Origin of the sequence: Stenotrophomonas daejeonensis (assembly GCF_001431505.1) — a bacterium.
GTDB lineage: Bacteria > Pseudomonadota > Gammaproteobacteria > Xanthomonadales > Xanthomonadaceae > Stenotrophomonas > Stenotrophomonas daejeonensis.
In genome coordinates this window covers 1-57671 of record NZ_LDJP01000045.1, presented here as the reverse complement: position 1 = coordinate 57671, position 57671 = coordinate 1, and the positions used below count along the sequence as shown (strand labels likewise).

General features: G+C 63.2%; 43 protein-coding genes, 3 tRNA genes and 4 pseudogenes (1 of these 50 running past the window's edge). 19 read left to right on the top strand and 31 right to left on the bottom strand.

Annotated features, from left to right (window positions below; translation table 11 throughout):
• Positions 1-252: the 3' portion of an FKBP-type peptidyl-prolyl cis-trans isomerase gene (locus ABB34_RS08180; protein ID WP_057640822.1), read on the top strand. It extends 180 nt beyond the left edge of the window; the window shows 252 of its 432 coding nt (coding positions 181-432); its start codon lies beyond the left edge, outside the window; it ends in the stop codon at positions 250-252.
• Positions 236-1483 carry a TIGR03862 family flavoprotein gene (locus ABB34_RS08175; protein WP_057640821.1) on the top strand — a complete coding sequence of 416 codons (1248 nt, stop codon included), beginning with the start codon at positions 236-238 and terminating at the stop codon, positions 1481-1483. The genes ABB34_RS08180 and ABB34_RS08175 overlap by 17 nt, the downstream gene beginning before the upstream one ends.
• 157 nt (positions 1484-1640) lie before the next feature.
• Here ABB34_RS08175 and ABB34_RS08170 read toward each other — a convergent pair whose 3' ends face one another.
• The 4 genes from ABB34_RS08170 to ABB34_RS08155 all read right to left on the bottom strand — a co-directional run bounded on the left by ABB34_RS08170 (position 1641) and on the right by ABB34_RS08155 (position 5197).
• A complete protein-coding gene (locus ABB34_RS08170) occupies positions 1641-3263 on the bottom strand; it encodes an FMN-binding glutamate synthase family protein (RefSeq protein WP_057640820.1) in 1623 nt (540 codons plus the stop codon).
• Positions 3264-3288: 25 nt separating this feature from the next.
• Positions 3289-4578 carry a nucleotide sugar dehydrogenase gene (locus ABB34_RS08165; RefSeq protein ID WP_057640819.1) on the bottom strand — a complete coding sequence of 430 codons (1290 nt, stop codon included), beginning with the start codon at positions 4576-4578 and terminating at the stop codon, positions 3289-3291.
• Between the two features lie 23 nt (positions 4579-4601).
• Positions 4602-4688, bottom strand: a tRNA-Leu gene (locus ABB34_RS08160).
• Between the two features lie 95 nt (positions 4689-4783).
• On the bottom strand, positions 4784-5197 hold the full coding sequence (locus ABB34_RS08155) for a group III truncated hemoglobin (RefSeq protein WP_057640818.1): 414 nt from the start codon (positions 5195-5197) through the stop codon (positions 4784-4786).
• Positions 5198-5368: 171 nt separating this feature from the next.
• On the opposite strand from ABB34_RS08155, the gene ABB34_RS08150 reads away from it, so the two are divergent.
• Positions 5369-5659 carry a hypothetical protein gene (locus tag ABB34_RS08150; RefSeq protein WP_057640817.1) on the top strand — a complete coding sequence of 97 codons (291 nt, stop codon included), beginning with the start codon at positions 5369-5371 and terminating at the stop codon, positions 5657-5659.
• A 44-nt stretch (positions 5660-5703) separates the two neighbouring features.
• Positions 5704-6756 carry a 4Fe-4S dicluster domain-containing protein gene (locus tag ABB34_RS08145; RefSeq protein ID WP_057640816.1) on the top strand — a complete coding sequence of 351 codons (1053 nt, stop codon included), beginning with the start codon at positions 5704-5706 and terminating at the stop codon, positions 6754-6756.
• Positions 6757-6767: 11 nt separating this feature from the next.
• Here ABB34_RS08145 and ABB34_RS08140 read toward each other — a convergent pair whose 3' ends face one another.
• From ABB34_RS08140 to thrS, 10 genes are all read right to left on the bottom strand, one after another.
• On the bottom strand, positions 6768-7793 hold the full coding sequence (locus ABB34_RS08140) for a TraB/GumN family protein (protein ID WP_057640815.1): 1026 nt from the start codon (positions 7791-7793) through the stop codon (positions 6768-6770).
• 254 nt (positions 7794-8047) lie between these two features.
• Positions 8048-8124 (bottom strand) — tRNA-Pro (locus tag ABB34_RS08135).
• Between the two features lie 67 nt (positions 8125-8191).
• Entirely contained in the window at positions 8192-8548 is a 357-nt protein-coding gene (locus ABB34_RS08130; RefSeq protein WP_057640814.1) for a MerR family transcriptional regulator, read from the bottom strand.
• Positions 8529-8828: an integration host factor subunit alpha gene (locus ABB34_RS08125; RefSeq protein WP_054657702.1), complete on the bottom strand. Its 300-nt coding sequence runs from the start codon at positions 8826-8828 to the stop codon at positions 8529-8531. Before ABB34_RS08125 ends, ABB34_RS08130 begins: the two co-directional genes overlap by 20 nt.
• 27 nt (positions 8829-8855) lie before the next feature.
• Positions 8856-11234, bottom strand: a complete 2379-nt coding sequence (pheT, locus tag ABB34_RS08120; RefSeq protein WP_057640813.1) for a phenylalanine--tRNA ligase subunit beta — start codon at positions 11232-11234, stop codon at positions 8856-8858.
• Between the two features lie 76 nt (positions 11235-11310).
• Positions 11311-12306 carry a phenylalanine--tRNA ligase subunit alpha gene (locus tag ABB34_RS08115; protein WP_057640812.1) on the bottom strand — a complete coding sequence of 332 codons (996 nt, stop codon included), beginning with the start codon at positions 12304-12306 and terminating at the stop codon, positions 11311-11313.
• A gap of 292 nt (positions 12307-12598) precedes the next feature.
• The gene (gene rplT / locus ABB34_RS08110; protein WP_003484828.1) at positions 12599-12958 is read right to left on the bottom strand and encodes a 50S ribosomal protein L20; all 360 of its coding nucleotides are present in this window, start codon (positions 12956-12958) and stop codon (positions 12599-12601) included.
• A gap of 10 nt (positions 12959-12968) precedes the next feature.
• Positions 12969-13166, bottom strand: a complete 198-nt coding sequence (rpmI, locus tag ABB34_RS08105; RefSeq protein ID WP_010342861.1) for a 50S ribosomal protein L35 — start codon at positions 13164-13166, stop codon at positions 12969-12971.
• A gap of 315 nt (positions 13167-13481) precedes the next feature.
• A complete protein-coding gene (gene infC / locus ABB34_RS08100) occupies positions 13482-14006 on the bottom strand; it encodes a translation initiation factor IF-3 (protein WP_239738080.1) in 525 nt (174 codons plus the stop codon).
• Between the two features lie 65 nt (positions 14007-14071).
• Positions 14072-15976: a threonine--tRNA ligase gene (gene thrS, locus ABB34_RS08095; protein WP_057640810.1), complete on the bottom strand. Its 1905-nt coding sequence runs from the start codon at positions 15974-15976 to the stop codon at positions 14072-14074.
• Positions 15977-16701: 725 nt separating this feature from the next.
• Here thrS and ABB34_RS08090 point away from each other — a divergent pair.
• On the top strand, positions 16702-17685 hold the full coding sequence (locus tag ABB34_RS08090; RefSeq protein WP_198421451.1) for a tyrosine-type recombinase/integrase: 984 nt from the start codon (positions 16702-16704) through the stop codon (positions 17683-17685).
• Between the two features lie 40 nt (positions 17686-17725).
• Here ABB34_RS08090 and ABB34_RS14875 read toward each other — a convergent pair whose 3' ends face one another.
• Entirely contained in the window at positions 17726-18121 is a 396-nt protein-coding gene (locus tag ABB34_RS14875) for a helix-turn-helix transcriptional regulator (protein WP_206753728.1), read from the bottom strand.
• Between the two features lie 155 nt (positions 18122-18276).
• Between ABB34_RS14875 and ABB34_RS08085 the strand changes: the two genes are divergently transcribed.
• Complete coding sequence (locus tag ABB34_RS08085) at positions 18277-19287, top strand: site-specific integrase (RefSeq protein WP_057640808.1); 1011 nt, start codon at positions 18277-18279, stop codon at positions 19285-19287.
• Positions 19288-19911: 624 nt separating this feature from the next.
• Here ABB34_RS08085 and ABB34_RS08080 read toward each other — a convergent pair.
• Both ABB34_RS08080 and ABB34_RS08075 read right to left on the bottom strand, forming a co-directional pair.
• Positions 19912-22326 (bottom strand): S8 family serine peptidase, encoded by a 2415-nt coding sequence (locus tag ABB34_RS08080; RefSeq protein WP_057640807.1) that lies wholly within the window; start codon positions 22324-22326, stop codon positions 19912-19914.
• Positions 22326-23513 (bottom strand): AAA family ATPase, encoded by a 1188-nt coding sequence (locus ABB34_RS08075; protein ID WP_057640806.1) that lies wholly within the window; start codon positions 23511-23513, stop codon positions 22326-22328. The genes ABB34_RS08080 and ABB34_RS08075 overlap by 1 nt, the downstream gene beginning before the upstream one ends.
• Before the next feature lie 512 nt (positions 23514-24025).
• On the opposite strand from ABB34_RS08075, the gene ABB34_RS08070 reads away from it, so the two are divergent.
• Entirely contained in the window at positions 24026-24886 is an 861-nt protein-coding gene (locus tag ABB34_RS08070; RefSeq protein WP_057640805.1) for an OST-HTH/LOTUS domain-containing protein, read from the top strand.
• Positions 24887-24901: 15 nt separating this feature from the next.
• The gene (locus tag ABB34_RS08065; protein WP_152979552.1) at positions 24902-25741 is read left to right on the top strand and encodes a hypothetical protein; all 840 of its coding nucleotides are present in this window, start codon (positions 24902-24904) and stop codon (positions 25739-25741) included.
• A 255-nt stretch (positions 25742-25996) separates the two neighbouring features.
• On the opposite strand, the pseudogene ABB34_RS08060 reads toward ABB34_RS08065, so the two are convergent.
• Positions 25997-27086, bottom strand: a pseudogene (locus tag ABB34_RS08060) (IS3 family transposase).
• Between the two features lie 206 nt (positions 27087-27292).
• Here ABB34_RS08060 and ABB34_RS15470 point away from each other — a divergent pair.
• The 7 genes and pseudogenes from ABB34_RS15470 to ABB34_RS14865 all read left to right on the top strand — a co-directional run.
• A complete protein-coding gene (locus ABB34_RS15470; protein WP_152979551.1) occupies positions 27293-27646 on the top strand; it encodes a hypothetical protein in 354 nt (117 codons plus the stop codon).
• Positions 27647-27796: 150 nt separating this feature from the next.
• Positions 27797-29641: an AAA family ATPase gene (locus ABB34_RS08050; protein WP_057640802.1), complete on the top strand. Its 1845-nt coding sequence runs from the start codon at positions 27797-27799 to the stop codon at positions 29639-29641.
• 5 nt (positions 29642-29646) lie between these two features.
• Positions 29647-30309 (top strand): 4Fe-4S cluster-binding domain-containing protein, encoded by a 663-nt coding sequence (locus tag ABB34_RS08045; RefSeq protein WP_057640832.1) that lies wholly within the window; start codon positions 29647-29649, stop codon positions 30307-30309.
• Positions 30306-36626, top strand: coding sequence for an AAA domain-containing protein (locus ABB34_RS08040; protein WP_057640801.1), 6321 nt, complete (start codon positions 30306-30308; stop codon positions 36624-36626). The genes ABB34_RS08045 and ABB34_RS08040 overlap by 4 nt, the downstream gene beginning before the upstream one ends.
• Entirely contained in the window at positions 36623-37975 is a 1353-nt protein-coding gene (locus ABB34_RS08035; RefSeq protein ID WP_057640800.1) for a hypothetical protein, read from the top strand. Before ABB34_RS08040 ends, ABB34_RS08035 begins: the two co-directional genes overlap by 4 nt.
• Positions 37976-37981: 6 nt before the next feature.
• Positions 37982-38341, top strand: a complete 360-nt coding sequence (locus ABB34_RS08030) for an integrase core domain-containing protein (RefSeq protein WP_338062549.1) — start codon at positions 37982-37984, stop codon at positions 38339-38341.
• Between the two features lie 27 nt (positions 38342-38368).
• Positions 38369-38677, top strand: a pseudogene (locus ABB34_RS14865) (transposase); the annotation flags it as partial.
• Between the two features lie 81 nt (positions 38678-38758).
• Here ABB34_RS14865 and ABB34_RS15240 read toward each other — a convergent pair.
• Positions 38759-39490 carry a hypothetical protein gene (locus ABB34_RS15240; protein ID WP_152979550.1) on the bottom strand — a complete coding sequence of 244 codons (732 nt, stop codon included), beginning with the start codon at positions 39488-39490 and terminating at the stop codon, positions 38759-38761.
• Between the two features lie 133 nt (positions 39491-39623).
• Positions 39624-40124 carry a hypothetical protein gene (locus ABB34_RS15235; protein WP_152979549.1) on the bottom strand — a complete coding sequence of 167 codons (501 nt, stop codon included), beginning with the start codon at positions 40122-40124 and terminating at the stop codon, positions 39624-39626.
• A gap of 176 nt (positions 40125-40300) precedes the next feature.
• On the opposite strand from ABB34_RS15235, the pseudogene ABB34_RS15410 reads away from it, so the two are divergent.
• Together ABB34_RS15410 and ABB34_RS08020 are read left to right on the top strand one after the other, a co-directional pair.
• A pseudogene (locus ABB34_RS15410) lies at positions 40301-40547 on the top strand (hypothetical protein); the annotation flags it as partial.
• A 5-nt stretch (positions 40548-40552) separates the two neighbouring features.
• Positions 40553-40909 (top strand): annotated as a pseudogene (locus tag ABB34_RS08020) (transposase); the annotation flags it as partial.
• A gap of 561 nt (positions 40910-41470) precedes the next feature.
• On the opposite strand, the gene sul1 reads toward ABB34_RS08020, so the two are convergent.
• The 8 genes from sul1 to mobI form a co-directional block, all read right to left on the bottom strand.
• Positions 41471-42310, bottom strand: a complete 840-nt coding sequence (gene sul1 / locus ABB34_RS08015; RefSeq protein WP_000259031.1) for a sulfonamide-resistant dihydropteroate synthase Sul1 — start codon at positions 42308-42310, stop codon at positions 41471-41473.
• The gene (locus ABB34_RS14855) at positions 42304-42651 is read right to left on the bottom strand and encodes a quaternary ammonium compound efflux SMR transporter QacE delta 1 (protein WP_000679427.1); all 348 of its coding nucleotides are present in this window, start codon (positions 42649-42651) and stop codon (positions 42304-42306) included. Before ABB34_RS14855 ends, sul1 begins: the two co-directional genes overlap by 7 nt.
• Positions 42652-42814: 163 nt before the next feature.
• Positions 42815-43606, bottom strand: a complete 792-nt coding sequence (locus ABB34_RS14850) for an ANT(3'')-Ia family aminoglycoside nucleotidyltransferase AadA2 (protein ID WP_001206356.1) — start codon at positions 43604-43606, stop codon at positions 42815-42817.
• Positions 43607-43727: 121 nt separating this feature from the next.
• Positions 43728-44072, bottom strand: a complete 345-nt coding sequence (locus ABB34_RS08010; RefSeq protein WP_057640797.1) for a low molecular weight protein tyrosine phosphatase family protein — start codon at positions 44070-44072, stop codon at positions 43728-43730.
• Between the two features lie 769 nt (positions 44073-44841).
• The gene (locus ABB34_RS08005; protein ID WP_245625422.1) at positions 44842-47928 is read right to left on the bottom strand and encodes an error-prone DNA polymerase; all 3087 of its coding nucleotides are present in this window, start codon (positions 47926-47928) and stop codon (positions 44842-44844) included.
• Positions 47925-49331 carry a Y-family DNA polymerase gene (locus ABB34_RS15690; protein WP_232522519.1) on the bottom strand — a complete coding sequence of 469 codons (1407 nt, stop codon included), beginning with the start codon at positions 49329-49331 and terminating at the stop codon, positions 47925-47927. Before ABB34_RS15690 ends, ABB34_RS08005 begins: the two co-directional genes overlap by 4 nt.
• 6 nt (positions 49332-49337) lie before the next feature.
• Positions 49338-49952, bottom strand: coding sequence for a translesion DNA synthesis-associated protein ImuA (gene imuA, locus ABB34_RS08000; protein WP_057640795.1), 615 nt, complete (start codon positions 49950-49952; stop codon positions 49338-49340).
• A 511-nt stretch (positions 49953-50463) separates the two neighbouring features.
• Positions 50464-51120 (bottom strand): conjugative transfer protein MobI(A/C), encoded by a 657-nt coding sequence (gene mobI / locus ABB34_RS07995; RefSeq protein ID WP_057640794.1) that lies wholly within the window; start codon positions 51118-51120, stop codon positions 50464-50466.
• Between the two features lie 503 nt (positions 51121-51623).
• Between mobI and ABB34_RS15230 the strand changes: the two genes are divergently transcribed.
• Together ABB34_RS15230 and ABB34_RS07990 are read left to right on the top strand one after the other, a co-directional pair.
• On the top strand, positions 51624-52118 hold the full coding sequence (locus tag ABB34_RS15230) for a hypothetical protein (RefSeq protein WP_152979548.1): 495 nt from the start codon (positions 51624-51626) through the stop codon (positions 52116-52118).
• 1228 nt (positions 52119-53346) lie between these two features.
• Positions 53347-53904 (top strand): Fic family protein, encoded by a 558-nt coding sequence (locus tag ABB34_RS07990; protein WP_232522520.1) that lies wholly within the window; start codon positions 53347-53349, stop codon positions 53902-53904.
• A gap of 221 nt (positions 53905-54125) precedes the next feature.
• Here ABB34_RS07990 and ABB34_RS15405 read toward each other — a convergent pair whose 3' ends face one another.
• The 3 genes from ABB34_RS15405 to uvrB all read right to left on the bottom strand — a co-directional run bounded on the left by ABB34_RS15405 (position 54126) and on the right by uvrB (position 57353).
• The gene (locus tag ABB34_RS15405) at positions 54126-54593 is read right to left on the bottom strand and encodes a helix-turn-helix domain-containing protein (protein WP_274601424.1); all 468 of its coding nucleotides are present in this window, start codon (positions 54591-54593) and stop codon (positions 54126-54128) included.
• 554 nt (positions 54594-55147) lie between these two features.
• A tRNA-Val gene (locus tag ABB34_RS07980) sits at positions 55148-55222 on the bottom strand.
• 112 nt (positions 55223-55334) lie between these two features.
• Positions 55335-57353: an excinuclease ABC subunit UvrB gene (uvrB, locus tag ABB34_RS07975; RefSeq protein ID WP_057640792.1), complete on the bottom strand. Its 2019-nt coding sequence runs from the start codon at positions 57351-57353 to the stop codon at positions 55335-55337.
• Positions 57354-57671 lie beyond the last annotated feature (318 nt).

Below are 57671 nucleotides of genomic sequence, written 5' to 3'. Positions count from 1 at the left end.
GAACGCACTGCCGACAGGCACGGCGAGAAGTTCGACAGCTCGCTGGACCGCGCCCAGCCGTTCACCTTCAACCTCGGCGAGAAGCAGGTCATCCGCGGCTGGGACGAGGGCGTGGCCGGCATGAAGGTCGGCGGCAAGCGCACGCTGCTGATCCCGGCCGAGTACGGCTACGGCAACCGCCGCACCGGCCCGATCCCGGCGGGCTCCTCGCTGGTGTTCGACGTCGAACTGCTCGATGTCCAGCCCCGCTGAAACCCGTCCCACGGGAAAGCGCGTCGCGGTGATCGGCGGCGGCCCGGCCGGGCTGTTCGCCGCCGAGCGCCTGCGTGGCGCCGGGCTGCCGGTCGATCTGTACGAAGCCAAGGGCTCGCCGGGACGCAAGTTCCTGATCGCCGGCAAGGGCGGGCTGAACCTCACCCATTCCGAACCGCGTCCCGGGTTCGACGCCCGCTACCGCGAGCGTGAGGCGGCGGTCGCCAGCTGGCTGGACGGGTTCGACGCCGACGCACTGCGCCGCTGGGCGCAGGGGCTGGGCGTGGAGACCTACGTGGGCAGCTCCGGGCGCGTGTTTCCGCTGGACCGCAAGGCCGCGCCACTGCTGCGCGGCTGGGTGCGGCGCCTGAAGGAACAGGGCGTGCGCTTCCACGTCCAGCACCATTGGCTGGGCTGGAACGACGACGGCAGCCTGCGCATGCGGACCGCCGCCGGCGAAACCACCGTGCGGGCCGACGCCACCGTGCTGGCACTGGGCGGCGGCAGCTGGCCGCAGCTCGGCTCCGATGGCGGTTGGGTGGAGGCGCTGCGTACACGCGGCGTCGAAATCGCACCGTTGCAAGCGGCCAACTGCGGTTTCGACATCGACTGGAGCACGCACTTCCAGCAGCGCCACGCCGGCAGCCCGCTCAAACCGATCATCGCGCATTGGCGCGACGCACATGGCACCGCGCATGCATTGCAAGGCGAATGCGTGGCCAGCGGATACGGCATCGAAGGCAGCGTGATTTATGCCATCGCCGCCGATCTGCGCGAGGCGATCAACCGTGATGGCCACGCGATGCTGGAACTGGACCTCGTCCCCGGCCGCGAGCTGCAACGCCTGCACGCCGACCTCGCACGCCCGCGCAAAGGCCGCAGCTTCGGCGAACACCTGCGCCGCGCCGCCGGTGTGGATGCGGCCAAGGCTGCGCTGGTATTCGAAATACTCGGCAAGGACGCCGGCAACGACCTGGATGCGGTGGCGCGCACGCTCAAACGCCTGCCGCTGCGCCTGCTGCGCCCGCGCCCGATGAGCGAGGCCATCAGCACCGCCGGCGGCGTGCGGCTGGAGGCGATGGACGCGCGGCTGATGCTGCGTGCCCTGCCCGGCGTGTTCTGCGCCGGCGAAATGCTGGACTGGGAAGCCCCGACCGGCGGCTACCTGCTGACCGCCTGCTACGCCAGCGCCCTGCGTGCCGCCGAAGGCGCGGTCGATTGGCTGCGGTGAGCGCATCCCCATGGATGCGGGGGGCCTGCCCCGCATGAAGCGTTCCCGGTGAAGCCTCCGCACTGCTTCCGTAGGTGCGGGGCTCGCCCCGCACGAAGCTTCACCGGAAAAGCCTCCATACGGGGCGAGCCCCGTACCTACGACTCCTGCTCGGGCCTCAGCACAGCTTGGTTCCCCGCAATGCCGCGATCCGCGGCGGCGGGCCGAACGAGTCGCTGCGCGCATCGGCCCAGTATTCGCGGAACACCGCATGCTCGGGCACCCGGTCCAGCAGCTCGCCGGGGGCCAGGTAGCGGTACAGCGTCGCCATCGAGCGGATCTCGGTGGGCGAGACGCGACGCAGGATGTGCTCGGGCCCGAGTTCGGAAGGATGCTGCAGACCGGCCGCCCCCAGCAGGTCGCGCAGCGCGCGCAGGGTGTTGTCGTGGAAGCTGGCCACGCGGTGCGCCTTGTCTTCCGGTTCCAGGTGCTTCCAGCGGCTCGGGTCCTGGGTGGCGATGCCGGTGGGGCATTTGTCGTTGTGGCAGCTCAGCGACTGGATGCAGCCCAGCGCGAACATGAAGCCGCGCCCGGCATTGCACCAGTCCGCGCCCAGCGCGATGGTGCGGGCGATGTCGAAGGCGCTGGTCACCTTGCCGGCGGCACCGATGCGGATGCGCTCGCGCAGGTTCAACCCCACCAGCGTGTTGTGCACCAGGATCAGGGCTTCGTTCATCGGCACGCCAACGTGGTCGATGAACTCGGCCGGCGAGGCACCGGTGCCGCCCTCGGCGCCATCGACCACGATGAAGTCGGGCAACAGCCCGGTCTCGTGCATCGCCTTGGCGATGCCGAACCATTCCCATGGGTGGCCGATGGCGAGCTTGAAGCCGGTCGGCTTGCCGCCGGACAGCTCGCGCAGCCGCGCCACGAACTGCAGCAGCCCCACCGGCGTGGAGAACGCCGAGTGTTGCGCCGGCGACACGCAGTCCACGCCCATCGGTACGCCGCGGGTAACCGAGATTTCCGCACTGACCTTGGCCGCCGGCAGCACCCCGCCGTGGCCCGGCTTGGCGCCCTGCGACAGCTTGATCTCGATCATCCTCACCTGGTCGTGGTTGGCGTTGGCGACGAAGCGCTCCTCGCTGAAACCGCCCTGCTCGTCGCGGCAACCGAAATACCCCGAGCCGATTTCCCACACCAGGTCGCCGCCATGCTCGCGGTGGTAGGGCGAGATCGAACCCTCGCCGGTGTCGTGGTAGAAGCCGCCCAGCTTCGCGCCCTTGTTCAGCGCGCGGATGGCGTTGGCCGACAGCGAGCCGAAGCTCATCGCCGAGATGTTGAACACGCTGGCCGAGTACGGCCTGGCGCAGCCGGCGCCGATCACCACCCGGAAATCATGGTCGGCGGCGTGGGCGGGCGCCAGCGAATGGTTGATCCATTCGTAGTCCACCGCATAGGCGCTGCGCAGCGTGCCGAACGGCACCACGTCCATCACGTTGCGCGCACGCTGGTAGACCAGCTGCCGCTGCTGGCGCGAGAACGGCACGTCGTCCAGGTCGCTCTGCACGAAGTACTGGCGGATCTCCGGGCCGATGGATTCCAGCCCGTAGCGGAAGTGCGCCAGCACCGGGTAATTGCGCCGCAGCGTGCTGCGCCGCTGCAGCATGTCCCACGTGCCCAGCAGCGACATCGCGCCGAACAGGCCCACGCCCCAGTACCAGGCAGGCCAGTGCAGGGCCAACGCCAGCGAGACCGGCAACAGGACCAGGGCCAACACGTAAACCAGATAGCGATGCATTGCCGTCCTCTTGCGATTGCGGAAATTACAGGCGGTCGTCCACGACGTGGCGCGGCCATGCCGACTTCACGTCGTAGACCACCATGTCCGGCACGCCCAGCGCGCGGATCCGGGCCTCGTCGAACGCGCGGAACTGGCGATGCGCCACGGCCAGCACCACCGCGTCGTAGTGGTTCTGCGCGGGCGCGTCGCACAGCGCCACGCCGGATTCGTGCGCGGCCTCGGCCGCATCGGCCCACGGGTCGAACGCATCCACCGCCGCGCCCTGCCCGGCCAGCAGCCGCACCAGGTCCAGCGCGCGGCTGTTGCGCATGTCCGGGCAGTCCTCCTTGAAGGTGACGCCCAGCACCAGCACCTTCGCGCCGCGCAAAGACTTGTTCCTGCCTTCCAGCAATACGCGCACGCGTTCGACCACGTGCGCGACCACGCGGTTGTTGACCTGCCGCGCGGTGTGGATCAGGTCCGGGTGGTAACCGACGCTCTCGGACTTGTGCAGCAGGTAGTACGGATCCACGCCGATGCAATGGCCACCGACCATGCCCGGCCGGAACGGCAGGAAGTTCCACTTGGTACCGGCCGCTTCCAGAACATCCAGCGTGTCGATGCCGAGTTTGTCGAAGATCAATGCCAGCTCGTTGACCAGCGCGATGTTGACGTCGCGCTGGATGTTCTCGACCACCTTGGCCGCCTCGGCCACGCGCAGCGACGGTGCGCGCCAGGTACCGGCGGCGATGATGCGCCGGTACAGCGCGTCCACCGTCTCGGCCGCCTCCGGCGTGGAGCCGGAGGTGATCTTGCGGATGTCCGGCAGCCGCCGCTGGCGGTCGCCCGGATTGATCCGCTCGGGGCTGTAGCCGCAGTAGAAATCGATGTTGAAGCGCAGCCCGGAGCCCTGCTCCAGCAGCGGCACGCAGACTTCCTCGGTAGTGCCGGGGTAGACCGTGGACTCGTAGACCACCAGGTCGCCGCGCTTGAGCGCGCCGGCGATCAGCCGGCTGGCACCGCGCAACGGTTCAAGATCGGGCTGCTCCCAGGCGTCGATGGGCGTGGGCACGGTGACGATGAAGACGTTGCACTGCGCCAGCTCGGCGGGATCGGCGCTGTAGCGCAACCCGGTGGCGGCAGCCAGTTCGGCATCGGCCAGCTCCAGCGTGCGGTCGTGGCCGTTGTGCAGCTCGGCCACACGCGCCACGTCGATGTCGTAGCCCAGTACGTCCAGCGCCTTGCCGAATTCCACCGCCAGCGGCAGGCCCACGTAGCCCAGGCCGATGATGGCGATGCGCGGCACGGTGGCTGCGGTGATGTCGGCGCTCATGCCATCCCTTCGTGGTTGCGAACTGGTGCCCGGAGCCGGAATCGAACCGGCATGGCCTCGCGGCCGGCGGATTTTAAGTCCGATGCGTCTACCAGTTTCGCCATCCGGGCATCGCGATAGCGTGCCTGATCGGCGCGCGCTTGTGAATCGCGCCTCTCCCGTGGCGGCATGCGCGCCCCCACTTCCCCGGCCATCGCCGCCACGCTCACCCCAGCATCTGCAGGCTCGGCCAGCGTGACATCTGGAACCGCCGCCAGAAATTCTCCGCGATGCGTTCGGCGGCATCATCGGCCAGCCGCTGCATCGGCGGGTTGCCCAGCCCGGCGGTAGTCTGCCGGAACAGGAGCAGCCAGCGCTCGAACAATTCCTCGCGCAGCTCGTCGATCACCATGTGCTTCTGCACCGGCGCGCCACGGAAACGCCGCGTGCCGCGCAGCAGGGCCGACCAGAAATCGACCAGGTGCAGCATGTGCTCCTCCCAGTCGTGGACATGGGCCTCGAACACCGGCCCGAGCATGTCGTCCTCGCGCACGCGGCCGTAGAAGCGCCGCACGAGGCGGTCGACCTCCTCCTCGCTGCACAGGTCGAGTGCCGGCTGCGGCAGGCGTTCTTCATTCATTCGCGGTTCCTCGTTGCACGGGCTGCGCGTGCCGGCTGCGGGTACTTGATCCAGATCAAGGCCCGCCATCGCGGGGCCACCTAGTCTGGCGGCGCGGCACTCCCGCACCGCCGGCGTTGCCGCAGCGGCAGCCCCGCCATTGTACGCCCCGTGCCCGTTCCGGACGCTCGCATGAACGACCCCGACAACCCCGTTCGCCCACGCCTGCTCCCGGTGCAACGGCTCGGCGCGGTGCTGTGGCCGAGCTTCTTCCTCGCGGCCGTCGGATCGGTGCTGTTCTTCGCCTTCGTCGACCCGCTGGAACTGCAGCGCATCAGCTTTCCCGGCCACGCCATCAGCCGCGAATTCGGCTACAGCGTCGGCTTCCTGCTGGCATGGCTGGGCGCTTTCCTTGGCTGCGGCACCACCGCGCTGCTGCTGAACCCGCCCGACCACCTCGACGGCGAGCCACCGCTGGAATGACGACGCCACGGCCGGTCATCGATTCCGTCACCATCGCGCCATCCATGCACAACGACACGGCGCGGCACCGGCAGACCCTGCGCCTGTCCGCGATGCTGCTGATGCTGGGCCTGTTCCACGGCCTGCCGTGGCTGCGGTGGAACGGCATGCCGTTGCTGCTGTTCAATATCGACGCAAGGCAGCTTCACTTCTTCGGCCTGCAACTGCGCCCGGAAGGCATGTTGCCGCTGCTGTGGCTGGCACTGGCGGCAGCGGCGGTGCTGTGCCTGGTCACCAGCGTCGGCGGCCGGCTGTGGTGCGGTTACGCATGCCCGCAAACGGTGCTCACGCGGCTGCACCGCGGGCTGCAACGGTTGTTCGCCTTCAAGGATGCCCCGCGCTGGCTGGCCGCAACCATGCGGCACGCGGCATGGGCGCTGGTGGCGGCGTGGACCGGCATCACCTTCGTCGGCTACTTCGTGCCGATCCGCGAGCTGGTCGGCGGGCTGTACCCGTTCACGCTCAGCGGCTGGGAAACGTTCTGGATCGGCTTCTACGCACTGGCCACCTGGGCCAACGTGCTCTACCTGCACGAACAGGTCTGCACCTACCTCTGCCCGTACAGCCGCGTGCAGCCGCTGCTCACCGATGCCTTCACCCCCACCCTGCACTACGATGCACGGCGTGGCGAGCCGCGCGGCCCGCGCGCGCCCGGCAACGGCAGCGTGATGCAGCGCGCACGCGGCCTGCTCGACCCGATGACCGCGCGCGACTACGTGTTCCGCGCCTCGCACCCGACCAGCGCCGGTGCCCGCGCCACCTTCAAGGACACGCACCTGGGCGACTGCACCGATTGCGGCGATTGCGTGCACGCCTGCCCCATCGGCCTGGACATCCGCAACGGCCCCACCACCTCCTGCATCGAATGCAATGCCTGCATCGACGCCTGCGACGCCAGCATGCAGCGCAACGCCTTTCCCGAAGGGCTGATCCTGCGCACCAGCAGCGCACGCATCAACCAGCTGCCGCGCACCGGCATGCGCACCAAACCGCTGCTGTTCGCCGCGTTGTCGCTGCTGTTCCTGACGTTGGCGGCGGCGGGACTGGCATCGGCCTGAGGCAGCCCCCATCAGGGAGCGTCCACCTCGCAGCCACGCGCCTGCAACCGCGCCAGATAACCATCCTCCGCCAGCAGGTCATCGACCGGCAGCACCGCAAACGTTTCGTCGTTGTCATGCAGCGCCTGCTCGGCGACCTCCAGCCAGTGCTGCCGCACCTTTTCCCGCAGGTTGCCGTAACCGTGGTCGCGCGCATAGCCGGACTCGGCAAACGCCTGCATGCAGGCGCCATCGACATCCTCCAGCGGCAGCCGGCGCAGGGCCTCGACATCGCCCACCGCCCAGGCATTGGCACGCTCCACCAGCCTCGGCAGGTCATGCTCCACCGACGCCAGCGTCCGCTCGAAACAGGCGGTGTCGTCCATGCCGCCGGCACGGAACTCACGAATCGCGGCCTTCGGGTCGTCGATGGTGAACTTCAATCGGGTCGCGGTGGGTTCGATACCGGCCGCCTTGAACGCCCGTTCCAGCACCGACCACAGCACAGGCTTCTGCCCGAGGCCAATGGACTTGATCGCCGCCGCACGCAGCTTCTCCGCCGCGATCATCGGCCGCTTGCGCTCGATGCCGCCGTCCCGGCCAAGGTAACGGCGTTTCTGTACCTGCCAGCGTGCGTACAACCCGGCAGGCAGCACGTCCTCAAGACTGGCCCCGCCCTCGTTGCGCGTCGCCTTCCACATTGCCGGCGCCAGCCCCAGCATCCCGAAGAAACCGACATCGGCATGCAACGCGAACGAAGGCGGCGACAGCACCTGCCGCGAGCGTGCGATGGCCGCTTCCACCTCGCCCGATTGCCATTCGATCCCGTCGGGCAACGGTCGGACCGTACCGAGCACCCACATCACGTGCCCGTCCTTGCTGATCTTCCACAGCCCGGGACCCGGCTGCGCACCGTGCACCACCAGCGTTTCCAGATCGCGGATGGGCGCCGCATCAGCCGCCACCACAACCGCCGGCGGCTCTTCCCTTGCCCATGCGGACATGCTCACCACCAGCAACAGACAGGCTGCCAGCCGACTCCATTCCTTGCTGCGCATGCGCCTTCCCCGTGACTCCGCGAAGGCGCGACATTAGCCATTTCCCCGGGCATCCGCGTTAGCGAATCGTTGGCTCGCGCGGCATGGACGCCTGCTCCGCTTGAAGATTGGCCGTCAGGCTGCAGGCACAAAAAAAACCGCCGGGAGCAGTTTTTGACATCGCTTGTCGATGGCCCGAAGGGTTGCCGCCACGGATGGCGGCAACAAAAAAGCCCGCACTGTGAAGCGCAGGCTTTCTGTTGTTTCCCAGCAAGTGGTCGGGACGGCCGGATTCGAACCGACGACCCTCTGCCCCCCAGGCAGATGCGCTACCAGGCTGCGCTACGCCCCGATCTCTGCTGCAACCCGCCGGCACGCCGGCGGGCTGGCGATTATAGCGGCTTTGTGCGCGGAAGTGTTCAGCGCCGCAGCAGCTGCAGCACTTCTTCCAGTTCCATCCGCACCTGCCGGATGATCTGGTTGCTCAGCGCCGACTCCTGCCGCGCACCCTCGCCTTCCAGCTGCAGGCGCGCGCCGCCGATGGTGTAGCCCTGTTCGTACAGCAGGCTGCGGATCTGCCGCACCATCAGCACGTCGTGGCGCTGGTAGTAGCGGCGGTTGCCGCGGCGCTTGGCCGGCTCCAAGCTCGGGAACTCGGTCTCCCAGTAGCGCAGCACGTGCGGTTTGACGTCGCACAGCTCGCTGACCTCACCGATGGTGAAATAGCGCTTGGCCGGAATCGGCGGAAGTTCGCGGTTACTGCCCGGATCCAGCATATGCCTCCACCCGCTCCTTGAGCTTCTGGCCCGGACGGAAGGTGACCACCGTGCGGGCGGAAATCGGAATTTCCTCGCCGGTCTTGGGGTTGCGACCCGGGCGCTGGTTCTTGCGCCGCAGGTCGAAATTGCCGAAACCGGACAGCTTCACCTGGCGTCCCTGCTCCAGGGCATCGCGCAGCACGTCGAAGAACGCATCGACGAACTCCTTGGCCTCACGCTTGTTCAGGCCGACCTCGTCGAACAACCGGTCCGCCATCTCCGCCTTGGTCAATGCCATGCCTGCCTGTTCCCTGTCGCTTCCGCCTCAACCCCGGATCCTGGCGCCGTGCTCGCGCTCGACTGCAGCCACCACCGAGGCGACCACGGCTTCCACATCGCGGTCCGTCAGAGTGCGCGAGGTGTCCTGCAAAATCAAGCCCATAGCCAGACTCTTGAAACCCGGTTCGACGCCCTGGCCGACGTAGCGGTCGAACAGCACCACCTCGCGCAGCAGGCCGCCAGCCGCTTGGCGGATGGTGGCCGACAAGGCGCCCCATTCCACCGTCTCGGCCACCACCACGGCCAGGTCGCGGCGCACCGCCGGGAAGCGCGACAGCTCGCCGGCACGCGGCAGGCTGCGTGCGGCCAGCGGCTCCAGGTCCAGCTCGAACGCCAGCACCTCCACGTCGATGTCGATCATTGCGGCCAGGCGCGGGTGCAGCTGGCCGATCCAGCCGATGCGCCGGCCATCGCGGCAGACGTCGGCCGAACGTGCCGGGTGCGCGAACGGATGCTGTGCGGCACGGAATTCCAACCGCGCGCCGGAGGCCGCGGCCAGCGACTCCAGATCACCCTTCAAATCGTGGAAATCGACCTTGCGCGCCGTGTCGCCCCATTGCAGCACGGCGGCGTCGCCGCACACGGCGGCGGCCACGCGCACGGTTTCGCATGGCGCTTGCCCGGCTTCGCCCTGCTGCGCGAACACGCGGCCCAGCTCGAACAGGCGCACGCGCCCGGCCTGGCGCGCGACGTTGCGGCCCAGCGTGGCCACCAGCCCCGGCAACAGCATCGGCCGCATCACCGCCAGTTCCGCCGACAGCGGGTTGGCCAGCGCGACGCGGCCGTCCTTCAGCTCCCACGGGTCCAGCAGACCGGCGTCGACGAAGGCGTAGTTGATGGTTTCCAGCAGGTCGCGCGCCACCAGTTGGCGGCGCACGCTCAGGTCGTCGAGGCGGGTTTCGCTGGGCATCGCGATGCGCGCGGCGCCTCCCGGCAGCGTGGTCGGGATCCTCTCGTAGCCGTGGATACGCGCCAGTTCCTCGATCAGGTCCTCTTCGATGGCGATGTCGAAGCGGCGGCTCGGCGCGGTGACGCTCCAGCCCTCGCCCGTCGCCGCGACCGCCATGCCCAGCGCGCGCAGGATGCGCTCGACCTCGGCATCGTCGATATGGATGCCGAGTACGCGGGCGATCCGCGCACGGCGCAAGGCAATCGTCGCCGCCTTCGGCAGGTCGGCCTCGCGTACCGCTTCGGTGACCGGCGACGGCGTGCCGCCGGCCAGTTCCAGCACCAGCGCGGTGGCGTATTCGATCGCGGTGCGCGGCAACTGCGGATCGACGCCGCGCTCGAAGCGGTGGCCGGCATCGGTATGCAGGCCCAGCTTGCGGCCACGGCCCATGATCGCGGCCGGCGCGAAGTGCGCCGCTTCGAGGAACACGTTGCCGGTGGCATCGGTGACGCGGGTGTCGAAACCGCCCATCAGGCCGGCCAGGCCGACCGGGCGGTCGGCGTCGGTGACCAGCACGAAGCTGTCGTCCAGCGCGGCATCACGGCCGTCGAGCAGCTTGAGGGTTTCGCCATTGCGCGAGCGGCGCACGCCGATCTCGCCCTTGAGCGTGTCCAGGTCGTAGGCGTGCATCGGCTGGCCCAGCTCCAGCATCACGTACTGGGTGATGTCCACCAGCAGCGACACCGGGCGCACGCCGCTGCGGCGCAGGCGCTCGGCCATCCACAGCGGCGTCGGCGCGGCGGCGTTGACGCCCTCGATCACGCGGCCGAGGTAGCGCGGCGCTTCGGCACCGGCATTCAAGCTGATGGACAACTCGCGGCTACCCACCGCGGCCACCGACTCCGCGGCGAACGGCTTTACCTCGCTGCGGGTGGCCGCGGCCACGTCGTAGGCGATGCCGCGCACGCTGAAGCAGTCGGCACGGTTCGGCGTGAGCTTGATCTCGATGCTGGCGTCGGGCAGGCCAAGGTACTCGACCAGCGGCGTGCCGACCGGGGCATCATCCGGCAGTTCCAGCAGGCCGGAAGCGTCGCTGTCCAAACCAAGTTCCTTGGCCGAACACAACATGCCGTTGGACTCGACGCCGCGCAGCTTGGCCGGCTTGATCTTCAACTCGCCGATCTGCGCGCCGACCATCGCCAGCGGCGCAACCAGCCCGGCGCGCGCGTTCGGCGCGCCGCAGACGATCTGCAACGGCTCGCCCTGTCCGGCATCGACCTTGCACACCTGCAGGCGGTCGGCCTCCGGGTGGCGCACCGCTTCGACGATGCGCGCCACCACCACGTGCTGCAGGCCATCGCCCAGCGCGGTGACGTCCTCGACTTCCAGGCCAATGGCGGTCAGCACCGCGCTCAGTTCGTCGCGCGAGGCCTCGGTGGGGACATGGCTGCGCAGCCAGCTTTCGGAGAATTTCATCGTCGTTCGATCCGTTGTGCGGGCCGGCGCCCGCCGTGTGTATGCCTGTGGAACCCGCTGTCGCCCGCGCCGCGCGTCAGGCGAACTGGCGCAGGAAGCGCACGTCGTTGTCGAAGAACGCGCGCAGGTCGTTCACGCCATAGCGCAGCATCGCGAAGCGTTCCACGCCCAGGCCGAAGGCGAAGCCGGTATGGCGCTCCGGGTCGATGCCGCAGTTGCGCAGCACGTTCGGATGGACCATGCCGCAGCCCAGCACTTCCAGCCAGCGGGTGCTGCCGTCGGGCTGCTGCCAGGCGATATCCACTTCCGCACCCGGTTCGACGAACGGGAAGTAGCTGGGACGGAAACGCATCTCGAAATCGCGCTCGAAGAACGCGCGCACGAACTCGCTCAGCGTGCCCTTGAGGTCGGCGAAGGTGGAATGCTCGTCCACCAGCAGGCCCTCGACCTGGTGGAACATCGGCGAATGGGTCTGGTCGCTGTCGCTGCGGTAGACCTTGCCGGCGGCGATCATGCGCAGCGGCGGTGCGTGGTCGTCCATGTAACGCACCTGCACGCCCGAGGTGTGGGTGCGCAGCAGGCGGCCGTCGCCGAAGTAGAAGGTGTCGTGCATGGCGCGCGCCGGGTGGTGCGGTGGGAAGTTCAGCGCCTCGAAATTGTGCCAGTCGTCCTCGATCTCCGGGCCTTCGGATAACTCGTAGCCGAGCCGGCCGAAGATCTCGGTGATGCGTTCCAGCGTGCGCGTGACCGGATGCAGGCCGCCACGGCCACCATCGCGGCCCGGCAGGGTGACGTCGATGCGCTCGGACGCCAGCCGCGCATCCAGCGCCGCGCTTTCCAGCAGCGCCTTGCGCTCGCCCAGCGCGGTGGAGACGGCATCACGGGCACGGTTGATCGCCTCGCCCGCCGCCTTGCGCTCCTCGGCCGGCAATGCGCCCAACTGCTTGAGCTGGGCGGTGATGCTGCCGCTCTTGCCGAGCAGGGCCACGCGCAGGTTTTCCAGCGTTTCCGGGTTCTGCGCCGCGGCCACGTCGGCCAGCGCCTGTGCGGTCAGGGATTGGATGTCACTCATGGATCGACGGACCTCGGATCGGTTTGCCTCGTCCTGCCTGCGCCGGCACTTCAAGCCCCTCTCCCGCCGGGAGAGGGGTTGGGGTGAGGGGCAATGGAGTCACGATGGTTCAAACATCATGGACTGCGCTCGCCCCTCATCCGCCCTCCGGGCACCTTCTCCCGATGGGAGAAGGGAATAGCAAGGCTTTGACGCCAAATCGGAAAAAGAAATGGGGAAGGACTTGCGCCCTTCCCCATGCATTGTCTCATTCACCACCACCGCGGGTGAACCGCGCCGGCAGCGGAAGGACTTATGCCGCCAGCGCGCCCTTGGCCTTCTCGGCCAGCGCGGCAAAACCGGCCGCGTCGTGCACGGCGATGTCCGCCAGCACCTTGCGGTCCAGGGTGATGCCGGCCTTGAGCAGGCCGTTCATGAAACGGCTGTAGCTCAAGCCGTTGATGCGGGCAGCCGCGTTGATGCGGGTGATCCACAGCGAACGGAAGTTGCGCTTCTTCTGCTTGCGGCCGATGTAGGCGTACTGCTGCGCCTTGATGACCGCCTGCTTGGCGACGCGGAATACCTTGCGGCGGGCGTTGTAGTAGCCCTTCGCCAGGGTCAGGATTTTCTTGTGGCGGCGGCGCGCCTGCACACCACGCTTTACTCGTGCCATGTGTCAGTCCTCAGAGGTAGGGAAGCATGCGGTCCAGACGGCCTGCGTCTTCTGCGCGGACGTGGTTCGTCTGACGCAGGTTGCGCTTCCGCTTGGTCGCCTTCTTGGTGAGGATGTGGCTACGGTTGGCGTGGCCGGCCTTGTACTTGCCGGAGGCGGTCTTGCGGAAACGCTTGGCCGCCGCCCGGTTGGTCTTGATCTTGGGCATTGCTATGTCCTTGATTGGGTCTTTTGTCACTGGCCGGGCGGTGTTTCACGGGCTTCGCGACTGCGTCGCCAAGCACACGAACCACGCTTTCCATCCTTGCCCTTGCCGGTTTGAAGCCCACGCTCCCGATGGAGGCAGGCAGGTCCTGGGTGTCGCAAACAGCAAACCCGGCAGAACCGGGCCGCCCATTATGCCTGCCGGGCCGGGCACTTGCAAATGCAGGCCGGCGGGCTACCCGGGCAAGGGCGCAAACAAACGGGGAGGAGGCCTTCGCCCCTCCCCGCCTGGTGAAGCCACGGCCATGCGGCCGCGGGCTTACTTCTTCTTCGGCGCGATCATCATGACCATCTGCCGGCCTTCCAGGCGCGGGCGCGACTCGATCACGATGTCCTCGCCCAGGTCCGCCTCGATCCGGCTGGCCATCTCGCGGCCCAGCTCCTGATGGCTCATTTCGCGGCCACGGAAGCGGATGTTGACCTTGATCTTGTCGCCATCCTCAAGGAAACCGCGCATCTTGCGCAGCTTGATCTGGTAGTCGCCCTCGTCCGTGACCGGACGGAACTTCACTTCCTTGATCTCGACCTGGCGGGTCTTCTTCTTGGCCTCGTTGGCCTTCTTCTGCATCTCGAACTTGAACTTGCCGAAGTCCATGATCTTGCAGACAGGCGGGTCGGCCTGCGGCTGGATCTCGACCAGGTCCAGGTCCTCGTCCTCGGCCATCGACAGCGCTTCGTCGCGCGACATCACGCCGATCATTTCGCCGTCGCTGCCGATCACGCGCACGCGCGGCACGCGGATTTCGTGGTTGCGGCGATTCTGCTTGTTGTCAGGGGTACTGATATTGCAATCTCCGGATGGAATCGAACCGGCCCCGGCGGATCATCCGCGGGGCCGGGGCTTGGTGCTTACTGCCGGTGCTCGGCCCGCAGGCGTTCGACGAAAACCGGCAGCGCCATGCTGCCCAGATCCTCGCCCGAACGGGTGCGTACCGCGACCGCGCCGTTTTCCTTCTCGCGGTCACCGACGACCAGCAGGTAGGGCACCCGCTGCAGCGCATGCTCGCGAATCTTATAGCCGATCTTCTCGTTCCGCAAATCGGCCACGACCCGGAAGCCTTGTTCCGCAAGGGTTTCACGGACCTGCCGGACGTAATCGGCCTGGGCGTCGGTGATGTTGGCCACCACCACCTGGGTCGGTGCCAGCCACGCCGGGAAGGCGCCTGCGTGGTGCTCGATCAGGATGCCGATGAAGCGCTCCATCGAGCCGACGATGGCCCGGTGCAGCATCACCGGGTGCTTGCGCTGGCTGTTTTCATCCACGTATTCCGCGCCCAGCCGGCCCGGCATCATGAAATCCACCTGCATGGTGCCCAACTGCCACGTGCGGCCGATGGCGTCCTTGAGGTGGTATTCGATCTTCGGGCCGTAGAACGCGCCCTCGCCCGGCAGCTCCTGCCACTCCACGCCGGAAGCGCGCAGGGCCGAACGCAGCGCGTCCTCGGCCTTGTCCCACGTGGCGTCGTCGCCAAGGCGGGACTCCGGGCGCAACGCAATCTTGATCTGGATGTCCTCGAAGCCGAAATCCGCATAGACCTTGAGCGCCTGCTCGTGGAAGGCACGCACCTCGGATTCCACCTGCTCCGGCGTGCAGAACACATGCCCGTCGTCCTGCGTAAAACCACGCACGCGCAGGATGCCGTGCAGCGCGCCGGACGGCTCGTCACGGTGGCAGGAGCCGAACTCGCCGTAGCGGATCGGCAGGTCGCGGTAGCTGTGCAGCCCCTGGTTGAAGACCTGGATGTGGCCCGGGCAATTCATCGGCTTCACCGCATAGGTCCGCTTCTCGGACTCGGTGAAGAACATGTTGTCCTTGTAGTTGTCCCAGTGGCCGGACTTCTTCCACAGCTCGACGTCAAGAATCTGCGGGCAGCGCACCTCGCCGTAGCCGGTATCGCGGTACACGCGGCGCATGTGCTGCTCGACCACCTGCCACAGCGCCCAGCCCTTCGGGTGCCAGAACACCAGGCCCGGCGCCTCCTCCTGCAGGTGGAACAGGTCCTGCTGCTTGCCGATGCGGCGATGGTCGCGCATCTCGGCTTCCTCGATGCGCTTGATGTAGGCGTCGAGCTGCTTCTTGTCGGCCCATGCGGTGCCGTAGATGCGCTGCAGCTGCTCGTTCTTCGCATCGCCGCGCCAGTAGGCGCCGGAAATGCGGGTCAGCTTGAACGCCTTGAGGAAGCGCGTGTTCGGCACGTGCGGGCCGCGGCACATGTCCACGTATTCCTGGTGGTAGTACATGCCCATCGCGGTGACGTCCGCCGGCATGTCCTCGATCAGCCGCAGCTTGTAGTCCTCGCCGCGGGCCTTGAATATCTCGACGACCTCCGCGCGCGGCGTCATCTTCTTGATGACGTCGTAGTCCTGCGCGATCAGTTCGCCCATGCGCTTCTCGATCGCCGCCATGTCCTCCGGCGTGAACGGGCGCTCGGACCAGATGTCGTAATAGAAGCCTTCGGCGATGACCGGGCCGATCACCATCTTCACGTCCGGGTACAGCTGCTTGACCGCATGGCCGACCAGGTGCGCGCAGGAATGGCGGATGATCTCCACGCCCTCCTCGTCCCTGGCGGTGATGATGCGCAGGCTGGCATCGTGGTCGATCACGTCGCTGGCATCGACCGGCACGCCATCGACCGTACCGGCGATGGTGGCCTTGGCCAGCCCGGCGCCGATGGACTGGGCCACGTCCATGACGCTGACCGGATGTTCGAACTGACGGACGCTGCCGTCGGGGAGGGTGATGTTGATCATGTCGGTATCTGCGTTGCTGGCAGGAGTGGCGTGGCCACGGCGGGTCATTGGCGACCGGCTCCGTCGTGGGCTGCCCCGTTCCTGCGCATGTGAAAATCAAAAGGCGCCGCAAGGGCGCCTTTTCGGGGGCCTGCGGGAGCGGTCAGCGATGGGCGGTGGTAGTGCTCATGTCGCACGCTGGGCCGGCGTTTCCGCGGGCCACCTTGTCTGCCGGGATATCGGGGGCGATGGTAAACCAATTCCGGCCATTGCGCCCCTGCGGATACCGGCTGCGCGCCGACGCAACCATCCCTGCCCGGCGGCGGTGTCGCCAATGCCAAAACGAAAAACCCGGCCTGGAAGCCGGGTTTCGGGGCCACTCCGTCCGGAGTGGTGGGCGGTACAGGGTTCGAACCTGTGACCCCTACCATGTCAAGGTAGGAAAACGGGGGTCCAGAAGCCACCACAACCACTTAAGTCATTGATTTACCGTGCCACAAGCCACCATGTTCACCACTAGCTTTTCCGTACATTTTCCGTACGACCCTAGATGCGAGTAAACTGCGCCGCCCTCATCGCATTCGATAGACGCTGTGCCAGACCTGTCCCTAGTGAAAACCCGAGAGAAACTGAAAGCCAACCGAGAGCCACATTGGCAGAAGCTAGGGACCGGACAGTTCATCGGGTATCGAGTGCCAGCAGGTACATGGATCGCTCGCCATTACGACCCGGTAGCGATCAAGTACGTGTCCCGCTCATTGGGCGACTACGCCAACCTGCCACCGAATGAACGCTACGGAGCGGCCGTCAAGGCAGCACGCGAATGGCTCGACCACCTCGCTCGCGGCGGCTCCAAGGAAGTCCTGACAGTCCGGGATGCCTGCGAAAGGTATGCCGAAGGCAAACCCGACGCAGCCAAGCGGTTCCCGCGTTACGTCTATGACGACCCCATCGCACACGTTCAGCTGCAGAAGCTCACCGACCGACATGTCCGCGCATGGCGCAAGCGACTGGAAGCGACCCCTGCCGAGGTCTCCAAGAACAAGAAGGGGCCGAAGGTCACCCGCCCGCGCAGCGCTGCGACCGTCAACCGGGACATGGTGCCCTTTCGCGCAGCCTTGAACATGGCCCTTGATAGCGGCGACGTTCTGACCGCCAACGCATGGAAGAAGGCATTGGAACCGGCCGAGGCGAACCAGCGCCGCGAACTCTATCTGAACAAGGAGCAGCGGAGGCGGCTACTGGATGCCCTCACGGGAGACGCTGCCATCCTCGCCCGCGCCCTTTGCCTGCTCCCGGTACGACCTGGCGCCCTCGCTGACGCCGACGTGTCGCATTACGACAGCCGCCTTGGCGTCCTCTCCATCGCTGCCGACAAGTCCGGCGCTGGTCGCAAGCTGCCCCTGTCACAGGGCATGAAGACCATGCTGGACAGCCTGTGCCGGAACAAGCTGCCGAATGCCCCACTGTTCATGCGCGGCGACGGTTCACGCTGGAACAAGGACAAGTGGAAGAAACCATTCAAGCAAGCAGCCGAGGCGGCGAACCTCCCGAAAGAAACCTCCGCGTATACCCTCCGGCACTCGGTCATCACTGATCTGGTGTCTTCCGGGCTCGATCTATTCACCGTCGCACAGCTGGCGGGCACCTCCGTACGAATGATCGAAAAGCACTACGGCCACCTCCAGCAGCATCTAGCCGCCAAGGCGCTAGAAACCCTCGCCATCTGATCAGTATCGCCACTTCTCATGACTGACACATCCGCAACTGTCATGGGCGTATACCGCTGGAGAAGTCGCCATTCAGCTGATACAAATGGGAATCATGTATTTTTCTATCTGCTTTTCTCGCATCAATCCACGCGTTAACTTCTGACCCAGACCAAGCTACTGCCCTAGGTCCAATCGTCACCTTTATCGGGAACCTCCCTGATCGCTCAAGCCGATCAAGCGCAGTAGAACTGAGCCCCGTTCTCCTCAGGACTTCGCGACGACGAATCAGACGATCCTCAATACCCGCATCAATGTCGCGGCCATTCGGGGAAGTATTTTCTCTTTGCTTTTCCATCTTCTTATTTAACGAACACATGGGTACATGCTTAGGATTCAATTTACCCAGTTCAGTCTGCAGCCAAGCCCGGGAAAGAACGCCGAATTTCAATGTCATTCAATAGCATCAGACCATCACCCCGACTCTGACGTGCCCTAACGAGGGTTGAAGAAAGGACTACCTCGGCGATGTTCTGGTCAGCTCCTGCGAGGTGAAGTAGATGGCCGTGCCCGACGACGTCACTCGTAGGCTGGAGTCAGTTACTGGCGGCAATGCGACTGAAGACAGGGGGGACGTCGCTGGCCCAGCAGGCCGCAGACGCCGTGCGCGAACTGCTGGCCGAAGCGGCCGCCGCCAACACCACCCGCAGCTATGCCACCGCCCTGCGCTACTGGGCCGGCTGGCATCAGGCCCGCTACGGCGTCGAGCTGGCCTTGCCAACGAGCGAGGCCGTGGTGATCCAGTTCTTGATCGACCACATCCAGCGCAAGAACAAGGCCGGCCTAGTCAGCGAGCTGCCGCCGGCGATCGACCAAGCGCTGGTCGCCGCCGGCCTCAAGGCCAAGGTCGGGCCGCTGAAGCTGTCCACCGCGCACAAGCTCAAGCGCCTGGCCAACCCGTGCAAGCTACCCAGCGTCCGCACCCTGCTGAGCCGGGCTCGGCGCGCGGCGGTCAAGCGCGGCGAGCGGCCTACCAAGAAGACCGCGATTACCCGAGCCGAGCTCGAGGCGATACTGGCGACCTGCTATGACAGCCTCGAAGGTCTGCGCGACCGTGCCCTGTTCTGCTTCGGCTTTGCCAGTGGCGGCCGCCGAGGCAGTGAGATCGCGGCCGCGGATATGCGCGACCTGCGCAAAGTCGGCGAAGACGGCTACATCTATCGGCTGGAGTACTCGAAGACCCAGCAAGCGGGCGTAACGGCGGACTCGACCCCGGACAAGCCGATCCTGGGCCGTAGTGCTGAGGCCTTGGCTGCTTGGCTCGAAACCGCGCAGATCGATGAGGGAGGGATCTTCCGGCGGGTCTGGAAGGGGCGAGTCGGCCCTGCCCTGCTCCCCGGCTCGGTCGCCACGATCGTCAAGCGGCGGGCTAAGTTGGCGGGGCTGCAGGGGGACTTTGGAGCGCACAGTCTTCGATCAGGGTTTGTCACCGAAGCGGGTAAGCAAGGCGTGCCGCTGCCTGCAGTCATGGCGATGACTGAGCATCGTTCGGTCGCGAGTGTGATCGGGTATTTTCAAGCTGGCGCAGCCGAAGACAATCCTGCAGCCCGCTTGCTCAAGTAGGCGAACTCCGCGATCGGCGCCGCGCAGATGGACTTTAACAGCCGTGCGCCCAACTCCATGAAGGAGTTGGCTATTGCACAGCTTCTTTACTCCTATGACCATGCTCGAAGATCGCTCCGCATGGAATCTACGATGACGAAGAGGCGACGTTCCGCAAGCGCGCCGATACGGTCGTGCGCTATTCTCAGTCAGTAGGGCCGCCAATATCTAGGTGCCTGTCGGCTTGTTCGCCTCAGCGGCATATCGTCACGTCTCGGCGGTGGTGTACAGCCCGCTGACAACCTGGGGAAAGATGCGTGCATTTGCCCTGGCGCCGGAGCGGGCCACGATCTATCAAACGATGAACCTCAATCTCGACAACATCGGGCCCCGCTACCGCGTGAGCCGGCAGGGCAGCTATCAGGAGCACCTGTTTGACGGCCCATACTTGGCCCACAACCCGTATGCCGACCATCCGCTTGCTTCCGCGGTCTTCGACACCACCCATGTGGCGCGGTTTGTCCCCACTGTAGGGGGGCGCAGTGGAGCTGCGGATGCCAGAGGATTTCCTGCTCTGGCGTCAGCTATGGACCCTTACCTCCCAAAAAGGCGATGTGCCTGGAGCGGAAACGTGAGCATGTCGACTTAGGTCCTGCCACGCGGTTTGATGCGCGCCGCCGTGCGGATGTCATCAATCTGCACGCCACTGGCGCGCAGCGCTTGGCGCAGGTCGTTGAATACCGGTGCCTGACCCTCGGGATCATCCAGCGTCAAAATGACCGCGAACGGAACCCCATCCTCCGGAAAAGCCACATCCGTCCGGCACAAGGAATCGACCACCAGGCGCCACTGCGAGGAGTTGCCAACGCCGCGTACAAAGTTCTGCTCGGCCCGCTTAATCGGCCACCATTTGTGACCATGCTCAATCAGGTGTTTTTCGTAGATCTTGCCCTCTGACTTCAGGCGGCCCTTCCAGCTGATCTTGCGCGTAGCGGCGTTGATCACCTCTTGGCGTAGGTGACCTTCGAGATTCACCCGCACGTACTCTGCGCCGAACTGATAGTGCGTCGGGGCGCGGTAGACCAAGGTCATGCGGGCGCGACCGCGGCATCTGCCTTTCTCATCGACCAAGCTGGCCGGCCATGCGAAAGGAAACTCCAACTCCTGCTGCGAGGACAAGGTGCCGACAAAAGCCAGTGTGATCGCGCTATCGTCTGTGGCCAGCATGTTCAGCGCATTGACGGGAATGCCGTGGCCAACGAAGTCGGCCGCGAACTTGCTGACCTGTTTGTCGGTCAACGCGGCCGGGACTGCGGCGTGGTGCACGAGCATGCCGATCAATGTCTCCCGCTGGACGTCACCTTCAATCAGATGGTTCAAGCTGGCCAGCGTGCGCGCCGCCAGCGGTGCGGCATAGCTGGTACCCAGGCCGCTGGTGGTGGCGCCGGTGGGATCGAGGGAGAATAGATTCGAGGTGTGGCTGCCCTCCCCACCCACGTGCGCCAGATCCGGTTTCAAGCCCAGCGCCGTGCTGGGACCGCGACGCGTATACACCGACGGACGCAGGTTGCCTTTAGCATCGGGCGGGTCCACGGCTCCAACGGAGACTGAGCGAATGCTTTCGGCCGGCTGGAACAGACGATCTTGGCCCGCATGCCGATACCCCGCCAGCATGGCCGCCACGTCGGCAGGCGCGTCCGGCCACACCGGCCGCCACAATGGGGCGCGCAGGTTGCCTGCCGGTAGGACGAAGACCACGTCATGGCGATCGGAGATCTCATCGAGCAAGGTGGCGTAGTCGCCATAACCGGCATCGGACACGGCCCGCTCGATCGACAGGCTCATGTTGAAGACGCGGGTGCCGGCTTTCACCGCCGTGGGGATTTCCGCATCCAGTTGTTCGAGGAAGTCGATGAACCCGCGTGGGTAGACATCGTCATAGACGTCCGGCTGGGTGGGATGCAAGCCCATATCGTAGAACTTGCATGGGATCTCGTCGAAGAGCGGGTGTTGATTGAATTCGTGGGCCGCCGCCGACAACCCGGCGATGAAGGTGCCATGCGCGCGATCCTGCTGCGTGCTGGTTACCACATCAGTGCGCCCGACGCACCAGGGCTCAAGTACCGGCACCGGCGTCACCCCGGTGTCCACGATGCCTAGGATCGGATAGCCGGCGTCGATCTGGGGCGCCGAGATCGCGGCCGGCGGCCCCTTCGCACCGGGTGCGGTCTGCTCGATCTCCAGGATCGGCGGCAGGCCGATACGGCGCACGATGGGATGCTCATCCAAAAACCGCAGCAACGCCTCGTGGGTGGCCAGTGTCCGGCTGTTGAGGCGCACCAGCAGGAGCCTGACGCTCTTCCAGCGCATGGCGGTATCTTCGATATCCAACGGCAGCGCCAGCTGCTCCAATCCCGTGCGAAGGTCGTTGAATGCTGCAATTGCCCGGCGCCGGCGCTCACGGCTCGTCGCGTCCTGCGCGACGCGGGGGTCGACGAAGGTTTCCACTAAGTACATGCCCCCGGTACGAGGGTCGGCCAACCATTCAATAGCCTCCTGCGCCGAGAACGAACGACGGTCTGCGGCGTGGTGCGCGCGGAAAGACAGGATGGCGCCCACCTCGCCTCGCGCCCGCGAAGGCTTGGGTTTGAGCTCTTGCGTGCGCTTGTCCAGCGCTAGGGGCACTTCGATCTCTGCCGCACTGATGCCGCCGCGAATGTCGGCAAAGTTCTCCGGTGTAAGTTCAACGATCATGTCACCTAAGTTGCGTCCGCCCACGATCGGTACCTTGGCCGGGGGGAGTAGCCGCATGGTCGGACGCTTGGTCTTGGCCCACGCGTCTTCATTAAGGGCCACGTGCATGTAGGTGACCAACGGTCGATTGCCTTTGGCCAACGTACGGCCGACCTGGTCCAGCTCGGTCAGCAGACGCTGCTTATGCGCCAAGAACGCTTGATCCCGTCCTTGGAAGAAGTCCTTGACCTGACTACCGCCGTTGCGCTCGGGCACGTACTGGTAGTCCTTGGCATTGAGTACGACTTGGACCGGATTGTTTGGCATTAGGATCCCTCGCGGTACCTTCGTTTCCAGCGGCTGATGGTGGATTGGTCTTTACCGAAGAATCTGGCTAGGTCTTCCTGGCTGAAGGCCAGTTCTCGATCACGACTCAAGGTGGCCGCCAACGCCTCGGCCGGGCCCAACAACTGCTCCCATCGCGGGTGATGACGATGGTTAGAACTGAGTTGGGCGTGGACTTTGAGTGCGTTCAAGGCCGAGAAGTCGGCCGATGAGTTCAGCGCAGCGGCGCGCTTGATGGCATTTGCCAGGGTTTCAATCTCGCTACCGGTCAGCCCTTCGGTCAGCCAAGCCAGAAAGCGGCGCTCAGGCAGTGCGATTTCCAAGGGGGTAACGTAGCGGTTGACGATCTCCAGGCGCGATTCGAGGTCCGGGCGCGGCACGGCGATGCGGATGTCGAAGCGACGCCAGATAGCGCTATCGAGAAGTTGCTCGTGATTGGTGATGGCTATCGTGATGCCCAAGTCACTACGTTGATCCAGACACTGCAGCAGCGTGTTGACGACGCGCTTGATTTCGCCCACTTCATGGGGGTCATCGCGGACCTTGGCGATGGCGTCGAACTCGTCCAGTAACAGGACGCACTGGTAGCGGTTGGCAAAAGCGAACAGCGAGGAGATGTTGCGCGCTGTGGTGCCGAGATAGGAGGAGATCAGGCCATCGAGCCGGGCCGTCACCAAGGGCAGCCCAATCTCTCTGCTCACGATTTGCGCTAGCTTGGTTTTGCCGGTTCCGGGAGCGCCGAAGAGTAGGCAGTTCAGCGGCGGGCGTATCCCCATGGCGCGCAGCCGATCCAGATGGCGCCACTCCTCCACTAGGGCATCTACCGATCCGCGCAATGCGTTGTTCAATACGGGCGCCTCCATGGGCGTGAGCGCGTCAGGCAACGTTATGTCCGCCAGCGCGCCACCGGTCTCCTTGTCGACCGGCGGCCGCACGCTAGGGGTCAGCGGTTCGCCAGGCAACGCTGCGCGCGACAGCACGACTCTACTTGGCTGCATCCGACCCGCCACGCTCCCTCCCTCCAGTAGTTTTTCCAACTGCTCGGCCTGGATCGTCTCGCCGCCTTTTCGCAAGGCGGCCAGCAATCGCTCGGCGTGACCGGTCACAGCCGGACTCGGCACTTTCAGTGCCGCGCGTAGTAGGGCCAGAACAATGGTGAAGTGCTCCATGAATGCCTGTATTTCCACATTTATGCATCTACGATCGATATTAATGCATAAAACAATGCATGTATGCAATAGACGTCAGCTTCATGGTAGTTCACCCCCCGCTAGCACGTGGTTCATGACCCTGTGACGCCACGGGAGCAGGAGCGCTCAAAGCGTGGGAGGCGTACGCCATTCATGAATCTATTCAGGAGTGAACTCACGAGTTGAAACGCCGACCTACCGCCGGGACTCGCAGATTTGACACGACCAAGCGCAGCGCCTGATACTGTCACGGCTCGGCTACGTGAATGCATCACTGGCCGGGGTTGCCCATCAGTGCACCGAATCGATCGATGCTGCATGGATGGAACTTTTATGGCGCCCATGGGCCGGAAGAGTGCTGCTAAGTTCTCTCGTCCGGACGACGTCATAACGGGTTGGAACTTAGCATTAGCAAGACAATTTGATTACCCGAAAAAGCCGTTACTATTAGTAACGGCTTTTTCGTTACGACGACCGACAAGGAATTTGGCGTGAAAGATGTCTCTGCCTGGAAACCTCTGCTGCAGGAGCTGCTGAAGCAGCAGTCAGTGGAGCCCGCCGCCCGACTGCGGCAGCGCTTGGTGGACCTGGGCGAGCAACGCGGCCTGGGTACCTTCAGTTACGTCGAGCTGGGTTTCCCGCGCTTCCGCGCCTTTCTCGAGCAATTTCCCGACGTGCTCGAAATGCGTGTGCGCCCCGGCGGCGATATGGAAGTGCTCTCGCTTGCGGCAGCCGCGGCACAGCCCGTGGCGGTACGTGGCGAGCACCGGGCAATGTCAGCGGCGCGCGAAGACGTGTGGATTGCCTTCTCCAATCCCGATCCGCAGCGCCTGCGCTATTTCAATCGCAAGACTGGCGCGGTCAAGCATTTCCAACAGACCGACCTGGGTGCGGCCGTTGGCCTGACTCCGGTAGCAGATTGGGTGAAGATTGAGCCGGTGCCTGGCACCCAACAGACCGCTTGGATGCAGGAGTTCCTCGCCCAGGCGTCTACCCTTGTGGCAGCCGACTATCCGATGATCGCGCAGCCCTATCGCACCGCGGTGAATGTGGAATTCACCAAAGCGTTGGGCGCGGCCGGCAAGCAATGGACCCAGTTCCGCACCGGCAAGATGTTCGAGGTGATGAGCCAATGGGCGCAACGCGCTGGAGTGGACGTATCGATGCTGCTTCCATCGTTCGAGACGCGCCACGCGCATCCGCCCGTCTCTACTGCGTCGCTCACCGATGCAGCGGCGCTAAGCCCCAAGCAGCGCGCCCTCAAACTCATCGAGTCGCTGACCGATCAGGAGATCGCCGACACGCTGATTCCGCTGATGGCGTCCATAATCATGGTGAGTGCACGCCGGTAAGGGAGTGAGCCAAGGATGGCAACGTTTGTCATTGGACTGCCCAACACATTGCAAAAGCCCTTCCTCGCCGAAGCCGGACGCCGGCAGGAAGAGGCTGGGCTGTGCCTAGTAGTCAAATCGAACTATCGATACATCTTCAATCCGCCCTCTGAGCAGGCCATTGGCGATCTGGAACGCTTCGCCGATGTACACGACTGGACCTCGCTGACCGTGGTCGCGCTGCCTTACGTGGGTTGGCCGGAAGGCATGAACGATGTGCTGGAACTGCTAGCTGCAAACGGCGCCCAGGTGATCCGCCCGCAGTTGGGGCAAGGCGACTGGCCGCCACGGCTGGTGGGGCAACGCGCCGAGGACGATTTTACCAACGACGTACGCTTGGCCCTGTTCCAAGAGCTGGGCTGGCAGGTCACCGCTTCTCCAGCTGAGCGTTTTCGACGCTCGGCCGAAAAGCTGGCCGATTACATTATCGTTGGCGCTGCACTGGATCGCTGCGATGAGGTGCATACCTCGCGGCATCCGTTCTTGAAGCGCTCGGCAGAGATGTTAGACAAGTTCTGCAGAAAGAAGGGGCGTCTCGGAATGACGCTGGAAGACTACTGCCGCGACAAGCGTATCGGGGTGGCCCACTCTGGCGGCATCAGCACCTGCATCCGCTTGATGAAAGGCGTCAAGCAGTTGGAGCGGTTTGACTCCAACCTGCATCTCAAAGAAGGTGACGGCACTAGCGAAACCGCCGCCGCTCGAATCTACTTTCAACATCTTGATCGAAATGAGCAGTTCCGGCTCTTCCTGCTCTACGCTGGTCCACATCCTTCCGCTGACATCGACCAAAAGGTCGACTGGCTGCACGACTAGGCGCGCGGCGTGCTTGCGCAGGATCAGCCGAACTCACCCTCGATCCAGCAAAAGTGACATCGATCGATGTCGCAGGGGTTAGCAATTGCTGGCCTGTAAGCCAGCTGTTCACTGCACCAGTCGTCGCGCCAAAGGCGTAATAGCGCGCAACAAAGTTCCCCCGCGCCTGTTTGTCCGAGACGAGTGGGCGATTTCCGCTTTGGGTCGGTAATCCCCCGGTAATCCCCCCGCTTTTAGCGGTCTCCAAAAGTGGAGCTAAGCGGCAAGTGCCAGTTTCTGCATGGGCGTGATGCCGCCGAGCGCCATGTTCGGGCGCTCGTGGTTGTAAGTCCATAGCCAACGGGTGGCCTTGTCCTGTACCTGCTCGATCGAGTCGAACAGGGTTCGGGCCAGCCAGGCGTAACACGTACGGTTCGGTTGTAGCGTTCGACATAGGCGTTCTGCTGTGGTTTGCCGGGCTGGATGTGCTCGATGCGGATACCTTGTTGCTCGGCCCATGCCAGCAGCACGCCACTGATGTATTCAGGGCCGTTGTCGCAACGGATCACCCGCGGCCTGCCCCGCCATTCGATGATCTGCTCCAGTGCACGGATGACTCGGGCCGACGGCAGTGACAGATCCACCTCGACGCCCAGCCCTTGGTGATTGAAATCGTCCAGCACGTTGAACAGGCGGAAGCTGCATCCGTCGCTGAGCTGGTCGTGCATGAAGTCCATTGACCAGACCTGGTTGATCGCCTCCGGCACCGCCAGTGGCTCCGGGCGTTCGCGTACCAGGCGCTTCTTCGGCTTGATCCGCAGGTTCAACTCCAGCTCCCGGTAGATGCGATAGACCCGCTTGTGGTTCCAGCCAAAGCCTTTGACGTTGCGCAGATGCAGGAAGCACAGGCCGAAACCCCAGTCGCGATAGGCAGTCGTCAATCGCACCAGCCAGTCGGCGATCCGAGCATTCTCCTCGCTCGCCTTGGCCTGGTAGCGGTAGCAGGTCTGTCTCACCGCGAAAGTCTGGCAGGCGTGCCGGATGCTCGATAGCCCACTGTCCACCGCCCATCGGGCCATCTCCCGGCGTTGAGATGGCCTCACCATTTTTTTGACATCGCCTCCTTCAGCAGGTCGGCGCTGAGCTGGGCCTCGGCATACATCTTCTTCAGGCGCCGGTTCTCGTCCTGCAGCTCCTTGAGCTGGGACATCAGCGATGCGTCCATGCCGCCGAACTTGCTGCGCCACTTGTAGAAGGTGGCGCAGCTGATGCCGTGCTCGCGGCGCAACTCCGGAACGGGCGTGCCGGCCTCGGCCTGCTTGAGCACGGCGATGATCTGGCTATCGGTGAAGCGGGACTTCTTCATGGAACCTCCTCGGGAAAGCGTACGAGAAAATTCCACTTCTGGCGTCAGCTAACCTGCGGGGGGATTACCGGTCGCAATCGGGGCCTACCCTACCCCCGATAAATCTCCCTAATCCCCTACCCCGCCGATACCCGCTACCGTCCGAAGCTGTGTGAAAAACCCTGCGCCACTGGCAATATCTCAGCACCACTCGGTTGGTGCTGACCATGAAGCGATTCGTCGATGGCGTTGATCGGTCACAGGAGCTTTTGTTGCCTGATCGGCTCGAAGATTACGTCCACGAAGACAATCCGGTGCGGGTGGTCGATGCTTTCGTTGAAGCACTTGACCTGAGTGCCTTGAATCGCCCTGGCTCATTTAGTGACGTATCACGTAAATATTGCCATCAGCCCGATATGGGCAACGTAATAGCTATAGAACGCCCACCGCGTCCTGGGCACACGCAGATCCAGATGATCAGGCACCACACCGGGAACGCTAGCAGCGCCCATGCGTTGCCATTGAAGAAGCACAACGGCGCGAACGCAGCTGCACCGAGCCAGAAATGGCTTCTTGTGTGATCAGGCTAGTCAGATTTATGTGTGGCGATTGAAAGTCCCTGCCTCGTATCTGACCTGACGCGCCGGACTCCCAGCCAACGGCAGATGTTTGGGAGCCAATTCCCGATACAGCTATCCTATGGACAAATCGCCTAGGGAAGGGTTTCGTACATGTCATCTTCAGCTGCCTTTCAAAAGCCGCGCTGGCTTCGGGATCTTGTCCGGTTCCTGCCACTGAAGAGCCAGTTCGTTCTCTCCGGAAACGTCGGCGATCTGCAGGTCAGCGAGGTTTCGCCGGGCGTACTGACGCCGCAGACCTTCAGTGTGAACCTGCGCGACGCGATGCTGGAAGCCGGCTTCAGCCAGGTTGTCGGATGGGACCCATTGACGGGGTTCAGGGTGCTTGGCCGCCCCGGTAGCGATGACGCCGGTGCCCCTGACGCAGGGGACGCCTTGCTCCGCGAACTGGGGATGACCCCGGTAGAAGGTGTAGCGGCCGCCGGCCCCGACCTGCTGAGCACGACTCTGCCACGAATTGTTGACCGCAACGGCGAGCCCATCGCGCTGATCGTCGATTTCGCCTCCCGGTTGGTCGTGCGCAACGATAGCTTGGCCCCAGCCGAACACCAGCTTTTCACTCGCGCGTTGGTGCTTTCCCACAGCGCCCGGGCGCGGCCCGCCGGCGAGGCCCGCAAACCCTTCTTCAATACTGTGATTTGGGTCGTCCACAAGGAAGGTGACCTGCCGGACTGGCTGCTGGTCGACAACCCCCGGCTGCGGCATATCCCGGTATCCAAACCCGACCTGCCCGCGCGTCGGGCGATTGCCTCAAGCCTGCTGCGCGGCCTGGACGGTGGCCGTGAGGCCAGCGCGGAAGCGCTGCAGATGGCCGCCGATGCCTTCATCGAAAGCACCGAGGGGTTGCTGTTGCTGGACCTCAACGCGATCGCCCAGTTGGCGCGTGTCGAAGGGGTGCCCATGGCGCGCATTTCCGATGCAGTGCGTCGTTACAAGGTCGGCGTGACCGAGGATCCCTGGCTGAAGATTGACCGTCGCCGGATCCGCGAGGCTGACGACTTCATCAGCCGCAGGGTCAAGGGCCAGACCCATGCGGTTACGCACATGCTGGACATCGTCAAACGCGCCATGACCGGCGTCGGTGCCAGCCGCAAGGGCAACCGCCCGCGCGGCGTGGCCTTCCTTGCCGGCCCGACCGGTGTCGGCAAGACCGAGTTAGCGAAAACCGTCACCAGCCTGCTGTTTGGCGATGACAACGCCTATATCCGTTTCGACATGTCCGAATTCAGTGCCGAACATTCCGATCAGCGATTGATCGGTGCCCCTCCAGGCTACGTTGGCTACGACGTTGGCGGCGAACTCACCAATGCCATCCGCGAAAAGCCCTTCAGCGTGGTGCTATTCGACGAAATCGAGAAAGCCCACCCGCGGATCCTCGACAAGTTCCTCCAGATCCTGGACGACGGCGTCCTGACCTCGGGCCGCGGTGACCGAGTCTACTTCTCCGAGGCGCTGATCGTATTCACATCGAACCTGGGCATCTATCGCCAGGACGAAAACGGCGAGCGCGTTGCCAACGTCATGCCCACTGATGCGTTCGATACTGTGCAGCGCAAGGTGGAGAGCGAGATCGAACGCCATTTCAAGCTGGTGCTGAATCGGCCGGAGATCCTCAACCGCATCGGCGAGAACATCATTGTCTTCGACTTCATCCGCGAGGATGTGGCCGCACAGATTTTCGCGCAAATGGTGGATGCCACGCTTGCCGACCTGGGCGAGCAGTCGCTGCAGGTGGAACTGGCCGAACCCGCGCGTGCTGCGCTGCGCAGCTTGTGCCTGAGCGATCTGTCCAATGGTGGCCGCGGTATCCGCAATCAGCTCGAAGCCCACTTCATCAATCCGCTGGCGCGTGCGTTGTTCGACCAGGACGCGCAGCCGGGCCAGCGCTTTGAAGTGGAAGATCTATCGAGCGCGGGACTGCAACTGGTGCCGCGTTGAGCACAGTGCTTGACTTGTCACGCGTGCACTTCCCGGTGACCACCTTGGGGCCAGGGCGGCGCCTTGGCATCTGGTTCCAGGGTTGCAGCATCCGCTGCCCAGGCTGTATCTCCGCCGATACCTGGGGAGCAGGTCGCCACCTCGCGACCATCGCGAGCTTGCTCACGCAGATCCAGCCTTGGTTGACGGAAGCAGATGGCATCACCATTTCAGGCGGTGAACCGTTCGACCAGCCCGAGGCACTGCTCGAATTGCTGCGGGCGCTGCGTCAGCTCGGGCAGCACGACATCCTGGTCTATAGCGGTTATCCGCTGGAGTACCTTGCACCGGTTCTTGCCGTTGCCGAAGGGCTGATCGATGCATTGATCTCCGATCCCTACGAGCAGGCGCTGCCGCAATCCGTCGCCCTACGCGGCAGCGACAACCAGCGTCTGCATCTGCTTACAACGGTTGGCCGCGCGCGCTTCTCAGGCTTCGAGCGACCACTGCGCCCTGAAGACAAAGCGCTGGACCTGATGCTCGACGAAGACGGCAGCGTGTGGATGGCCGGCATCCCACGCCGCGACGATCTACTGCGCCTGCGCGCATTGCTGCGCGAGCAGGGCCACCAGCTGCAGGTCAGCGCTGATACCGCATTGCGCGGCCCTTACGAGATCCTCCGCAAATGATGCGCTTCTGCCCCAATTGCCACACCGAACGTGACCTCCTTGAGCTCTTCTGCGAAGGGGTAGTTGGGGGACAAGCCTGCAGCTGGGATCTCTCCAGCGAGCCCATCCGTGCCGCTGGCTGGCGACCGCAACCTGTCATTACCCACGACGCTCCCCTCACTCCGGCCAGTGCCGAAGCCGATGCGCCGGCATTACACTGCGTTAACGGCCACCCGCTGCAGGCCGGCGATCTGATGTGCCTGGAGTGTGGCGGTGAGCCCGCCGCATCGCAGCCGCCGACACCTCAAAGTGAAGACGCAGGCAGCACGGTAGCTGATGATGCTGCCGAGACACGCATTGACGGCTGGCGTCTGCTTCGCGAGATCAGCCGCACCGACGGTGTGCGCGAACGCTACCTCGCCGAGCACGACGACGGCAGGCAAGCGGTCCTTACCTTGTATCGCGCCGGTGCCGAGCCGGACCCGGCGGTCTATTGCGTGCTGCGCCGGCTGCCCCGCGAGCATGTGCCGGACATCATCGCGACTGGTCGTTGGAACGATCGCGCCTACGAAGTCGCCGAAGAACTCACCGGCGGCACCCTCGCCTCGTTGGGCATCGTCATCCACGACCTCGATGCCGTGCGGCATGTGGTGCGCGAATTGGGCCAGGCGCTGCACGCGTTCAGCGAAGTCGGGTTGCGCCACCGCGACCTGCGCCCGTCCACACTGCTGGTGCGCAGCCGTGAGCCGCTGGACCTGGTGATCAGCGGCTTCGGCTCGGCGCGTCTGTCCGAGTTCGACCTCGATATCGTGTCGCCGCTGGAGATCAGCCGCTACATGGCGCCGGAGGCCATCGCCGGCGGTGTCGCTGCGGCCTCCGATTGGTGGAGCCTGGGCATGATCCTGCTGGAACAGCTGACCCAAGGCGCCTGCTTTGACGGGGTCAACCCGAATGCTTACCTCATCCACGTACTGGCAAACGGTGCGCTGCTACCGGATGCGCTGGACCCGCAGTTGAACCTGCTGCTGCGCGGGCTGCTGGCACGTGATCGCAACCAGCGCTGGCAGTGGCCCGAAGTACGTGCCTGGCTGGATGGCGAGCCGGTCACCGCGCCTGCTGGCGCGCAGGCCGAACAGGACGCCGCCAGCGGCGCGACGATCACGCTGGGCGAACGACGTTTTCACAAACCGGCGCTCTTCGCACTGAGCGCCGCAGAAGAGCAGCACTGGGCGCAGGCACTGGACCATCTGTTGCGCGGTGTGATCGTGACCTGGGCCGAGCAGGTCGGTCTTCCGCCCAAGTCAATCGCGGGCCTGCGCAATGCCGCACAGCATGTCGAACTTGAAGACGACTTCCGTCTTCTGCTTGCGCTGAAGATCCTCAACCCGGACATGCCGCTGATCCATCGGGGACAGATCGTTACCCCCGGCTGGCTGCTCGAACATCCGCTGGAAGGCTACCGGCTGATTACCGGTCCGGTACCGGATCTGCTGGAAGCCCTGGGCAGTGAAAGCTGGCTATGGCGATTGAAGATACGCGCCGATCAGGTGCGCCAGCGCGCCCGCCATCAAGGTATCGAGCTGGACGAGGCACAGCTGCGCATCTATCTGCTGTCAACCTCGCGGGTCCGCTTGGCAGCGCAGTGGCAGGAGCGCCAACAGCTGTTGCCCGATAGCGAGCACGCAGGCATCCGCTCGCTGAGCGAACGCCGGCTGATCGGCGAGGAAGACCTGATCGTCCTGCTTGGCGCGGGCATCCATCAGTTCCGTTCAGTGGACGCCATCATTGACCAGGCCAAGCTGCTGGCGTTCGAGGCCGGTGTGCTGCAGTTCGATCCTGCAGTTGCACGCACGCTGTTGGCGCTTGAACGGCGGGAGCTGTTCCTGCGCGTGGATGAGCGCATCGTCGGCTTCGCCCGCTGCGGTCTTCGCCAACCCGATGCCTGGGCTGATCAGTTCCGGCTGGAGCGGCGCATGCCGCTGGCCAACGCCCTGGTGTTGCTGGCGGTGCCGGCAGAGAACTGGCTGGAACCACAGAAGCAGCAATACATCACCCAGATCCTCGACTTCTTCGAGAAGAAGGTGACGACCAGCGTGATGCGCGGCCCATTGGTACGCATGATCATCGGCAAGACCACCGCGCGCATCGATCTGCACGAGCTCGATACCACCCGTCGTCCTGCCGCTGCACTGCTTGATGCGCTGCTGCAACGGCAAGCCCGCGCCGTGGACTTGGACCCGGTAGCGCTGGCGGCCAGCCAGCCGTTGCTGGCCCGTTTGAACAGCCTTCAACGGCAGAGCTCGCTGTACAAGCGTGACACCGGCATCGACGGCCTGCACCTTGGCTTTCCCTTCCTGCTGATCCGCGACTCACAGAACACCCGCACCCGCATTGCGCCCCTGCTGCTGTGGCCAGTGAAGCTGCAGATGGAACTGGGCAACCGTGGGCGGATTGCGCTGGCCTTCGATAGTGAGCGCGAGGAAGTCCGGCTGAATCCGGCCCTGGAAGCCCTGGTGGGAGCTGAAGCCTGCAAAGCCTGGCGCAGGACGGCGGATGAAGTATTGGGTCGTTCTTCGCTGAAGGCCGCCGACGTGATGGATGCGTTCGGTGTGCTGGCCAGCCCGCGTGCGCGGGTGCTTGAGGCGCTTCCCCCGGCCTCCACCGAAATCCCTGTGCATGAGGTCGAGCTGGCCTGTGCGGCGGTGCTGTTCCACGTCACCTTCATGGGCCAGGCACTGGGTGAGGATCTGCGTCAGCTCAAAGCCTTGTCGCCCAGCGGCACCGGTCTGGAAACCGCGCTGCGCCTGGGCACCGCCTCGGCGGAAGCCCCGGACGCGGCACCGGCCGAACTGGATCGTTTCTTCACCGCCTCCAGTGATCCCTCGCAGGAGGACGCCGTCTTGCAGGCACGGCAGACACCGGGCCTGTTGGTCGAAGGCCCGCCCGGTACCGGCAAGAGCCAGACCATCGTCAACATAGTGGCCGATGCCATCGGTCGACAGAAAAGTCTGCTGATCGTCTGCCAGAAGCACGCTGCACTGGAAGTCGTGCACAAACGGCTGGTGGCCGAGGGGCTCGGCAATCGCGTGGTGATGCTTGATGACGTCAATCGCGATCGCGAACGGGTGATCCGCGGTGTGCGCGAACAACTGGAAACGCTGTTTGCCACTGACGGTCCGACCTCACGCAGCTGGCAGGCGCAACGCGAGCGGCTTGCCGCCCGTATCGAATCGCTGGAGGGCGAGCTGGACCGCTTCCACGCCAATCTGCATGAGGTTGATGAACGCACCGGGCTGAGCTATCGCCAGTTACTGGGCGAGCTGATTGAACTGGAACAGGATGGGGCAACGCTGGCGTTTCCGGCACTACGCCAGCGCTTGGGTGATATCGATATGACCGAGCTCGCGCAGCTGGAAGAGGCCTGCGCGCCGCTGGCTCGGCTGTGGCTTCCCTCCAATTACGAAGCAAGTCCGCTCGCACGTCTGCAGGTCTTTACGTCTGATGCCTCCACCTTGCAGGCCTTCCAGCACGACTTCCGGCAATTTGTCGAAGCCGAGACCGCCAGGATCGAGATACTGCAATCGCATCCGGCGGGTTTCGAGGTTGCCGAGCCGACGCCCTATCGCGAGTGGCTGCAGGGGCCGGCGCGCACCCTGCTCGAACTGGACGAAGGCCAGCGACAACGCCTGGCTAGCTGGCTGCCGCTGTTCCGTGCATCTGCAACCGGTGACACTGGCATCGGCGTACGCACGCTCGCCTCGCTGGACCAGATCCAGCGCGACCTGCGCAACGCTGCATTGCAAAGCCATTCCCCGCTCCTCTCACCCGCATTGGCTGCCCTGCCCTCGCCAACCCTGGATCGTCTGGCCAGTCAGGCTGGCGCGTTGTTGAATGCGACCTCCTGGCTTGCGCGCATCAGCCCTTTGAACTACCTACGGCGCCGTCGCGTATCGGCCTTCCTCGCCAATCATGGCGAGACGAAAACAGGCACGGCGCAGCTCGGCTGCTTGCTTGCTGCAGCGAAACTCGAACAGTACTGGCGGCCGTTGCGCGCGGCGTTCTCTGCTGCGCAGCTGCTGCTGGAACTTCCGCTCCCCGATGTAGCAAGCGGCCCTCTTCTTTCGGCGCAGGTCGCCGATACCACCGACAAACTCCGCGCCGCGCAAACGCTCGCCGCATCCATCGCTACGGCGCCACGGACTGCGGCACTGGAAGCGGCGGTGCGCTCGGGGACCCGCCAAGCGCTGCTGGCCATGCTGACGGAAACCGAAGCCGCGCTGGCGCAGCAATCAGCCCGCGAACGCAGCCTTGAGCGTCTGCAGCGACTGGCCGACTGGGCCAATGCCGACTGGGTCGCACAGCTGCGCGGCGCAATCGAGCAAGGCCATGACAACCATGCCACGCTCGACGAGCTGACGCAGGCCTTGCCAACGCTGGCCGCATATCAGCAGTTCCGCGTGCGCGCCGAGCAGCTGTCGCCTGCGCAGCTGGCCTTCTTTGCCCTGTTGCGTGAACGCGTCACTGAGCTCAAGGGCATCGCCGATGAGCGGCTGGACCTCAGCGTCCGCCACCTGATCAATCGCGAAGCGCGACTGGGATGGAAGCAGCGCATCGAACGCACACAGCCAGCATTGCTGCTGGACCAGACCGAAGCAGCGGGCAAGGTGGACGCGCTGGCGCAGGCGGATGCACAGATGCGTCAACTCAACCGTGAGATGCTCGGTACTGCCATCGACAGCCAACTGCTAGGCACCCGCAAGCAATGGGAAGACGTAACCCGACTGACAGGTCGCCGTTCCCGCCGTCTGCGCGAGTTCATCGAACTGGGCGCGGGCTTGGGCCTGATGCACCTTCGTCCGGTATGGCTGATGAACCCGGACGTCGCCAGCCGCGTACTGCCGCTTCGTGCCGGCTTGTTTGATACGGTGATCTACGACGAAGCCTCGCAGATGCCGGTCGAATACGCCTTGCCCACGCTGTTCCGTGGACGGGTGATGATCGTCAGCGGCGATGAGAAACAGATGCCGCCGACGGCCTTCTTCTCCAGTCGCATCGAGAGCGATGAAGCTGAACTGTTCGATGGCGAGACGCCCACGGAGGACGCCGAGCCGGAAGAGCAGGAGCAGTTCGAGGACACCTGGAACCGGCGCGAGATCAAGGACTGCCCGGACCTGTTGCAGCTGGCGCGCAGCGTGCTGCCAACCACCACCCTGCAGATCCACTACCGTTCCGCCTATCGCGAACTGATCGGTTACTCCAATGCATCGTTCTACGGCAATCGGCTCAGCGTGCCGGTGCGACACCCGGCTGCGAGGATTCTGCAGGCGCGTCCATTGGAGCTGATTCGTGTCGATGGACTCTACCAGGAACAAACCAACCCGCAGGAAGCCGAGCGCGTGGTCGACTATCTCGCCGAGCTTTGGCGCGCGCCGGTGGAACAGCGCCCATCCGTCGGCGTGGTGACCTTCAACCGCAAGCAAGCCGACCTGATCGAAGAGCGGATGGAAGAGCGCGCAACGCTGGACGATGGTTTCCGCATGGCCTTCGCCGAGGAACGTGAGCGCCGGGATGGCGGCGAGGATATGGCGGTGTTCGTCAAAAACGTCGAGAACGTACAGGGTGACGAGCGCGACATCATCGTGTTTTCTTCCACGTTCGGGCGCAATGGCCAGGGCACCTTCCGTCGCAATTTCGGCGTATTGGGCCAAACCGGTGGCGAGCGGCGGTTGAACGTGGCGGTCACCCGAGCCCGCGAAAAAGTGGTGATGATCACCTCCATGCCGATTGCCGACATCTCCGACATGCTCACTACCCAGCGTCCGCCGACCAGCCCCCGCGACTATCTGCAAGGCTATCTAGAGTACGCGCGCGCCCTGTCTGCGGGAGAGTTCAGTGGCAGCCGTGCATTGCTGGGACGGCTGCTCACCGACCGCGGCCAAGTTCGCGCGGAGCACCGCCGCCAAGGCGACGGCTTCACCAATGCGGTCGCCGCCTACATCCGTTCGTTGGGGTGGGAGCCGGTAGCGGCCGACGAAGGCGACACCTTCGGCCTGGACCTGGCGATTGAAGATCCGGTTACCCAGCTGTACGCCATCGGCATTGAATGCGACAGCCCGCGGCACCCGCTGCTGCGCCGTGCCCGGGCGCGCGAGATCTGGCGCCGCAAGGTGCTGCAGCGGTCGGTACCGCATATCCATCGGGTGTCGTCATTGGGCTGGTATGGGGATGGCGACAACGAACGCCTGCGCTTGCGCCAGGCAATAGCCGTCGCGCTTACTGATGGCAGCCAAGCCGTTGTGCAGAAGCCGGAAGCCGAGCTCACCAAGGAACAGCCATGAGTGGTCCTAAAGTCGTCCGGCTCACTACCCGCGAAGAGGTCCTGGCGATCTGCGAAGCGCTCCTGAGCCGACTGGATCGTGCTATCGCCAACTGGCACAAAGAATCGCTCCGGCTTGGACAGGAGGACGAGGCGATACTGAACGCTACGCGCGAGCGGCGGGTGCAGCTGCAGCAGATGTTGGTACAGGATGAGTTGTGGCTGCTGCAGAAGCAGGTACCGCTGGAAATAAACTTTATTGAAGCCGATCTGATGCAACGTCAGGAAGCGGCGGTGACAAAAGCGGCCGAACTGCGCACGACCCAGCGCAACCTGAGGGCCAACGCCGCGACCTTGCTGAAGGCACTGCCTGACGGTGCGACGGAGGCCGACGTGGCGTTGGTGCAAGCCTTGGAGTTGATTGTTGCCGGCCGATCGGTCGCCGACCCAGCAGCGATCCTGGCCCAGGGCTTTGGGCGCCTTAGCAGCGCCAATCGAGCCGATACCGAAACGGTAACCGACGCGCAACGCGATCTCGCCCGCGCCTTGCAGACTGATCACCCAAACAAGTGGATCGCGGAGGATCACACCGTTCGCGAACCACGCCTGGAACGCATCGACGGCTATCTGGCACGCCTGCAGACGCTGTACGGTGCCGCGGTAGCCGAGCCCTTCCAGCACCGCTTGGCAGCCATCGAAGAGGACGTGCAACAAGCACGACGCGGACTGCTGCTCGATAGCCTGGTACTGGACCTGGCGGCAGCATCCGTATTTCACAAGGATCTGGGTGAACATCGTCTCGCACTGCGAAACCTAGCATCCGAGCTGGAGGCAATGCCTGGACAAGCCAACTCACCGCTACTGATCCAGATCGCGGATTGCCTGGCCCAACAAGCGCCGGATATCCAACAGACCATCGCGCTATCAACGCAATGCAGCGAAGCCATCGCCGATGAAAATGGAAAGCAGGCAGCAGGTATCAGGCGACGGGCCATGCTCGAAGGCCTGGCCAGCCTGGGCTACGAAGTCCGCGAAGGCATGGAGACGGCCTGGGCCGATGCCGGCAGTGTCGTCCTGCGCAAGGCAGCGACCCCGGGCTATGGCGTCGAGCTTGGCGGCCGCTCGGAAAGCGGACGCCTGCAGGTACGCGCCGTCTCGCTGTCCAGGGCCAATGACCCCGGCCGGGACCGGGACATCGAGAGCGTCTGGTGCGGCGAATTCGCCCGCCTCAGAGACTTGCTTTCAGAGCAAGGCAGCGAACTGACCATTGAGAAAGCATTAGGTGTGGGAGCAGTGCCCTTGAAGTTGATTGAGCTTGAGGGCGACTATGCGAGTGAGAGCACGGGGTGGCACCGGACAATCGACATCTGATAAGGCCTGAAGCAAGATTTCAATACCCCATGCTGCCACACCTACGCGGGACGGTGGTCAGCGTCCAGAGGTACCCACGATTTTCTCGCCCGAGGCAGTGCCATTTTTCTTGGTTCGGTAGTCCGCATCAGCTACGGTTTAAAGCAGGAGTTCATCACCCCGCACTGCCCACAGCAGAACGGAATGGTGGAGCGTGTGATCCGAACACTGAAGGAGCAGTGCGTGCACCGGCATCGCTTCGAGAGCCAAGTGCACGCCCTGCGTGTGATCGGTGACTGGATCGCCTTCTACAACCAACGGCGCCCGCATCAGGCGTTGAAGATGATGACCCCGGACGCGGCCTACGCCGCTACATTAACCGCATGACCTGAGCAGGAATCGATGGGTCATTACAAACTTGGCCATCTCGACCGCCGCCAGATTGCCAAGCTGGTCGGTGTGGCTCCCATGAATCGGGATAGCGGCCAAGGCTCTCGCCACCGTCGCATCCGGGGAGGTCGGTCACCGGTCCGGGTGGCGCTCTATATGGCCACGCTGTCAGCGGTGCGTTGGGACCCGTTGATGAAGGCGCAATACCAGCAGCTGCGCGAGCGCGGGAAACTGGGCAAGGTCGCGCTGGTTGCCTACATGCGCAAGCTGCTGGGAATCGTCAATGCCAGGCGACGCGATGAGCTGCGTGAGGAGAGACTAACCGCAGCCTGAGCGACGGTTTCTCAATACAGTTGCTGAATTAAGCCGCGCCGCGAAGCGGCGTCGGCTTGAATGAATTGTTAGCTGCGCTCTTCACGCAGGGATTTTAATTGATCGACGAATATTCTCGACTACTGGCTTCCATAGTACGCCTTCCGCCTCTCGATAAGACAGCGTGACTAAGATTTCTCGGTTGGGAGTCATAATCTTAATTTGCTCCACTGCAACCGGACCGCCCTCTCCACCCAAACGTCGATAACGGAAAACAAGTGCTGGATGGCCAGATATCAACTCACGAGTTGTCGTAGCGCCGGGCTGCATGTCTTGGTTCTGTTTGGCCATAGGCCCTGACATGATCTGGACTAGTTCTTGCGCAACTGCAGCCACCTCCGCGTCACTAGCCGCGAGCAACTCGGCAGGCGATACTGATGCGGGCACAATCTCTTTAACCCGAACGGCCGCGTAAGTCGTCGTGGGGCGAGAAGTGTAAGCAACAAGGAGCCGTGAGCCGTCAGATCCAGTATCTACGCCCTCGTTTGACATGAGGGCATTGGCTGTTGTTCGAATCGCGGTTGTGAGCTCCTCTGGCAACGGCTCCCATTGCAGTGGAACATCAACTTGCAAGCCGCCACTTAGCGTGAGGCGCTCGAACCCTTCCGTAGGCTCTGGCTGTTGATTTGTCGCCTCAATCAAGGGGGCCGCGTTATTTGAAGCTTTGCGTGGATTCTTGACGGAATCTACGGCCATATGTCCGGAAATCGAGAAAATAACTTTGATCGCGATGAATATAGCGATTGCTACGGCAATGTTTTTTAAAGTTTTCACATCCCCCCCTGTGGAATGACAATGACGCGGCTCAACCCTGGTTCAGTAGCCAGAAGCAGCTAACGCTTGATTAAGCCGCGCCGCGAAGCGGCGTCGGCTTGAATGACTTGTTAGGCCGCGCCATCGCGCGCCGTCAAGACTTGCAGTCGTCTGGATAAATCACGATCTCCGCAATTACATTGCCTTGGTTGTCGTGGTACTTGTAACCCCAGACCACGCCATCTGATCTCAGGCCAGAGACTTTATCGGAGGTGCATATTTCTTTGCGCAGTTTGGGCTCAAGAAGTTCTCTAAGTTGGTCTGCTGATATGTCACTCGGTTTCATCGAGACAAACGTCATGTTGTACGTAAGCTTCTTTTTTGGTCCAGCTACCACGCTATCAGCTCTTGTTTGTTCATCCACCATCATGGGCAAACCCTCATTGATCTGCTTAGCTAAACGCGGCAGACCCTCAATTACGACCTTATCGGGGAAGCTAACCGCAGTCGCAGCCTTCGCAGGCTTTTTGCCGCGATTCAAGGCTCCAACAACTCCGAACGCGATTATCAGCGCCAAAAGCGATCCCAGTCCTTTAAGAATCGCTCCAGAAGCTCGCTCGCCAAAACTGTCCTTTTTGTTATTTTTTTCTTGCATTTCCAACTCCCCCTGAAGGATGCGGGACGCGGCCTAACACTTGAATTAAGCCGCGCCGCGAAGCGGCGTCGGCTTGAATGAGTAAAAAGGAAACTCCCCATCCCTGCGGATAACCGCTCGGTCTTGGAGGACCATGATGGCTCTCACCATCGGTATGTCTGGACGAGGAGTTTCCCATGCGCACTATAACCATTGGTGTGGACCTGGCAAAACAGGTGTTTTCGGTGTGTTCGGTCGACGCGGCAGGGCGTATTCAAGAACGGCGGGATCTTCGCCGGGAGGCCTTCATCCAGTGGCTACCCCGTGTTCCGGAAGGCACGGTGGTGGCGATGGAGGCGTAAGCTTCCCCGTCAAGCAGACATTTCAAAAGTAGAACCTTCGGCGGCCTGCAGTGGCGCCCATCACTGGGCGCGCCTGTGCGTTCCAGCAAGGGGCTCGGTCCGGTGTTCCAAGCGACGGTATTGGCGCTGCTACCCGAGCTGGGTCATCTCGACCGCCGCCAGATTGCCAAGCTGGTCGGTGTGGCTCCCATGAATCGGGATAGCGGCCAAGGCTCTGGCCACCGTCGCATCCGGGGAGGTCGGTCACCGGTCCGGGTGGCGCTCTATATGGCCACGCTGTCAGCGGTGCGTTGGGACCCGTTGATGAAGGCGCACTACCAGCAGCTGCGCGAGCGCGGGAAACTGGGCAAGGTCGCGCTGGTTGCCTGCATGCGCAAGCTGCTGGGAATCGTCAATGCCAGGCGACGCGATGAGCTGTGTGCGGAGAGACTAGCCGCAGCCTGAGCGACGGCTTCTCAAGAAAGTTGCTGAATTAAGCCGCGCCGCGAAGCGGTGTCGGCTTGAATGAATTGTTAGCCGTAATTGCGCGGCTGGAGGAACCGATGAGCGGACACACAACAGAAACGGCACCGAAGCGAGTATGGCTGCAAGTCAACTCGGACGCATGGGTGGACGAAGAATCAGGCCGAACTGAAGGCGAATACGATCCGTTCCCGATTGGTTTCGGCCACGAAGTGACATGGTGCCAGGACAGCATAGGCGGGTTGGAAGTCGAATACGTGCGAGCCGACCTAGTGCGCGCTGCCATGCCGATCAATGCCACAGACCCCGGCGATCCCGAATTGCAACAACTGGCTGAATTGCTTGGCATGACGGCTAACCTCGTCGATATCACCCGAGCAGGCGACCCGAACGTTCGGAGGCTCCTCGCTGTCCATTCGCTCCCCTGGCGCGGTATGAACCGCCGCCTCATAGTGCAGTTTGATCCTGACGAGCCCAGCATGTCTGCGCCCACCTTCGCGGAACCTGACCAGGGTCCGCTAGCGGGCGGCCGGAAGGTGAATGCTAGGCATGATCTAACCCTCGGTCTCTGGCGTCGCGACTGCGAAATTTCGCGAGGGTTTCCGAGAAGGTGATTGCGCTTCGCAGATCTCCAGGCGCGTGGGTGCGGACGTAGTCAGCGCCATTGCCGATCGCGTGAAGTTCCGCCGCAAGGCTCGCTGGACCCAGATCCTTTACAGGAAGGCCAACGGTGGCGCCCAAGAAGGATTTCCGCGACACCGAGACCAATAGCGGAAGCCCCAACGCCGACTTCAGCTTTTGAAGGTTCGACAGCACGTGCAGCGATGTTTCCGGTGCGGGGCTCAAGAAAAATCCCATCCCCGGATCGAGGATGAGCCGGTCGGCAGCGACCCCGCTCCGTCGCAAGGCGGAAACCCGCGCCTCGAAGAACCGCACAATCTCGTCGAGCGCGTCTTCGGGTCGAAGGTGACCGGTGCGGGTGGCGATGCCATCCCGCTGCGCTGAGTGCATAACCACCAGCCTGCAGTCCGCCTCAGCAATATCGGGATAGAGCGCAGGGTCAGGAAATCCTTGGATATCGTTCAGGTAGCCCACGCCGCGCTTGAGCGCATAGCGCTGGGTTTCCGGTTGGAAGCTGTCGATTGAAACACGGTGCATCTGATCGGACAGGGCGTCTAAGAGCGGCGCAATACGTCTGATCTCATCGGCCGGCGATACAGGCCTCGCGTCCGGATGGCTGGCGGCCGGTCCGACATCCACGACGTCTGATCCGACTCGCAGCATTTCGATCGCCGCGGTGACAGCGCCGGCGGGGTCTAGCCGCCGGCTCTCATCGAAGAAGGAGTCCTCGGTGAGATTCAGAATGCCGAACACCGTCACCATGGCGTCGGCCTCCGCAGCGACTTCCACGATGGGGATCGGGCGAGCAAAAAGGCAGCAATTATGAGCCCCATACCTACAAAGCCCCACGCATCAAGCTTTTGCCCATGAAGCAACCAGGCAATGGCTGTAATTATGACGACGCCGAGTCCCGACCAGACTGCATAAGCAACACCGACAGGGATGGATTTCAGAACCAGAGAAAGAAAATAAAATGCGATGCCATAACCGATTATGACAACGGCGGAAGGGGCAAGCTTAGTAAAGCCCTCGCTAGATTTTAATGCGGATGTTGCGATTACTTCGCCAACTATTGCGATAACAAGAAAAAGCCAGCCTTTCATGATATATCTCCCAATTTGTGTAGGGCTTATTATGCACGCTTAAAAATAATAAAAGCAGACTTGACCTGATAGTTTGGCTGTGAGCAATTATGTGCTTAGTGCATCTAACGCCGGAGTTAAGCCGCCGCGCGTAGCGCGGTCGGCTTGAACGAATTGTTAGACATCATTTACCAACTGACTTGATGATCTCGCCTTTCACAAAGCGAATAAATTCTTCCAAGTGATCTGCGCGTGAGGCCAAGTGATCTTCTTTTTGTCCCAGATAAGCTTGCTTAGCTTCAAGTAAGACGGGCTGATACTGGGCAGGTAGGCGTTTTATTGCCCAGTCGGCAGCGACATCCTTCGGCGCGATTTTGCCGGTTATTGCGCTGTACCAAATGCGGGACAACGTAAGCACTACATTTCGCTCATCGCCGGCCCAGTCGGGCTGCGAGTTCCATAGCTTCAAGGTTTCCCTCAGCGCCTCGAATAGATCCTGTTCAGGAACCGGGTCAAAGAATTCCTCCGCTGCCGGACCTACCAAGGCAACGCTATGTTCTCTTGCTTTTGTAAGCAGGATAGCTAGATCAATGTCGATCATGGCTGGCTCGAAGATACCCGCAAGAATGTCATTGCGCTGCCATTCTCCAAATTGCAGCTCGCGCTTAGCCGGATAACGCCACGGGATGATGTCGTCATGCACGACAAGGGTGACTTCTATAGCGCGGAGCGTCTCGCTCTCGCCAGGGAAAGCCGAAGCCTCCATAAGGTCATTGAGCAATGCTCGCCGCGTCGTTTCATCAAGCTTTACGGCCACAGTAACCAACAAATCAATATCGCTGTATGGCTTCAGGCCGCCATCCACTGCGGAGCCGTACAAATGCACGGCCAGCAACGTTGATTCCAGATGGCGCTCAATGACGCTTAGCACCTCTGATAGTTGGTTCGAAATTTCGATGGTCACCGCTTCCCTCATGATGTCTAACGCCTAAGTTAAGCCGCGCCGCAGCGGGGCGTGAAGCACATGGCAAGCTGTACCTGCCATGTGGTTCGCGCCCCGATGCGGTGTCGGCTTGAACGCATTGTTAGGCCGCAGACTAAGCTGCGCCCCCGCGAGCCGGCAAGTGGCGCGGAACCTTTTGCTGGAGTAGCCGCACGAGCTCCGGCGCCATGTACTCGTACTGGTCCGGAATGCCGAGGACCACTACGCGCTTGCCGCGCAGTTGCGGCTGGAACTTGGCCGCGATCTTGGCCCGGTGCGCCGACTCCATGACGAGCACCGTATCTGCCCAGCCGATGAGCTCAGCCGAGACGTGGCAGTCCGCGTCGTGCCCCGTCCCCGCCGAAGCCGTCTCAACGCCCGGCCAGTCCGCGAATACCTGCTCTGCAGTAGGACTGCGAAGACGGTTCTTGCCACAGACAAAGAGCACGTTGTGCGTCAAAGCATCACCTGCGGCCTAACACCTAAGTTAAGCCGAGGCGCGTAGTGGAGCGGACCAGGTGGCAAGCTTTACCTGCCGCCTGGACCGCGTAACGAAGCGGCTTCGGCTTGAACGCATTGTTAGGCCGCCGATGCCCAGCACCGCGACCCAACCCCTGGCCAAACAGTACAACAAGTCTGGCCCGGCAGCTCGGGCTTGAGCTTTCTGCGGACGGAGCCGGATTGCCCGGGCGCGCGGCCGAGAACTCGCACCGCTAACCCTCAGGAAGCCGACTCAGGATGATCGTACTTGCGCCAAAGTCGCGCCTGTCCGAAGCCGAGGAGTACCACGGGTGACTGCCGATGCAGCTCCCGCGCTTGCGAAGTGCAAATGCCGCAAATGAGCGAGATGCTGCAAGGCACCTAGAGCCCGGCTACGACACTGCGGGAAACAAGGCCTAACGCTTATTGGACCGCCTAATTGCGGTGTTGCACGGAGTATTCCACGTCCGGGCAAGAGTTGGAATCAGGGAATTCCTACGGGAAACCAATGGGTTGGAGAACTGCAGGGACGCTGGTGTTGGCTGTGTTAGACCGCAAGGAAGACCTGCTATGGATTAGACCCCTCTCGCATCCGGTGTAATCGGACAGAAATCGCCGTTTTTGCCGAAGCCAGTCCGGTCGCGGGGTCAGGCATCGCACCCTACCTGGTCATGGCAGCAATCTATCGGCGGGTCACGCGCCCTGTTCGAAATACCGTCCATCCACCCCGGTAGTCAGCCAAGTGATGTCTATCTGAAGTCACGGCTGCCTGTCTCCAGGCCACCGAGCAGCCCATCAAGGCTGGTCATCCGTTCGGCGATCAGGTGCGACACACCCTCCACCCGCTCCCATCGCCCTTCGATGCCGAGCAGTCTGCTCTCGACCAGCGTCCGGCGCTGCCGCTGCATCACCTGCTGCCAGACGACGACGTTGATCATGCCGTCCTCATCTTCCAACGTCACGAAGGTCACGCCGCTGGCCGTGGGAGGCGACTGCCGCATGCGCACGATGCCGGCATGGCGCACGCGCCTGCCGTGCGGCAGCACTTCCAGTTGCACCGAACGCAGGTAGCCACGCGCCTCCAGTTGCCGGCGAATGAAGCGCATCGGGTGCCTGCCCAGGGTGGTCCCCGTGGTGCTGTAGTCCGCCTGCGTGTCCTGCCATGGCGTGGGCAGCGGCAAGGCCGGTGCGGGCTCACAGGTTCCCGCCAGGCCCTCGAACAGCGGCAGCGTCTTTTCCACACCTGATGCCTGCCAGCGTGCGCGATGGCGATGCCCGGCCAGCCCCTTCAATGCGCCCGCGTCGGCAAGCAATGCAAGATGGCGCGAATCCAGGTCCACGCGATGGCTGAGGTCGGCCACATCGGTGAAGCCCCGACGTTGCCGTTGCCCGGCCAGCCGCTCGGCCACCACCGACTGGAACCCGTTGATCATCCGGAGTCCGAGGCGGATTTCAGGGTTTCCCGACCCATCACCGCGGGCAAACTCCAATGTGCAATCCCACTGGCTGTAACGTACGTCCACCGGCCGTACCTTGACCCCATGGCGGCGCGCGTCCTGCAGGATCTGGTCCGGGGTATAGAAGCCCATCGGCTGGCTGTTGATCAGGCTGGCGGCAAACGCCGCCGGTTCGTGGCATTTGAGCCAGCAACTGGCATAGGTGACCAGTGCGAAGCTGGCGGCATGGCTCTCGGGAAAACCGTAACTGCCAAAGCCCTTGATCTGGTGGAAGAGCTGCTCGGCATAGTCGAGGCTGTAGCCGCGTTCGAGCATGCCCTGCGTCAGCTTTTCCCGGTACGGCTCCAGCCCGCCGCGGCGTTTCCATGCCGCCATCGAGCGACGCAGCGCATCGGCCTCGCCCGGGGTGAAACCGGCCGCCGCCACCGCCAGCTGCATCACCTGCTCCTGGAACAGCGGCACGCCCAGCGTGCGCTCGAACACATGGCCCAGTTGCGGGGGGTATTCGACCGGCTCCTCGCCATTGCGACGCCGCAGGTAGGGATGGACCATGTCGCCCTGGATCGGTCCGGGGCGCACGATCGCCACCTCGATCACCAGGTCGTAGAAATTGCGTGGCCGCAAACGCGGCAGCATCGCCATCTGCGCCCGCGATTCGATCTGGAACACGCCCACGGTATCGGCCTTGCCGATCATGGCGTAGGTGTCGCGGTCATCGGCGGGAATCGTAGCCATCGTCAGCTCGCGCCGGCCCGTGTCACGCAGCATGTCCAGGCATTTGCGCACGGCGGTGAGCATCCCCAGCGCCAGGCAGTCGACTTTCATCAGCCCCAGCGCGTCGAGGTCGTCCTTGTCCCACTGGATGACGGTGCGCCCGTCCATCGCCGCGTTCTCCACCGGCACCAGGGTATGCAACGGATGCTCGGAGATCACGAAGCCTCCCGGGTGCTGGGACAGGTGCCGGGGAAAGTCGATCAGTTCACCGGTCAATGCCAGCAGCTGGCGCATGACCGGCGTGTCCGGATCGAAACCACGCTCGCGCAGCGTCTGCGGCAAGGGCGTATCGCCGCTCCAGCGATCCAGTGTCCGGGCCAGCTCGTCGATCTGGTCGGAAGGCAGGCCCAGCGCCCGGGCCACATCACGGATCGCGCTGCGGCCACGGTAGCTGGTGGCCACCGCCGTCAGCGCTGCACGATCACGCCCGTAGCGCTGGAACACATACTGCAGTACTTCCTCGCGCCGCTCGTGTTCGAAATCGATGTCGATATCCGGCGGTTCGTTGCGCTCGCGCGAGATGAAGCGCTCGAACAGCAGGCACATCCGGGACGGATCGATCTCGGTGACCCCCAGCGCGAAACAGACCGTCGAATTGGCCGCCGATCCACGGCCCTGGCACAGGATGCCGCGGCTGCGGGCAAACCGCACCAGATCGTGGACGGTGAGAAAGTAGGACGCGTAGTCGAGCTCGGCGATCAACGCCAGCTCGTGCTCGATCTGGCTGCGCGCCTTGTCCGGCACCCCTTGCGGCCAACGCCATGCCGCGCCCTCCTCGACCAGTTGCCGCAACCAGCGTGCCGGCGTGTAGCCGGCCGGCACCAGTTCGCGGGGATAGGTGTATCGCAGCTCGTCGAGGCTGAAGCGGCACCGCGCTGCAATGCGCACGCTCTGCGCGAGAGCCTCAGCCGGATAGATCGCCGCCAGCGCCTGCCGGGTACGCAGGTGACGTTCACCATTGGGGAACAGCCGCCAGCCCGCTTCGGCCACGGTGCAGCGGTGGCCGATGGCGGTGAGCGTGTCCTGCAGGGCGCGACGGCGGCGCACATGCATATGCACATCGCCCGCGGCCACCAGCGGCAGCCCATGGTGGATGGATTGCTGCTGGAGCCTGTCCTGGTGCTGGACGTCATCCGGCCCGCGGTGCAGTTCCAGCGCCAGTCCGAGGCATCCGGGGAAGCGCTGTTTCAACCAGTCGATGTCGCTATCGGGCGTGGGAGTTGCCTGACAGAGCAGGCAGAAAAGTCCGGGCACCTCGTCAGGAAAGTCCTCACGCAGGCATCGGTATTGCCCCTTCTTCGCCCGTCGCCGGGCCACCGTGATCAACTGGCACAGGATCTGGTAGCCGGCCAGGTTCTCGCACAACAGCACCAGCTTCGGCCCGTCTTCGACCTGCAACTCCGCACCGACAACCAGCCTCACACCCGATTCCCTTGCCGCCTCGTGGGCACGCACGATGCCGGCCAGCGAACACTCGTCGGTAATGGCCAGGGCGGTGTAGCCCTGTTCCTTGGCCCGCTGGAACAGTTCCTTGGCCGTGGAGGCCCCGCGCTGGAAGGAAAAAGCCGACAGGCAATGCAGTTCCGCATAGGCCGGCGCGCTCATGCGAACCACCCGTGCAGCATGAACGGGCCACGCTCGCCCGGTGCGGTAAAAGCCCAGGCGCGCTGGCCGTTGCGCGTTTGCAGCACGTAATAGTCGCGGCGCACCGGCTCGCCATCCCACCAGCCCGATTCGATCCGCTCCGGTCCGCACAGCACTTCCATCCCGAAACCCCGCAACGGAACCGGGTGCGGCAACAGCCATGCCGGACGCTGGGGCAACTGCGGTGGCAACGTTGAAGCCGACGACACCCCGGAGGCCCGTTCAGGACGGTGATCGGCGTGCACGCTCATGCCCTGGACGGCCTCGTCCCCCAAACGTGCCCGCAACCGTTCGCGCAGTTGCTCCCAATCCATCGCCTGCTGTGGCCGGGTGTCGAACAGGTCGCGCGCCACCGGCACGAACGGCGGCAGTTCCTCGGCCAGCAACGACATGCCGCGCGTGCCAGCCGGCAACCGCAGATGATCCAGACGACTGCGTGCCAGCTCGAACAGCACGGCGGCATCGCGCTCGGCGGTCAGCAGGCCCACCACCAGGGTGCTGGCCGGGTGACGCTCGTGCTCGAACTTCAGCACGAAGCGCTGCACCCCGCCGTCGCGACTGGACAGGAAAGCGGCCAGATCACCAGTCAGCCGGCGCAGTGGAAACAGCAGTGCGGTGCTGGATTCGACCTCGTACTCGAACTCGATGCGGGCCATGAAACGGTCGGGCGGCTGGAAATACGCCAGCGGCGCGGCGTCCCTGCCCCGGATGGCATCCAGATGGGCCAGCACCTCCGGCGGGAAACGCCGTACCAGGCTCTCGCGGGCCAGCGCGAATACCGGCCGAAGGGTACGCAGGCCCGAGCGGCTCAAGGTATCGACTGCGACCTTAGGCAGGCCGGCACGTTCGATGGGCACCCGCCCCAGCGCCGCTTCCAGTTGCCCTTCATCCACCCCCAGCCCGTCGTGGTTGCGGGCCAGCACATAGGCGGCGTGGGGATTGGGCGCGGCCACCAGGCGATGGCGGAAGCCCAGCATATCCAGCTCACTGCGCAGGCGCCGTTCCAGATCAGGCCACTGCCCGAACAGAGCCCGACTGGCGCCGATCTCCAGCACCAGTGCATGCCCGAACTCGGTACAGACCTGCGAGCTGAAACTGTATGCCCATGTCGCCAGCAACAGGAACGCCTGTTGGTCCACGCGCGGGTCGTGATTCTGGACGATGAAATCCGAACCAAGGGCCTGAGCCGCCGACAGGCGCATGCCCCGCCGCAGGCCCAGTCGCTGGGCCGCAGGAGCGACCGCATGCAACACCCGGCGCTGCGCCGGGCCACTGGCCAGCACCAGCGGCACCTCCGGCGTCGGCAATTGCCGGAGGACGGCATCCATCGCCAGGTGCGGCAGCAGCAGGCAAGCCCAGCGCATGGCAATTCACGCAATCGCAGAGAAGCAGATCGACCGGGCGGGAGGATTGCCCCCCCGGCACTTGAGCACCCGGATCTGGCCGGGACTGACCTGCAGGCGCAACGCGACCGGTGACGGGTTGTCGGCATGGCGTGCATCACGGAACACGAAACCCAGGCATTGGCCCGTCTCGGCAGCGACCTGCAAGCGACGCAACGCGCGGTCATCGGCCTTGGCCGGCCAGCACAGGACCGCGCCACAAGCGGCCGAGCGCAGGCATTGCTCCGTGGCCCACAAGGCCTCGCGGGGAGATGCATGGACAACCTGCACCTGGCTCAGGTCCATGCCGGCCCGGGCCCATGCCGGCGCATGCGGTCGATAGGGCGGCGCGATCAGCACGACCCTGAAGCCTGCACGCGTGAGCCGGGCCAAGGTTGGCCAGACCAGCGATATCTCCCCCATTCCGTCAGCCGGCAGCAGGATCTCCGACAGGGCGTGTGCAGGCCAGCCCCGGGCCGGCAGCACGGCATCCAGCGCGTCATACCCGGTGGGCTGAGGCGCAACCTCCGGAACACCCGCCGGCTGGCCGCGCCAAACCCGACCGGTATGCACCAAGGCATCCAGTGCCACGACCGCAGCCATCACACCACCTCCGTCGAGCGGAAGTGGTGGCTGCAGAAGCGGAAGCAGAACAACGGCATGAGGGCAGTCTCGGACCCGGGCGGCGCATGACCTGAGACAGCACATCATATGCTGTTAGCAGGATTACTAACAAGAGAAGGAGGGAAGATGTTGTAGCAGTGCGCCAGCCCTACACCTCGCGGCTCTCCCATAGGCGTAGCCTGCTACCCCCGTTCATCTGCAGTAGGATTTCTGGTCTTCAGTGGACGGGGCAACTTTGTTGCCTGGCTTACGGAACTGAAGGACGGTCGCGGATCGACCGCCCTGTTCTTCTTGTGGGCGATCACCCTGATTAAGGAAACCTTATGGGCTGCGGAGAATAGCGGCCAGCGGCACCTGCAGGTTCAAGTAGCTGCGCAAGGCACTCCACACGTCCTGTTCGGACTGGGGCATGTCGAGTGGTGCAGTTGCGATGGTCATTGGGTCGGGTGCCTCGTGTTCGATGTCATCAGGGTCTTTCATAACGAATACCTCATTCAGTAGAGGCCCCCAAATGAGTTTTATCGAATTCATAGGTCATGGCCGCCTTCTCGGCATCGGCAAGGCGCCGCCTCTCCCGCTCATCCCCCTGCACCGCCAGCTCAGCGGCCAATCCCTCACGCTTGGCCTCCTCGACCTTTTCCACCGGATTTGTCTTCTCTTCGCAGAGACGACTCAGCGTCCGGATCGACACACGCAAGTTGACGATCTTCGACCACAGCTCTCGGAGCACCACAGCTTTCTGTTCGGCTTCGAGTACCAGCACCTGCTGGTAGTCACGGGAGAGTGACATCAGATCCGGCAAACGGTATCCGAACCCCTTGCCCTTGGCGACGTTGTGGTAGATCGGCCTGCTAGCACTCGCTCCGTTGGGCTTGGTCTTGGCCTTCAGCAGTGACCAGTTGATCTCCAAGCTGCCCTTGTGGAGCCGGGTGTGAAAGAGCAGTGGTGCAAATTGAGCCTTGTGCTTTTCCTTGGTGGTGGCTTCGCCTAGTTGGTCCTTGGCGTTCTTCCTCGCTTCCTTGAAGGATTTACTCAGCTGCTTGGCTTCGATCTCGATCAGTGCCTCAAGGACAGTGACCTGCTTGGTGAGGTCTTCAATGGTGTTGGCCAGTTGGCCTAGGTCCAGCTCGTAAAGCTGGTGACTCATAATTCTCCTGTTCCCCATATATCTACTTGCTATGGGAATGGAAAATTTCCCATACAGGGAAAGCAGGCAGAAGTGGGTTTTCAGGGTTAGCGAAAGATCGTTTCCCCAATGTATGGGGAAGGCCCACCGTTCACATGCAATGCATGGGATTGGGAGGGCGTTCACATACATGGGAGGCTTCCCCCATTGCATGGGGACGGAACCCCATTCCCATGCAGCAGTAGTGTGTGGACGGGGGTGCTTTCCCATAGCGGATTTCGCTATGGGATAGCCAGGCGCAGAAAAGCGCCAAAAGTAGGTCGATTCCCAGGTCACCAGGGAAAATCATGATGACTGCGTATATGGGGAAGACCCACCGTTCCCATGCATTGCATGGGATTTGGAGGACGTTCACATACAAGGGCGGCTTGCTAATGCATGGGGACGGAACCCTATTCCCATGCAGCAGTAGTGTGTGGACGGGGGTGATTTCCCATAGCGAACTTCACGGGTTTTGCTATGGGATGGCCATCCACGACAACACGGCAAAGCCTTGGTCTCAAAAGCTCCACTTCCCAGATCACCAATGCCAGTGGGCGGGAATTGGCCCCTGGCTTGCTGGTGAGGGTGTGCTGCCCTCGCCGCCAGCAGGCGTGTCCGCCAAAAAGGTCGAGATTCTCTATCCTTTAGGACCGTTGCTAGGCAAGCCTTTGGGCGTGATTTCGCCCGATGCTCCCGTTGAAAAAGGTCGAGATTCATTAGTGACCATGCCGAGCAACCTCATTTTTGCCCTGCATCAGGCCAAAAAGGTCGAGATTCTTTCGCCCTCGATTCCTTTATGTACCAAGCCATTCGGGACGAAACTCGCAGCTCATGCCGCACAAAAGGTCGAGATTCTTTTCCGGGCTACAGAAAGGGGGCTTTTTGACCCCTCACCGCAGCCTGATGGTCGAGATTCTTGGCAGCCCGAATTGCTTGGCATGCAAGTCTTTCGGGGGGCGTCAACTCATGAACCGTGAAAAGGTCGAGATTCTTCTGGAGCTTGAAATCCAGCTCTCAACTACCTAGCCGAAGACCCGGCCGCGAAGCCGCTATTTTCCGGTACAGCTGATGGGAGAGGATTGGATGCAATCACTTCTCCCTCTGGATTCGTGGGGGGTGCGATCATTTCTCCACACCAAGCTCTTGGGGGTGCGACCATTACTCCACACCCCTACATGTCGCAATCGGCCTGGATGCGTGGGCCGTACGCACTTCACAACTGCCACCAGTGGGCTTTATGAAGTGTGGAGTAATGGTCGCACCCCCTAGGGTTCGGGAGGCCTCTCAGCCCTACTCGGCGACCTCTGGATATGCCCCCCTTCATCGCCTCGTCGCTCGCCCCACCCCGAGGATGCGCCAGATATAGTGCCTATCCTGCATTTTTTACCCAATATCTAGTCGTAGCTTACAAGAAGCGCCTCCCCCTCCTGACGACTCAGACCGCTGAAGGGAGAGGTCAGCAGTCCTCTTTGGACGGATGGGTGCGATCATTTCTCCACGCCAAATTCGTGGGGGGGCGACCATTACTCCACACCCCTACATGTAGCAATTGGCTTGGATTCGGGGACCGTATGCACTTCACAACCGCCACCAGTGGGCTTTGTGAAGTGTGGAGTAATGGTCGCACCCCCTAGGGTTCGGGAGGCCTGTCAGCCTTACACGGCGGGCTGACGCCCGCCGCCTATGCACGACAACTCACGGCCAATGCCGCGACGATGAACACCGGATTCCAAACAGCCCCTCTACTGAAGACGGGGGACGCCGAGTGACAGCTACCAGTGCTGAATCGTGATCGGCGCGCACAGTGCCGATCACGTCACAGTCCTAACCTCACTCCAAGCGCGGTGCTCGAGAACACCTGCATCGCTGCTTGTCACGGCTCAGGGGAGCAGGTCAGTCGGACGCGTACAACTCACCTCTCAGCACCGTAGCTGACGAAGAATTCGGTCTTTAGCATCGTCCACATCGGCCAGATCTCATGATTTTCCCACGTGGGAAAAATGTGGATAAGTCTGCATGCCATTGATATAAATAGGGAATAGGCAAGAAAAATGATCCACCAAAACTCTACATGTAAAGGAATTCCTTTATTGTAAAGAGTTATCCTTTATCGTAAATAACACTCATTACCGTTTGTAAAATTCGAAAAAATCCATCGGACCAGAGAAGAACCTGCGGGTTTCGAAACGGGTAGATGCATCCACCTTGCATCCCTTCGACGACGGCAACGGCCGCCTCACTCGAGCCCTGACCGATCTGGCCTTGGCCCAAGCACAACCACAGACAATCCGTTTCTACACCATGTCGGCCAGCATATGGGCTGACCGCGCAGGCTACTACCGCATCCTTGAGAGCACCCAGAAGCGCAGCCTTCACATCACCGCCTGGCTGCAATGGTTCCTGAGCACCCTGCATGACAGCCTGATTCAGGCCTGGCATCGGATCAACCGACTGAAGGCCAAGGGATCTTTCTGGCAGAACCATTGCCCCCAATCGCTGTCGGCAGACCAAATGAAAGTGCTCAATCGCCTTCTTGATGGTGGTGAGCACGGCTTCGAGCAGGGCATCAACACCCGCCAGTACCAAGCAGTGGCCAAGGTATCCAAAGCCACCACCGACAGCCACCTCATCGACTTGGTGGAAAGGGGCTACTTGCGCCGCCTACCAGATGGCGGCCGCAGTACCCGTTACGAAATCAACATACCCGCTACGGACACCCCTCTGGCAACCCGCCCCTGCTCCACCCAAAGTCCCAGCACATAGCCAGCTAGCCCGTGATTGGTTCGCGTCGTCTGATCTCTCGCTTGAAAGATGTCGACGCGAAGCTACTTCAGCGCCCCTAAAGTCGGAGCTTCCGGTCGCAGCCAGACAGTCTGGACAAGGACTTGCGGCTGTTCTCGCCAAGCTACCTACAGATGCAGTGCCAGGACACAGTCAATGCCAAGTCTTGCCTGTCCTTTAGTGTGAACTTGAATCGCTGGAGATCAGCCAAGGTCCTCCTCCCGTACCCGCCACAGTGCGGTATCCGGGATCTCGGTTTCAGCCTGTTCCAGGAGATAGCGTCGAAGCTCTTCGGAGACCGCCTGATCTTCCAACTTCATGTGGGTCGCAGTCCGATTGAATGTGGCGTTGAAGAGCTTCAGGCGCTGTTGATCGACGCTTGCCTGTAGCGACTGTCTCGGCACCACCAGCAAGACAACTTCACAATCCATGGCCGCGGCTGCGCGGCGCAATGTGTCAACCTGCACCGTTCCGGCCCGCTCGCTGTTCTCCAGCTTGAGCACCGAACTAGGCTGCACCCCCAGTCGTCGTGCGAGCTCGGTTCGGGACATTCCTAAGGCGTCGCGAGTGGCCGCGATCCAACCGCCACGTGGTACGGGTCGAAGTCTGGGTAGTATCTGACGCAGCCAATCACCGGTTTGATCAAGCTTGAACCGGGCTAAGCGACGCATCCGGGAAGTTGCGCTGGGAGCCATGATTGTTCCTTCTAAGGAACAAAAGATTAGCGCAACTATTCCCTGTATGGCTCTTTTGTATGCGTGGCATTTGCCGCACAGGGCTCTAGTTCCCATCCAAACGCTCTATGAAGCGCTTGTTCGACCGGTAACGCCACGTGCTTCATCTACGTGCACAGCGCGATGGAGGTCACCACCGGATCGAAGCCGAACGTACGGTGCGGATCGCCAACTCCGCCGCGCCCATACGCCAGCGACCGACAAACCCTGCGTGAATAGCACGTGCCGATAGGATAAGAAAACCTGAACGATACCGCCGAGGCGTACGATTTAGTGGCCAGACCTGTGCAGGAATCGCTGGGTCATTACAAGATCGGCCAAGGGATGCACTCCAATGCTCGTATCGGACGCTGAAGGTGACACACCCCGAGCATGAAAGGCCACGTCACCAGCTCAGAATCGAGGCACAAAAAAAGCGGCGCTTATGCAGGCCGCTTTTCCGTATTTTTTCCGTACGTGCCACGAGCCAAAGTCCTAAGTCTTTGATTTCGTGGTGGGCGGTACAGGGTTCGAACCTGTGACCCCTACCATGTCAAGGTAGTGCTCTACCGCTGAGCTAACCGCCCTTCGCGCCGCGGCGAATTGCTCGCTGCGAGGGCGCGTATCTTAGTCCAGCCGTTCGGGCAGGACAATAGGGTTCCGTGAATTTGTTCGCGGGCCGGTTCCCGCGCGCCGGCCTCATCCCAGGCTGGCCTCCTTCAGCTGCCGGATCCGGTCACGCACGCGGGCGGCATCCTCGAACTCCAGGTCGCGGGCGTGCTGGTACATCTGCTGTTCCAGCGCCTTGATCCGTGCCGCCAGCTGCGCCGGGTCCAGCACCGCGTAATCGGCCTCGGCCTCGGCGACACGCCGGGCGGCCTTGCCCTTCCCGCCCGGCCGGGACGCCGATTCCTCGTGTGCACCCTCGAGGATGTCGGTGATCGGCCGCGCCACCGACTTCGGCACGATGCCGTGTGCTTCGTTGTATTCGACCTGCTTCTGCCGGCGGCGGTCGGTTTCGTCGATCGCCGCCTGCATCGAGCGGGTGATCCGGTCGGCATAGAGGATCGCCTTGCCGCGCAGGTTGCGCGCGGCGCGGCCGATGGTCTGGATCAGCGAGCCGGTGGAGCGCAGGAAGCCCTCCTTGTCGGCATCGAGGATCGCCACCAGCGACACCTCGGGCATGTCCAGGCCCTCGCGCAGCAGGTTGATGCCGACCAGCACGTCGAACTTGCCCAGGCGCAGGTCGCGGATGATCTCCACGCGCTCCACGGTATCCACGTCCGAATGCAGGTAGCGCACGCGGATGCCGTGCTCGCCGAGGTAGTCGGTGAGGTTCTCGGCCATGCGCTTGGTCAGCGTGGTGACCAGCACGCGGTCGCCCATCGCGATACGCGCGTTGCACTCGCTCATCAGGTCGTCAACCTGCGTGGCGACCGGGCGGATTTCCACCTGCGGATCGGTCAAACCGGTCGGGCGCACCACCAGCTCGGTGATGTCGTCGCCGGACTCGCGCAATTCATACGGCCCCGGCGTGGCCGACACGTAGATGCTGCGTGGCGAACGCGCCTCCCATTCCTCGAAGCGCAGCGGGCGGTTGTCCAGCGCCGACGGCAGGCGGAAGCCGAATTCCACCAGCGTCTCCTTGCGCGAACGGTCGCCCTTGTACATCGCGCCGATCTGCGGAATGGTCACGTGCGATTCGTCGATCACCAGCAGCGCGTCCGGCGGCAGGTAGTCGAACAGCGTCGGCGGCGGCTCGCCGGCGGCCTTGCCGGTGAGGTGGCGCGAGTAGTTCTCGATGCCGCTGCAATAGCCGACCTCCGCCATCATCTCCAGATCGAATTGGCAACGCTGCGCCAACCGTTGCGCTTCGACCAGCTTGTTCTGCGCGTACAGCACTTCCAGTCGTTCCTTCAGCTCGGCCTTGATCGTCTCGATCGCCGCCAGCACCCGCTCGCGCGTGGTGGCGTAGTGGGTCTTCGGGTAGATGGTGTAGCGCTGCATCTTGCGCAGGCTTTCGCCGGTGAGCGGATCGAACATGCTCAGTTGCTCGACCTCGCCGTCGAACAGCTCGATGCGCACCGCCTCGCTGTCCAACTCGGCCGGGAACACGTCGATCACCTCGCCACGCACGCGGAAGGTGCCGCGCTGCAGTTCGTATTCGTTGCGGGTGTATTGCAGCTGGGTGAGGTGGTTGATCAGGTCGCGCTGGTCGATGCGCTCGCCCTTGGACAGGATCAGGCGCAGCGACAGGTAGTCTTCCGGCGCGCCGAGGCCATAGATCGCCGACACCGTGGCCACCACGATGGCATCCGGGCGCGACAGCAGGGTCTTGGTCGCGGCCAGGCGCATCTGCTCGATGTGCTCGTTGATCGAGCTGTCCTTCTCGATGAAGGTGTCCGAGGATGGCACGTAGGCCTCGGGCTGGTAGTAGTCGTAGTAGCTGACGAAGTACTCCACCGCATTGTGCGGGAAGAACGACTTGAACTCGCCGTACAGCTGCGCCGCCAGCGTCTTGTTCGGCGCCATCACCAGCGTCGGCCGCTGCACCTGCTGCACCACGTTGGCGATGGTGTAGGTCTTGCCCGAGCCGGTGACGCCCAGCAACGTCTGCTTGGCGATGCCCGCCTCGAAGTTGGCAACGAGCTTCTCGATGGCAGCCGGCTGGTCGCCCGCGGGCGAATAGGGGGAGACGAGCTGGAAACGGTCGGACATGGCGGCGCGGACAGGATTGACCGGCAAGTATAGCCACCGCATGGATGACGACTGCCTGAGCGGCTTCCCTACAGTGCGGCACCCCGGGGGCCGACATTCACCATCCCCGGCACAGGCGAAGATGCCTGCGTGGCCCTTCATGGAGCAGGAAGGAAAACATGGCAAGGATGCCAACCACCCCACCTCCCCTGCATGCCGGCATCACTTTGGCGGAATTGATCGTCTGCGCCTGCATACTGTCGATCAGCGCAGCCGTCGCACTGCCCTCCCTCGCGCCACTGGTCGAACGCCAGCGCGCCATCGCCGCCGGCAATGCCT

Coding starts and splice junctions, on each gene's coding strand:
- ABB34_RS08155 (WP_057640818.1), bottom strand. CDS start 5,197: ATGAATGAAGAACGCCTGCCGCAGCCGGCACTCGACCTGTGCAGCGAG.
- ABB34_RS08175 (WP_057640821.1), top strand. CDS start 236: ATGTCCAGCCCCGCTGAAACCCGTCCCACGGGAAAGCGCGTCGCGGTG.
- ABB34_RS08080 (WP_057640807.1), bottom strand. CDS start 22,326: ATGCCAAACAATCCGGTCCAAGTCGTACTCAATGCCAAGGACTACCAG.
- ABB34_RS08050 (WP_057640802.1), top strand. CDS start 27,797: ATGTCATCTTCAGCTGCCTTTCAAAAGCCGCGCTGGCTTCGGGATCTT.
- ABB34_RS08040 (WP_057640801.1), top strand. CDS start 30,306: ATGATGCGCTTCTGCCCCAATTGCCACACCGAACGTGACCTCCTTGAG.
- mobI (WP_057640794.1), bottom strand. CDS start 51,120: ATGAGTCACCAGCTTTACGAGCTGGACCTAGGCCAACTGGCCAACACC.
- ABB34_RS08115 (WP_057640812.1), bottom strand. CDS start 12,306: ATGAGTGACATCCAATCCCTGACCGCACAGGCGCTGGCCGACGTGGCC.
- ABB34_RS08005 (WP_245625422.1), bottom strand. CDS start 47,928: ATGAGCGCGCCGGCCTATGCGGAACTGCATTGCCTGTCGGCTTTTTCC.
- ABB34_RS08150 (WP_057640817.1), top strand. CDS start 5,369: ATGAACGACCCCGACAACCCCGTTCGCCCACGCCTGCTCCCGGTGCAA.
- ABB34_RS14875 (WP_206753728.1), bottom strand. CDS start 18,121: ATGACATTGAAATTCGGCGTTCTTTCCCGGGCTTGGCTGCAGACTGAA.
- rplT (WP_003484828.1), bottom strand. CDS start 12,958: ATGGCACGAGTAAAGCGTGGTGTGCAGGCGCGCCGCCGCCACAAGAAA.
- pheT (WP_057640813.1), bottom strand. CDS start 11,234: ATGAAATTCTCCGAAAGCTGGCTGCGCAGCCATGTCCCCACCGAGGCC.
- ABB34_RS08170 (WP_057640820.1), bottom strand. CDS start 3,263: ATGCATCGCTATCTGGTTTACGTGTTGGCCCTGGTCCTGTTGCCGGTC.
- ABB34_RS14855 (WP_000679427.1), bottom strand. CDS start 42,651: ATGAAAGGCTGGCTTTTTCTTGTTATCGCAATAGTTGGCGAAGTAATC.
- ABB34_RS08145 (WP_057640816.1), top strand. CDS start 5,704: ATGCACAACGACACGGCGCGGCACCGGCAGACCCTGCGCCTGTCCGCG.
- ABB34_RS08035 (WP_057640800.1), top strand. CDS start 36,623: ATGAGTGGTCCTAAAGTCGTCCGGCTCACTACCCGCGAAGAGGTCCTG.
- ABB34_RS08125 (WP_054657702.1), bottom strand. CDS start 8,828: ATGGCATTGACCAAGGCGGAGATGGCGGACCGGTTGTTCGACGAGGTC.
- ABB34_RS15470 (WP_152979551.1), top strand. CDS start 27,293: ATGAAGCGATTCGTCGATGGCGTTGATCGGTCACAGGAGCTTTTGTTG.
- ABB34_RS15405 (WP_274601424.1), bottom strand. CDS start 54,593: ATGCGTCGCTTAGCCCGGTTCAAGCTTGATCAAACCGGTGATTGGCTG.
- ABB34_RS08165 (WP_057640819.1), bottom strand. CDS start 4,578: ATGAGCGCCGACATCACCGCAGCCACCGTGCCGCGCATCGCCATCATC.
- ABB34_RS15230 (WP_152979548.1), top strand. CDS start 51,624: ATGGCCATCCACGACAACACGGCAAAGCCTTGGTCTCAAAAGCTCCAC.
- uvrB (WP_057640792.1), bottom strand. CDS start 57,353: ATGTCCGACCGTTTCCAGCTCGTCTCCCCCTATTCGCCCGCGGGCGAC.
- ABB34_RS15235 (WP_152979549.1), bottom strand. CDS start 40,124: ATGCAAGAAAAAAATAACAAAAAGGACAGTTTTGGCGAGCGAGCTTCT.
- sul1 (WP_000259031.1), bottom strand. CDS start 42,310: ATGGTGACGGTGTTCGGCATTCTGAATCTCACCGAGGACTCCTTCTTC.
- ABB34_RS08130 (WP_057640814.1), bottom strand. CDS start 8,548: ATGCTGGATCCGGGCAGTAACCGCGAACTTCCGCCGATTCCGGCCAAG.
- imuA (WP_057640795.1), bottom strand. CDS start 49,952: ATGGCTGCGGTCGTGGCACTGGATGCCTTGGTGCATACCGGTCGGGTT.
- ABB34_RS15690 (WP_232522519.1), bottom strand. CDS start 49,331: ATGCGCTGGGCTTGCCTGCTGCTGCCGCACCTGGCGATGGATGCCGTC.
- ABB34_RS14850 (WP_001206356.1), bottom strand. CDS start 43,606: ATGAGGGAAGCGGTGACCATCGAAATTTCGAACCAACTATCAGAGGTG.
- rpmI (WP_010342861.1), bottom strand. CDS start 13,166: ATGCCCAAGATCAAGACCAACCGGGCGGCGGCCAAGCGTTTCCGCAAG.
- ABB34_RS08075 (WP_057640806.1), bottom strand. CDS start 23,513: ATGGAGCACTTCACCATTGTTCTGGCCCTACTACGCGCGGCACTGAAA.
- ABB34_RS08085 (WP_057640808.1), top strand. CDS start 18,277: ATGCGACTGAAGACAGGGGGGACGTCGCTGGCCCAGCAGGCCGCAGAC.
- ABB34_RS08140 (WP_057640815.1), bottom strand. CDS start 7,793: ATGCGCAGCAAGGAATGGAGTCGGCTGGCAGCCTGTCTGTTGCTGGTG.
- thrS (WP_057640810.1), bottom strand. CDS start 15,976: ATGATCAACATCACCCTCCCCGACGGCAGCGTCCGTCAGTTCGAACAT.
- ABB34_RS08065 (WP_152979552.1), top strand. CDS start 24,902: ATGGCAACGTTTGTCATTGGACTGCCCAACACATTGCAAAAGCCCTTC.